The organism is Myroides albus (genome assembly GCF_009711045.1).
GTDB lineage: Bacteria > Bacteroidota > Bacteroidia > Flavobacteriales > Flavobacteriaceae > Flavobacterium > Flavobacterium album_A.
In genome coordinates this window covers 57,672-107,407 of the sequence record NZ_WMJX01000009.1, presented here as the reverse complement: position 1 = coordinate 107,407, position 49,736 = coordinate 57,672, and the positions used below count along the sequence as shown (strand labels likewise).

At 34.1% G+C, this 49,736-nt stretch carries 49 protein-coding genes and 1 pseudogene (1 of these 50 only partly in view); 28 read left to right on the top strand and 22 right to left on the bottom strand.

Annotated features, from left to right (window positions below):
• The first annotated feature begins 180 nt into the window (after positions 1 to 180).
• A complete protein-coding gene (locus tag GJV76_RS06340) occupies positions 181 to 567 on the top strand; it encodes an START-like domain-containing protein (RefSeq protein WP_155091802.1) in 387 nt (128 codons plus the stop codon).
• A gap of 54 nt (positions 568 to 621) precedes the next feature.
• On the top strand, positions 622 to 1,467 hold the full coding sequence (locus GJV76_RS06335) for an aminotransferase class IV (RefSeq protein ID WP_155091799.1): 846 nt from the start codon (positions 622 to 624) through the stop codon (positions 1,465 to 1,467).
• Here the strand turns inward: GJV76_RS06335 and GJV76_RS06330 are convergent.
• The 5 genes from GJV76_RS06330 to GJV76_RS06310 form a co-directional block, all read right to left on the bottom strand.
• Positions 1,464 to 2,036, bottom strand: coding sequence for a YqgE/AlgH family protein (locus tag GJV76_RS06330; RefSeq protein ID WP_155091798.1), 573 nt, complete (start codon positions 2,034 to 2,036; stop codon positions 1,464 to 1,466). The genes GJV76_RS06335 and GJV76_RS06330 overlap by 4 nt on opposite strands.
• A gap of 93 nt (positions 2,037 to 2,129) precedes the next feature.
• Entirely contained in the window at positions 2,130 to 2,414 is a 285-nt protein-coding gene (locus GJV76_RS06325; RefSeq protein WP_155091797.1) for an HU family DNA-binding protein, read from the bottom strand.
• A gap of 168 nt (positions 2,415 to 2,582) precedes the next feature.
• The gene (gene fmt / locus GJV76_RS06320; RefSeq protein WP_155091796.1) at positions 2,583 to 3,527 is read right to left on the bottom strand and encodes a methionyl-tRNA formyltransferase; all 945 of its coding nucleotides are present in this window, start codon (positions 3,525 to 3,527) and stop codon (positions 2,583 to 2,585) included.
• Positions 3,524 to 5,422 carry a RecQ family ATP-dependent DNA helicase gene (locus GJV76_RS06315; protein WP_155091795.1) on the bottom strand — a complete coding sequence of 633 codons (1,899 nt, stop codon included), beginning with the start codon at positions 5,420 to 5,422 and terminating at the stop codon, positions 3,524 to 3,526. The genes fmt and GJV76_RS06315 overlap by 4 nt, the downstream gene beginning before the upstream one ends.
• Before the next feature lie 102 nt (positions 5,423 to 5,524).
• Positions 5,525 to 6,058 carry an AAA family ATPase gene (locus GJV76_RS06310; protein WP_155091794.1) on the bottom strand — a complete coding sequence of 178 codons (534 nt, stop codon included), beginning with the start codon at positions 6,056 to 6,058 and terminating at the stop codon, positions 5,525 to 5,527.
• A 121-nt stretch (positions 6,059 to 6,179) separates the two neighbouring features.
• Here GJV76_RS06310 and GJV76_RS06305 point away from each other — a divergent pair, with 121 nt between their 5' ends.
• The 3 genes from GJV76_RS06305 to murA all read left to right on the top strand — a co-directional run bounded on the left by GJV76_RS06305 (position 6,180) and on the right by murA (position 8,582).
• A complete protein-coding gene (locus GJV76_RS06305; RefSeq protein WP_155091793.1) occupies positions 6,180 to 6,464 on the top strand; it encodes a DUF493 family protein in 285 nt (94 codons plus the stop codon).
• A 109-nt stretch (positions 6,465 to 6,573) separates the two neighbouring features.
• Positions 6,574 to 7,269, top strand: coding sequence for a DUF4290 domain-containing protein (locus GJV76_RS06300; RefSeq protein ID WP_155091792.1), 696 nt, complete (start codon positions 6,574 to 6,576; stop codon positions 7,267 to 7,269).
• Positions 7,269 to 8,582, top strand: coding sequence for a UDP-N-acetylglucosamine 1-carboxyvinyltransferase (gene murA, locus GJV76_RS06295; protein ID WP_155091791.1), 1,314 nt, complete (start codon positions 7,269 to 7,271; stop codon positions 8,580 to 8,582). Before GJV76_RS06300 ends, murA begins: the two co-directional genes overlap by 1 nt.
• Before the next feature lie 88 nt (positions 8,583 to 8,670).
• Here the strand turns inward: murA and GJV76_RS06290 are convergent, their stop codons facing one another.
• Together GJV76_RS06290 and aroQ are read right to left on the bottom strand one after the other, a co-directional pair.
• Positions 8,671 to 11,172, bottom strand: a complete 2,502-nt coding sequence (locus GJV76_RS06290; protein WP_155091790.1) for a DUF5686 family protein — start codon at positions 11,170 to 11,172, stop codon at positions 8,671 to 8,673.
• Positions 11,173 to 11,589 carry a type II 3-dehydroquinate dehydratase gene (gene aroQ, locus GJV76_RS06285; RefSeq protein ID WP_155091789.1) on the bottom strand — a complete coding sequence of 139 codons (417 nt, stop codon included), beginning with the start codon at positions 11,587 to 11,589 and terminating at the stop codon, positions 11,173 to 11,175.
• Positions 11,590 to 11,992: 403 nt separating this feature from the next.
• On the opposite strand from aroQ, the gene GJV76_RS06280 reads away from it, so the two are divergent.
• On the top strand, positions 11,993 to 12,643 hold the full coding sequence (locus GJV76_RS06280; RefSeq protein WP_155091788.1) for an outer membrane beta-barrel protein: 651 nt from the start codon (positions 11,993 to 11,995) through the stop codon (positions 12,641 to 12,643).
• Positions 12,644 to 12,737: 94 nt separating this feature from the next.
• Positions 12,738 to 13,658: a site-specific tyrosine recombinase XerD gene (gene xerD / locus GJV76_RS06275; RefSeq protein WP_155091787.1), complete on the top strand. Its 921-nt coding sequence runs from the start codon at positions 12,738 to 12,740 to the stop codon at positions 13,656 to 13,658.
• Positions 13,659 to 13,810: 152 nt separating this feature from the next.
• Here xerD and rny read toward each other — a convergent pair whose 3' ends face one another.
• From rny to GJV76_RS06255, 3 genes are all read right to left on the bottom strand, one after another.
• A complete protein-coding gene (gene rny, locus GJV76_RS06270) occupies positions 13,811 to 15,373 on the bottom strand; it encodes a ribonuclease Y (protein ID WP_155091786.1) in 1,563 nt (520 codons plus the stop codon).
• A gap of 229 nt (positions 15,374 to 15,602) precedes the next feature.
• Entirely contained in the window at positions 15,603 to 15,902 is a 300-nt protein-coding gene (locus GJV76_RS06260; RefSeq protein ID WP_155091785.1) for a cell division protein ZapA, read from the bottom strand.
• Positions 15,903 to 15,911: 9 nt separating this feature from the next.
• On the bottom strand, positions 15,912 to 16,202 hold the full coding sequence (locus GJV76_RS06255; protein WP_155091784.1) for a hypothetical protein: 291 nt from the start codon (positions 16,200 to 16,202) through the stop codon (positions 15,912 to 15,914).
• A 188-nt stretch (positions 16,203 to 16,390) separates the two neighbouring features.
• Here GJV76_RS06255 and GJV76_RS06250 point away from each other — a divergent pair, with 188 nt between their 5' ends.
• Both GJV76_RS06250 and GJV76_RS06245 read left to right on the top strand, forming a co-directional pair.
• Entirely contained in the window at positions 16,391 to 18,085 is a 1,695-nt protein-coding gene (locus GJV76_RS06250; RefSeq protein ID WP_155091783.1) for a M23 family metallopeptidase, read from the top strand.
• A 172-nt stretch (positions 18,086 to 18,257) separates the two neighbouring features.
• Positions 18,258 to 19,025 carry a hypothetical protein gene (locus tag GJV76_RS06245; protein WP_155091782.1) on the top strand — a complete coding sequence of 256 codons (768 nt, stop codon included), beginning with the start codon at positions 18,258 to 18,260 and terminating at the stop codon, positions 19,023 to 19,025.
• Positions 19,026 to 19,060: 35 nt separating this feature from the next.
• On the opposite strand, the gene GJV76_RS06240 is transcribed toward GJV76_RS06245, so the two are convergent.
• The 5 genes from GJV76_RS06240 to GJV76_RS06220 form a co-directional block, all read right to left on the bottom strand.
• Positions 19,061 to 19,621, bottom strand: a complete 561-nt coding sequence (locus tag GJV76_RS06240) for a histidine phosphatase family protein (protein WP_155091781.1) — start codon at positions 19,619 to 19,621, stop codon at positions 19,061 to 19,063.
• Entirely contained in the window at positions 19,606 to 20,382 is a 777-nt protein-coding gene (locus tag GJV76_RS06235; protein ID WP_155091780.1) for an adenosylcobinamide-GDP ribazoletransferase, read from the bottom strand. Before GJV76_RS06235 ends, GJV76_RS06240 begins: the two co-directional genes overlap by 16 nt.
• A complete protein-coding gene (gene cobT, locus GJV76_RS06230) occupies positions 20,379 to 21,383 on the bottom strand; it encodes a nicotinate-nucleotide--dimethylbenzimidazole phosphoribosyltransferase (RefSeq protein ID WP_155091779.1) in 1,005 nt (334 codons plus the stop codon). The genes GJV76_RS06235 and cobT overlap by 4 nt, the downstream gene beginning before the upstream one ends.
• 541 nt (positions 21,384 to 21,924) lie before the next feature.
• Positions 21,925 to 22,659, bottom strand: a complete 735-nt coding sequence (locus GJV76_RS06225) for a DUF4369 domain-containing protein (protein ID WP_155091778.1) — start codon at positions 22,657 to 22,659, stop codon at positions 21,925 to 21,927.
• A 2-nt stretch (positions 22,660 to 22,661) separates the two neighbouring features.
• Complete coding sequence (locus GJV76_RS06220; protein WP_155091777.1) at positions 22,662 to 22,985, bottom strand: YbaB/EbfC family nucleoid-associated protein; 324 nt, start codon at positions 22,983 to 22,985, stop codon at positions 22,662 to 22,664.
• 509 nt (positions 22,986 to 23,494) lie between these two features.
• On the opposite strand from GJV76_RS06220, the gene GJV76_RS06215 reads away from it, so the two are divergent.
• The 9 genes from GJV76_RS06215 (at position 23,495) to GJV76_RS06175 (ending at position 32,055) form a co-directional block, all read left to right on the top strand.
• Complete coding sequence (locus GJV76_RS06215; RefSeq protein WP_155091776.1) at positions 23,495 to 23,812, top strand: GNAT family N-acetyltransferase; 318 nt, start codon at positions 23,495 to 23,497, stop codon at positions 23,810 to 23,812.
• A gap of 490 nt (positions 23,813 to 24,302) precedes the next feature.
• On the top strand, positions 24,303 to 24,830 hold the full coding sequence (locus GJV76_RS06210; protein ID WP_155091775.1) for an NADPH-dependent FMN reductase: 528 nt from the start codon (positions 24,303 to 24,305) through the stop codon (positions 24,828 to 24,830).
• Between the two features lie 146 nt (positions 24,831 to 24,976).
• Entirely contained in the window at positions 24,977 to 25,546 is a 570-nt protein-coding gene (locus GJV76_RS06205) for a PH domain-containing protein (protein ID WP_155091774.1), read from the top strand.
• A complete protein-coding gene (locus GJV76_RS06200; protein WP_155091773.1) occupies positions 25,539 to 27,050 on the top strand; it encodes a PH domain-containing protein in 1,512 nt (503 codons plus the stop codon). The genes GJV76_RS06205 and GJV76_RS06200 overlap by 8 nt, the downstream gene beginning before the upstream one ends.
• A gap of 79 nt (positions 27,051 to 27,129) precedes the next feature.
• Complete coding sequence (locus tag GJV76_RS06195; RefSeq protein WP_155091772.1) at positions 27,130 to 27,441, top strand: hypothetical protein; 312 nt, start codon at positions 27,130 to 27,132, stop codon at positions 27,439 to 27,441.
• A 96-nt stretch (positions 27,442 to 27,537) separates the two neighbouring features.
• Positions 27,538 to 29,601, top strand: coding sequence for a S9 family peptidase (locus tag GJV76_RS06190; protein ID WP_155091771.1), 2,064 nt, complete (start codon positions 27,538 to 27,540; stop codon positions 29,599 to 29,601).
• 87 nt (positions 29,602 to 29,688) lie between these two features.
• A complete protein-coding gene (locus GJV76_RS06185) occupies positions 29,689 to 30,720 on the top strand; it encodes a PLP-dependent cysteine synthase family protein (RefSeq protein ID WP_155091770.1) in 1,032 nt (343 codons plus the stop codon).
• 125 nt (positions 30,721 to 30,845) lie between these two features.
• Positions 30,846 to 31,268 (top strand): hypothetical protein, encoded by a 423-nt coding sequence (locus tag GJV76_RS06180; RefSeq protein WP_155091769.1) that lies wholly within the window; start codon positions 30,846 to 30,848, stop codon positions 31,266 to 31,268.
• A 49-nt stretch (positions 31,269 to 31,317) separates the two neighbouring features.
• A complete protein-coding gene (locus tag GJV76_RS06175) occupies positions 31,318 to 32,055 on the top strand; it encodes a hypothetical protein (RefSeq protein ID WP_155091768.1) in 738 nt (245 codons plus the stop codon).
• A gap of 140 nt (positions 32,056 to 32,195) precedes the next feature.
• Here the strand turns inward: GJV76_RS06175 and GJV76_RS15700 are convergent, their stop codons facing one another.
• Complete coding sequence (locus tag GJV76_RS15700; protein WP_196216218.1) at positions 32,196 to 32,348, bottom strand: hypothetical protein; 153 nt, start codon at positions 32,346 to 32,348, stop codon at positions 32,196 to 32,198.
• 84 nt (positions 32,349 to 32,432) lie between these two features.
• Positions 32,433 to 33,926, bottom strand: a complete 1,494-nt coding sequence (locus GJV76_RS06170; RefSeq protein ID WP_155091767.1) for a SulP family inorganic anion transporter — start codon at positions 33,924 to 33,926, stop codon at positions 32,433 to 32,435.
• Positions 33,927 to 34,109: 183 nt separating this feature from the next.
• Here GJV76_RS06170 and GJV76_RS06165 point away from each other — a divergent pair, with 183 nt between their 5' ends.
• From GJV76_RS06165 to GJV76_RS06155, 3 genes are all read left to right on the top strand, one after another.
• Entirely contained in the window at positions 34,110 to 34,991 is an 882-nt protein-coding gene (locus tag GJV76_RS06165; protein ID WP_196216217.1) for an outer membrane beta-barrel protein, read from the top strand.
• A gap of 81 nt (positions 34,992 to 35,072) precedes the next feature.
• Positions 35,073 to 35,948 (top strand): ABC transporter ATP-binding protein, encoded by an 876-nt coding sequence (locus tag GJV76_RS06160; protein ID WP_155091765.1) that lies wholly within the window; start codon positions 35,073 to 35,075, stop codon positions 35,946 to 35,948.
• Between the two features lie 4 nt (positions 35,949 to 35,952).
• Entirely contained in the window at positions 35,953 to 39,618 is a 3,666-nt protein-coding gene (locus GJV76_RS06155; protein ID WP_155091764.1) for an ABC transporter permease/M1 family aminopeptidase, read from the top strand.
• 127 nt (positions 39,619 to 39,745) lie between these two features.
• Here GJV76_RS06155 and rplS read toward each other — a convergent pair whose 3' ends face one another.
• Positions 39,746 to 40,096: a 50S ribosomal protein L19 gene (gene rplS / locus GJV76_RS06150; protein WP_155091763.1), complete on the bottom strand. Its 351-nt coding sequence runs from the start codon at positions 40,094 to 40,096 to the stop codon at positions 39,746 to 39,748.
• 215 nt (positions 40,097 to 40,311) lie between these two features.
• A complete protein-coding gene (locus GJV76_RS06145) occupies positions 40,312 to 40,914 on the bottom strand; it encodes a nitroreductase family protein (protein ID WP_155091762.1) in 603 nt (200 codons plus the stop codon).
• Positions 40,915 to 41,454: 540 nt separating this feature from the next.
• Between GJV76_RS06145 and GJV76_RS06140 the strand changes: the two genes are divergently transcribed.
• Both GJV76_RS06140 and GJV76_RS06135 read left to right on the top strand, forming a co-directional pair.
• Positions 41,455 to 42,366: a hypothetical protein gene (locus tag GJV76_RS06140; protein WP_155091761.1), complete on the top strand. Its 912-nt coding sequence runs from the start codon at positions 41,455 to 41,457 to the stop codon at positions 42,364 to 42,366.
• 75 nt (positions 42,367 to 42,441) lie between these two features.
• Positions 42,442 to 43,284 (top strand): hypothetical protein, encoded by an 843-nt coding sequence (locus tag GJV76_RS06135; RefSeq protein ID WP_155091760.1) that lies wholly within the window; start codon positions 42,442 to 42,444, stop codon positions 43,282 to 43,284.
• A 33-nt stretch (positions 43,285 to 43,317) separates the two neighbouring features.
• On the opposite strand, the pseudogene GJV76_RS16165 reads toward GJV76_RS06135, so the two are convergent.
• Positions 43,318 to 43,866 (bottom strand): annotated as a pseudogene (locus tag GJV76_RS16165) (GNAT family N-acetyltransferase).
• Positions 43,867 to 43,961: 95 nt separating this feature from the next.
• Between GJV76_RS16165 and GJV76_RS06125 the strand changes: the two are divergent.
• Genes GJV76_RS06125 through GJV76_RS06115 form a run of 3 tightly spaced genes read left to right on the top strand, consistent with a single transcriptional unit; the run spans position 43,962 to position 46,790 of the window.
• Positions 43,962 to 45,029: an SMI1/KNR4 family protein gene (locus GJV76_RS06125; protein WP_155091759.1), complete on the top strand. Its 1,068-nt coding sequence runs from the start codon at positions 43,962 to 43,964 to the stop codon at positions 45,027 to 45,029.
• Positions 45,029 to 45,532 carry a DUF2199 domain-containing protein gene (locus tag GJV76_RS06120; RefSeq protein ID WP_155091758.1) on the top strand — a complete coding sequence of 168 codons (504 nt, stop codon included), beginning with the start codon at positions 45,029 to 45,031 and terminating at the stop codon, positions 45,530 to 45,532. Before GJV76_RS06125 ends, GJV76_RS06120 begins: the two co-directional genes overlap by 1 nt.
• 4 nt (positions 45,533 to 45,536) lie before the next feature.
• Complete coding sequence (locus GJV76_RS06115; RefSeq protein WP_155091757.1) at positions 45,537 to 46,790, top strand: hypothetical protein; 1,254 nt, start codon at positions 45,537 to 45,539, stop codon at positions 46,788 to 46,790.
• A 385-nt stretch (positions 46,791 to 47,175) separates the two neighbouring features.
• Here GJV76_RS06115 and trmD read toward each other — a convergent pair whose 3' ends face one another.
• Together trmD and GJV76_RS06105 are read right to left on the bottom strand one after the other, a co-directional pair.
• Entirely contained in the window at positions 47,176 to 47,856 is a 681-nt protein-coding gene (gene trmD / locus GJV76_RS06110; protein ID WP_155091756.1) for a tRNA (guanosine(37)-N1)-methyltransferase TrmD, read from the bottom strand.
• Between the two features lie 57 nt (positions 47,857 to 47,913).
• Positions 47,914 to 48,246 carry a DMT family transporter gene (locus tag GJV76_RS06105; RefSeq protein ID WP_155091755.1) on the bottom strand — a complete coding sequence of 111 codons (333 nt, stop codon included), beginning with the start codon at positions 48,244 to 48,246 and terminating at the stop codon, positions 47,914 to 47,916.
• A gap of 145 nt (positions 48,247 to 48,391) precedes the next feature.
• Here GJV76_RS06105 and GJV76_RS06100 point away from each other — a divergent pair, with 145 nt between their 5' ends.
• The gene (locus GJV76_RS06100) at positions 48,392 to 49,549 is read left to right on the top strand and encodes an MFS transporter (protein WP_155091754.1); all 1,158 of its coding nucleotides are present in this window, start codon (positions 48,392 to 48,394) and stop codon (positions 49,547 to 49,549) included.
• Positions 49,550 to 49,597: 48 nt separating this feature from the next.
• Positions 49,598 to 49,736 carry the beginning of a peptidylprolyl isomerase gene (locus GJV76_RS06095; RefSeq protein WP_155091753.1) on the top strand. 794 nt of this gene lie beyond the right edge of the window, so the window shows 139 of its 933 coding nt (coding positions 1-139); the start codon lies at positions 49,598 to 49,600; its stop codon lies beyond the right edge, outside the window.

Sequence of the window (49,736 nt, the reverse complement as noted above, 5' to 3'; positions counted from 1 at the left end):
TATGAATCCTGCGCTCTAACCAACTGAGCTACCTCGCCAAGTGTTGGTAATGATTACTTCTGTAATGCGGGTGCAAATATATAATAAAAAAAGTACTAAACAAACATGTAAGTAGGTAAAAAAGATTTTTTTATTTATAAAATATGTTTATATTCGAAAAAATTATTTTAAGATATGGCTATGAAGGAAAAATACGAATTAGAATTTTCGATTAACTCGTCTCCACAGTTATTATATCAATATATCTCTGATCCGTCAGGACTTAGTGAGTGGTTTGCTGAAAATGTAAATTCGAGAGGTGAAATTTACTCGTTTATTTGGGGTGACTCTGAAGAAAAAGCAAAGATAGTTACTCGTAAGACAGATGAACGCGTGCGTTATAGATGGCTTGATGACAATAATAAAGAAACTGAATATTACTTTGAACTTCGAATTCATCGCGATGAATTGACAAAAGACGTAACTATTATAGTTGTTGATTTTGCAGAACCAGATGAAGTGGAAGAATCAAAACAATTATGGGAGAACCAAATAATGGATCTAAAACAAGTGTTAGGATCTGCATAAATTCTCTCAAATAAAACTTATATTTGCCGTTAATAGTAATCAGAATAATTGAATATGATTAATGTTAACGGCAAAATTGTTTCTACAGCAAATGTATCATTAGAAAACAACAGAGGTTTTTTATATGGTGACGCTGTTTTTGAGACATTACGTATACTTGATAATAAAGTATTATTTTTAGAAGATCATTATTTTCGTTTAATGTCTTCAATGCGCATTCTTAGAATGCAGATTCCAATGGATTTCACGATGGAGTTTTTTCAAGAAGAAATCATCAAGCTTGTTCAAGCAAATAACCAGTCTAATCACAACGCATTTAAAGTTCGTTTTACAGTATATCGCGATGGAGAGGGTAGGTATTTACCTAACACAAGAAATATTGGCTATATAGCTACTTATGATAAGTTAAACGAAGGGGTGTACAAACTCAATGAGAGTGATTACGAAGTAGAGTTGTTTAAAGACTTCTATGTAACGGCTCATTTATTGTCTAATTTAAAAACGACTAATAGATTAATCAATGTGACAGGGAGTATTTTTGCACAAGAGAATGGTTATGAAAACTGTTTACTTGTAAATGACAGTAAGAATATTGCAGAAGCATTGAATGCTAATCTTTTTGTAGTTAAAGACAATGTGATAAAGACTCCTCCATTAACTGATGGATGTGTGAAGGGGATAATGCGAAAACAAGTAATGGAATTAATTGAAAAGCATCCTGACTATACATTAGAAGAAGCTTCCATTTCTCCTTTTGAACTACAGAAGGCAGATGAGATGTTTTTAACTAATGCTATCATTGGTATTCAGCCTATAACAAAGTATAGAAAGAAGTCTTATACAAATGAAGTGGCTAAAGATTTAATAAATAGATTAAATGCGAAAATCCGATTCCTTTAATTAAGGTTCGGATTTTCTGGTGCATTTGACCATATCTCATATTCCTTGCCTTGTTCTACAAGGCAATTTTTCCAAAATTTTTCGGTTGTAGTTTTACTGCTAAATAAGTCATCAGTATTTATACTATTTGTCTTTACCCAATAATCATCCTCCATTTCATTGTGTAATTGCTGACAATCCCAACCAGAGTACCCTAAAAAGAAGCGAATATCGTGCTTGCTTAATGCATTTTGATTGAGCAATGTAAAAATTTGATCAAAGTCACCTCCCCAGTATAGATTATCAGTGATGTGCTGACTATCTAAAATTAGCTCAGGTCTTGAGTGTACACAGAAGATTTTATCTTTTTCGACTGGTCCACCTTCAAAAACGGATAGGGATGAATCGGTCGTTGGGATTAATTGGTTAAGCGTTAGATTTAGTGGCTTGTTTAATATAAAGCCAATAGATCCATCGATTGTATGGTCTGCAATTAATATAACACTTCTTGAAAATTGCAAGTCTAAAGGATTACTTGAGGGTAGAGAAAGAATAAAATCCCCTTTTTGAATTTTCAGTTTATTCTGCATAAATATATAACTTTTATAGTGTTGACTAAATATACTAAAAAAGCCTCATTGTTAACAATGAGGCTTTAAATATTTTAAAAAAGAAAAAGTTAATTATTTTTTCTTTTTGTTTACAGCACCTTCTAGTTCTGATCCAGCTTTAAACTTCACAACTTTTTTAGCTGCGATTTTAATAGTTTTACCAGTTTGTGGGTTTCTTCCTTCTCTAGCTGCTCTATCAGAAACTGACCAAGAACCAAATCCTACTAAAGAAATTTTATCACCTTTAGCTAAAGTAGTTTCTACATTTTTTAGGAAAGACTCTAAAGCTTTTTTAGCTGCAACTTTGCTTATTTCTGCGTCTTTTGCAATAGCATCAATTAATTCTGTTTTGTTCATAATAATTTTTTTTAAAAGGTTAACTTTATTAACGTCTTATACAAATTTAGGGTTATTCTATTATTAAGCAAGCATTTTGCGAAAAAAAAAGTTAAAAATTTGCTTTTAAAAATTATTAATTATTTTGACAGAATAATTGATAATATTAAAATACTGTTTTACAGTTAGTTACAAGGCTTTTGCGTTAGCCGAAAAATGTGTACCATTGAGTAACTCATTGGTATTCATTTGTTTTTTACCCGGCATTTGAAGTCTTTTAATATGTAAAAAACCGTCTATTGTTGCTATTTTTAACTCTTTTTTAGTCGAAAGTATCAAACCAACTTCATTATTATGAACACAAGGTTCAAACTCTGACAAGTATATCTTAACAGTTGATTCTTGATCTTCATCTTTAAAAAAACACCAAGCTGCTGGATAGGGACTCAAGCCTCTTATGTGGTTGTGTATCTCTTTTCCAGGTTTTGTAAAGTCAATTTTACAGTTTTCTTTATTTAATTTATAGGCAGTTTTAGTTTCTTCTGCAGGCTGTATAATCGTTTTAACTTCTTGCTTTGCGATTAAACTAAGCGTCTTCAATACAGTCGTTGCTCCTAAATTCATTAGACGATCGTGAAGTTCTCCTGCTGTTTCATTTGGTTCAATAGCGATTTCATCTTTCAGAATAATTGCTCCAGTATCAATCTTTTCATCAATAAAGAACGTAGTCACTCCTGTTTTTGTTTCTCCGTTTATGATAGCCCAATTAATCGGTGCTGCTCCTCTATAGTCTGGAAGTAGTGAGGCATGTAGGTTGAATGTGCCAAGTTCGGGCATTTTCCAAACTACTTCAGGAAGCATTCTGAAAGCAACGACTACTTGTAAGTTCGCATTATATGATTTTAGTTCTTCAATAAAGGAGTCGTCTTTTAAGTTTGTGGGTTGTAAGAGCGGTAAGTTTTTTTCTAATGCATATTCTTTTACTGCAGAATACTTTATTTTTTGTCCACGACCAGCAGGTTTGTCTGCTGCTGTAATCACAGCAACAATATTGTAGTTGTTTTGGTACATAGCATCCAGGATTCCAACTGCAAAGTCTGGTGTTCCCATAAAAACGATACGCAAATCTTTCATATTAATAAAGTATATTGATTTTTATTGTTTACAATTATCTTATTTTCCTCAAGTAACAGCTGTATTCCCAATATAATGTCATTTTGATCCATTTGGGTTTTTAATGAAAGTTCTTCTATGGTAGCGGGATTATCCGCTAAGTTTAAGAGGATTTGTTCCTTGAGTCTGTGATTGTCTAATTTTTGTGCTCTACTCTTTTCAATGCAGGCTGAACAACTTCCACAATCTTCTAAGAATACTTCATCAAAGTATTTTAAGAGAATTTTGTTTTTGCAAATATCAGTATTTTCAATATAAAATAACATTGATTTGAATTGATTTGTTTTTAATGTGTTTTGCTGTTCAAGAAAAGGAAACGTTCTGTAGAGGGGTCTGTCTTCTTCCCAAGCTTCATTAAATACAATTGTCATGTCATTTACTTCTGGAGTATATTCGCAAATCCCCATTTCATTCCATGATTCTAAAGACTTTACGATAAACTCTATTGGCAAATCGACGTGCTCACTTATGAGGTTTAGGTCCAAATCAGTTTCGAATTCGTGTATTCCTTGGTAGTATCTTAGTATAAAATACAGTATACTTTCTTCTCGTTCATTTCCATCAACAGCATCAAGTAATTCACCACTATTAACAGTGAATAACAGTTTTGTTTTGTTGTTATTATCATGTGTGAATTTAATAATACCTTGTCTATCTAAAAATTGCAATGCATTAAAGGCTTGCTTGTAATTGAATTTATAGTGTAGACAAAAGTGATTAAAGTTAAAACTGTGAGTGGTGTTAAAGCCTTCTCCGTAAGCTATCTTGAGGAAGTTATTTAGTTTTCGATATATTTTCTTGAGGTATTCCTTGTCAAATAGCCCTTTGAGAAAGGTTTGTTCACATTCGGCTAATTCATTACCTGAAATGAGTATGGTAGCAAAAGCTTTCTGATTATTACGTCCTGCTCTGCCTGATTCTTGATAGTAATTCTCAATGTTTTCGGGAATTTGAATATGAACAACGTTCTTTACATTGTGTTTGTCTATACCCATACCGAAAGCATTTGTAGAGACCATTATCAAAGTTTTTTCTTCTAACCAGGACTGTAATCTTTTCTTTTTTTCGTTAATAGGTAATCCACCGTGAAAAAAAGTAGCAGAATAACCTAAGTTGTTGAGGTGATCTGAGTACATCTGTGTTTCACGTCTATTTCGCGCGTAGATAATAGTAGGAGCAGTGTTTTTCTTCAGTATTTTCTCTAAAGTATTTAGTTTACTCTCGACTTTATATACTCCATATATGATATTAGACCTATAGAAACTCTTGGTAAATATCTTGGGATCTTTGAGTCTTAGTATTGTACAAATATCATTTATGACTCTTTTGTTTGCTGAAGCAGTTAATGCAATAGTGGGAGTATCAGTAAAGATATCCTTTAGTTTACTTAATTGCAGATAAGCGGGTCTAAAGTCGTGGCCCCATTGGGAAATACAGTGTGCTTCATCAATGGCAATTAGATTTATTCTTAGATTTTCTATTCGTTCTAATATCCAAGTTTGCTGTAACCTTTCAGGGGAGATGTACAGAAATTTATAGTTTCCAAAAAGGCAATTGTCGAACACAGCATCTATATCACTCATGGAACTTCCTCCGAAGATTGCAGTTGCTTTTATTCCCTTGTTATTTAAGTTCTTGACTTGATCTTCTATAAGTGCAATAAGGGGAGAGATAACAAGACATACCCCAGGCATCATAAGAGCGGGAATTTGAAAACAAACACTTTTACCTCCACCCGTAGGCAATAGGGCGAAAGTGTCGTTATTCTTCAATACAGAGTTGATAATTTCAAGTTGTGGCTCTCGAAAACTTTGGTGTTTCCAATATTTTTGTAAAATGTCTAAGGCATTCTGCATAGAAGTGAGTACTGAAAGGTTATAGATACTAAATTACTAAAAAATATGTATGCTAAAAGGGTTATAGTCAGAACTATAACCCTTTTTTATTTATGTGTAGTTTTATACTCTTTCAAGAATGAATTTAACTCTGTTGTCAACCGTATCTCTGGGAACTTCAATTAAGTCATATCCGTATTTTCGGTAAGTTTCTACAAGGTGTTTGTGAATCTCTTGAGCTTCTTCGAAGTTTTCATATCGTTGCTCATCACTCTCGTAAATAGTTTCCCAAGGTGGAAGCAAGAAGATTTGGTGGTACACATGGTTCTTGCATGCTAAATCGAAGCTTTCAGGATAGCTATCTCCTTTGTAATGCATATAGGCTAATACATCGGGAATACCTCTATCTATAAAAACTATATCTGTATTTTCTTTAATGGCATTAATGTGTTGCTTAACCCTTCCTTCTAACAATAACTGACTAAATAACAGTGGTTCAGTTAAAAACAAGTTTGTAATGCCTTTTTCTTGGGCTTGTTTCGTAACCTCACGAGATATTTCTGGATAGCAAATATATCCTTGTCTGGTAAGCTCATCGATTAACGTGGTTTTCCCAGAACCTGGTCCTCCTATAATTAAGATGATTTTTTTATTCATTTTTGCTGTAAATATCAAAGGTGCAAAAGTACAATAAAATGTCAATCACAAAAGAGTTTTAACTACAAGTTTTGAAAATACTACAATTAAAAATGATTATATTTGCCGATTAAAAACAAGTATGGACGATAAAACAAAAGACTTTTATAAAAGGTTAAAAGAAAGTTTAGAAACTGACAAAACTTGGCCAAGACCCTATTTGTATAAATTTATTGTGCCAAGTGATTTAGAAAAAATTGCTCAAGTCGAAGAAGCATTTGACGGCATGAAAGCTGAAGTCTTAACACGTAATTCCAGTACTGGAAAATTTACAAGTGTGTCAGTTAGAGTTACTATGAAATCTGCACAAGCAATTATAGACAAGTACATTGCTGTATCTACTATTGAAGGTATTATTTCTTTATAAAATAATATTTACTTACTTTTAGGCTTTATAGGTTACTTTATATTAAGTTTTTATAACTTTATACTATCTATGTGTTTAACACAATCTTTAATTTGAACTACTCAAGTATATGAAATTTAACACCAAAGAAGCTATTGGACATTTAGGCTATAATACAGATCGAGAACATTTAGTTATACCTGAATATGGTCGTCATATTCAAGTTTTAATCGATCAGATTTGTCTAATTGAAGATAGAGATGAAAGAAATAAAGCTGCAAATTACGCAATTAGTGTTATGGGAAGCATGAATCCTCATTTAAGAGATGTTCCCGATTTTCAGCATAAATTGTGGGATCAGCTTTTTATGATGTCCGGATTTAGACTTGATGTAGACTGCCCGTTTCCTATTGCTACTAAAGAAACAATCTTCACAAAACCGGCTAAATTAGCCTATCCACAGAATCATCCTAAGTATAGATTCTATGGAAACAATATCACTTATATGATTAATGAAGCTCTAAAATTTGACGATGGTGAAATGAAAGATGCTTTGATTATGGTTATTGCAAATCATATGAAGAAGAGTTTTTTAAGTTGGAATAAAGATACGGTGAAAGATGATGTTATTTTTGAACACTTGTATGAGTTGTCAAAGGGCAAGATAAACTTGTTTAAGAAAGAAGAGGAACTTTCCACTACTGCTAATCTTATGCAGGTGAATAAAAAGCAATCTAATAAAACCAATTATTCTAATAATCAAAAGAGTAATAACAATAAGAAGTTTAATAAGAATAATAACCATCAATTCAAGAATAAGAAGTAATGAGTGTTTTTAAGATTGAAGGCGGACATCAACTAAAGGGAGAGATACATGCTCAAGGTGCAAAGAACGAAGCATTGCAAATTTTATGTGCAGTATTGTTGACACCTGAAAAAGTTGTTATATCAAATATTCCTAATATTATCGATGTCAATAAGTTGATTGAACTATTAGGTAAACTCGGAGTTAAGATTGAAAGATTAGCTCCAAATAAGATGTCATTCCAAGCAGATGAAGTTGATTTAGAATATTTGTATTCTGATGACTTTAAAGAATTAGGCAAAGCCTTGAGAGGTTCTATCATGATGGTTGGGCCTTTATTAGCTCGTTTTGGAAAGGGATATATTCCTAAACCAGGAGGAGATAAGATTGGACGTCGTCGATTAGACACTCACTTTGAAGGATTTCTTAAGTTAGGTGCTACGTTTAGATACAATAAAGAGGAGTATTTCTACGGTGTTGAGGCGGATAAATTAGTTGGTACAGACATGCTTTTAGAAGAAGCATCTGTGACAGGTACAGCTAATATATTGATGGCATCTGTCTTAGCAGAGGGAGTGACAACAATTTATAATGCAGCTTGTGAACCTTATTTGCAACAACTTTGTAAGATGTTGAATGCAATGGGTGCTAAGATTACGGGTGTAGGTTCGAATCTTCTTAAAATTGAAGGAGTAAAAGAATTAAAAGGATGTGAGCACGCTATGTTGCCTGATATGATTGAGATAGGGTCATGGATAGGATTAGCAGCAATGACCAAAAGTGAAATAACAATCAAGAATGTGGGTTGGGAGCACTTAGGAATCATCCCTAATACTTTTAAACGCCTTGGTATTACAATAGAAAAAAGAGGTGATGATATCTATATTCCTGCTCACAAGGATGGATATGAAATCCAAAGCTTTATAGACGGTTCTATCTTGACAATTGCTGATGCGCCGTGGCCAGGTTTAACACCTGATTTGTTGAGTGTGATCTTAGTTGTTGCTACTCAGGCCAGAGGAGAGGTCTTGATTCATCAAAAGATGTTTGAGAGTCGCCTTTTCTTTGTCGATAAATTAATAGATATGGGGGCTAAGATTATCTTGTGTGATCCTCATAGAGCGGTAGTTATCGGTCATGATTTTAAATCTCAGTTAAAGGCAACTCATATGTCTTCTCCAGATATTCGCGCAGGTATATCACTTTTGATTGCAGCTTTATCAGCTAAAGGCACAAGTGTTATTCAGAATATTGAACAAATAGATAGAGGATATGAGCGCATAGATGAACGTTTACGTGCAATTGGTGCACATATAGAAAGAATAGAGGATTAGTATTTACTTTAACTCAAACAAAAAGGGGCAAATCACACGATTTGCCCATTTTTGTTTGAGTATATTTATAAGTTAACTTATGCGAATGCTATTTTTGAATTAAGTCCAATACTTTTATACCTAACACAACTCCATGTTTCTTGGGAGCATCTGGTGAGATAGAAGTAAAGTAATCTATTCTAAAAGGTCTAAACTTTTTAAAACCAACGTTGTTTAGTCCAATACTAAATTCTTGGTAAACGTCTTTTTCGGGAACTTCAAGCATGTGAAATCCCAAAACAAGAGAATATCTGGTCTTGTTCAATAGAGGTATTTTGTTCATGAGGTATCCTCTAAAGTCATGCTCCATATGTAATTCTATATACGATTTATTCGTACTATACTCATAATATGGCAATAGGTTAAACTGACTATTGTAAGTAGGGGTTGATCCAATGAAAGTTTGGTTTCCATTAAAGTGTTTGTAGTCGGTAAATGAGATGTCATTTTTCTCTAAGAAACTACCCGCACTCAAACCAACATATAGATTTCCATAATTACCAATGTTGTTGTTGAAATATGTTGAAAAGGATACATAGGTGTAATTGTAGTTAGAAGTACTCGCATTGAGTCCTTTTTCTAAGTTTATCGCAACTATTGGATATCGTGATAAAGGCAAATATTGTTTTTGATTTGGATAACTTATCACTTTCTGATCAAACACTATATTCATTCCCATTTGGAGTTTGAACATGCTGTTGTTTATAAACGGTTCGCTGTCAAAATCGCTTGGATCGAGCGGATTGTTTGATGTGAAATCTGAATTTGGTGCAAACGGCGGCGTACTTACCGAATTTCTTATTGTAGAACGATAGGCATACTCAAGTGCTGTGTTTAGTTTAATACCTGTAAAAGCGTATTGAGAGTAGCTAATCTTGATAAAGTTTTTCTGGAAATACTTTGCGTAGTTTTTCCCAAACCAAGCACTGGCAAAGGAGTTAATAGGTGTTTTAATTGGGTCACTTTGATTAAATTGCAGAATCGTATTACCTCCTGATAAGGTCAAGGTATTGTGATTCATTCTATTGAATATGTGTGATAAATACCCCGAGAATCTGAATTTATTTTCAGAGACTCCATAGTTGACAATTGTCCCTGCTTTCGTTTGTCTTAAGTCTTCGTACTCTTTTGTGAAATCAATTCCTGTCGTTACATTAAACCCTTGTACAGCGTTAAAAGCAAATGTAGAGAGTAGTCCTCTATAGTGGTAGCTTCTATTTTGATATGAATTTAAGTACTCATATCCTTTGACAAGCTTAAATATTGTAAAGTTGTTTGTTCTTTTATCAATAGAATCTAAAATAGCTTTCGTGTTATCTCTTGTATAGATGGACTTGTTGAGAAAGTTACCTCTCTCTTTAGCCGTTAAGGGAGTAGGGCGTAATTCATCCCAATAGTTATTACTTTTATTTAAGAAGTCATCTTTGTATTCAATTAATTCAATAGAAAAATCCCCCTTTTTTAAGTAATCTGCTTTTTTGTAATCAGTGTAAAAGGAGGTGTATTGACCTATGTAGTCAAATACTATGAACTTTCCTTTTAAATAGATGTTTTGTGTAGTCTTTAGATACCTATTAAAGGTAGGGTTGTAAGTGAAGTCCTGAATCACAACAAGCTGTTTGATATTTTCTAAACCAACATTTTCACCAGCCATAGCTCCATAAAAATAGGTTACTTGCCAATCTTTATCGGTGATGATCAGCTCACCTTCCATTATGGGTTCTCTATTTCTTTTGGGTTCAAAAGAGATAGTGTATAGCGTATTTCCAGCAGGATCTTTTTGTTCATTTACAAGTTTGTAGTTGTAATATGAACTGGCGTATGGTGCTATTGGAGAGATAAGTTTTAGGTGTGTACTTACTTGTTTATTGTAGATGTTAAAATCACTATCGATACCTGTTTGAAAGAAAATGTCTTTATTGCTTCCTGTTTCTCTTTGTGCTAAGACTTCTTCTTTTATCTTGTCTTGGCGCAAGTAAGTAATTCTCGATGCAAGTTCTCCAAGATAGACGTATTTATCCGTAGTGTGTAAATCTAATGCAGCATCTAAATCTTTCCTCTTTTGACCAAGGAAAGTTTCTCTATCACTTATAAGTTGTAGATTCCCTTTAGAGTAATGATTTACTGTATACTTCGGGTCATCAAAGTTTTTCTGTACTAAACTAACTAAAAATACTGCATATTCATCTTGTGGATCTTGATAGGTAAAGACGTTGTTATAGTCAGGTTTTCGTAATTCTATAGTATAATTAAGAGGAGTGGTTTTCTCCTCTACTTTCAGTTCCAGCTTTTGGTTTAAGTAACCTTCTTTTTGAATAAATAAAGTGCTTTTACTTTTCATATCAGTTTCAATTGAAAACTGACCATCTACTTCAGACTGAGTTTGAAAAGCTGTGTTTTTGATGAATATCTTGGCTTGTGCTACAGGCATTCCTTCTTCATCAAGAATCTTCCCAGTTATAATATGTCTTTCTTGTGACCAAGATAAACTTATTATAAGTAGAAAGAACAATATAGTAGAGTAAAGCTTTTTATGAGTTAAGAATGTCATTTAATGGAGGAAAGAAGTAATAGCTAAATCATAACTTTTTAAACCAAAGCCCATTACTAATCCCTGGCTTACAGGTGTAATATATGAGTGATGTCTAAATTGTTCCCTTGCAAAGGTATTTGAAATATGTACCTCAATTACTGGAGTTGTAACAGCTTTTATAGCATCAGCTATTGCAATTGAAGTGTGAGTATATGCTCCTGCATTTAAAATAATGGCATCATATACGAATCCAATTTCGTGGATTTTATCTATTAATTCACCTTCGATATTACTTTGGTAGTATTCTAATTCTATCTCTGGGTATTTATTCTTTAGTTCAAAAAAATACTCATCAAAGGTTTTTGAGCCATATACTTCTGGTTCTCTTTTTCCTAACAGATTTAGATTTGGTCCATTAATTATAATAATTTTCATGTCGCATTTTTTGTGTCAAACAAATATATTATATATAATGATAAAGTTACTTTAAAATAGACTTAAGTTTTAGGTAATAATGAAGCGTATTGACGATTATGCAAAGAAATTTATGTTATGTAATTGTTATTTATTTAGGAAATCTTTTTACAGGGTTTATTTTTGTTAAAATTATTTATTTTATTATTATATATGTAGTTTTTTAATATAATGAATTGATATAATGTATATATTAACTTATTTTTAAGAATATCTATTTTATTCGTAAGGTGTTGGTATTTAGTGTTGTAAGTTAATTTTAATAATAATAACAGGGTGTTTTTGTTATATTTTTATTAAAAATTGATATTAGTTTGATTGGCTTACTTAATTTTGACACAGTTAATAATAAAAATAGCTAAATATGAAAAAATTAGTACTTTCAGTTATGTCAGTTGTTGCTTTAGGTATGGCAGCTAACGCTCAAGAAGTAGAAAAACCAAACTTCGGTTTCAAAGAAGGAGATATCATGTTAGAAGGATCTTTCCAAATTTCTGACAAAGTGACTAAACCAACTGAAACAAATGAGGGAAAAGAGAAATTTACTAATTATACAGTTAATCCTAAAGTAGGTTACTTTATCTCTGATAAAGTTGCTGTTGGGGCATCTGTAGCTTTTGGTAAATCTCACGGTGATTTTGCTGATATGGATCAAATCGGAGATGCTTATTCTAAAGACATTTATGCTGGAGCATTTGCACGTTACTATTTCTTAGAATTAGGTAAACGTTTTAAAACTTATGCTGAAGTAGGAGTTGGATTTGCAGAAAATAAAAATGATTTTTCTAAAGAAAAACTTACTGGTATTAAAGCTGGTTTAGACCTTGGTTTTAACTATTTCGTAACTGAGAACTTAGCAGTTGCATTTACTTTAGGAAATGTATTCTCTTACTCTAACCAAGATATGAAATCTGATGGTAAGAAAATAGGTTCTGTTTCTGAAACAAATGCTAACTTAAACATCTTTGATAACTTCTTTGACCAAGCTAAATTTGGTTTAATCTACAAATTCTAATTGATAGAATAGTAGTTACTATAAAGAATCTAAAGCCTCTCTTCTGAGAGGCTTTTTTGTTTTTGTATCTTTGGTATCATTATATTTATATACTATGGCTACAGGTTATTGGGAAGATAAAATTAAGATGTTTTCAAGCTATTTAAGGTTAGAACGCGGTTTATCTGATAATTCTATTGAAAGTTATATTTTAGATGTGCGAAAGTTTTTAAACTACTTAGAAAGCTATGATACAGACTTTAGTGTTGAACAAATTGACGAGGAGCTCGCACAAGGTTTTGTCTATCAGCTTAGCGAACTTGTTGCGGTTAATTCACAAGCTCGAATTATATCTGGGCTAAAGAACTTTTTTAATTACTTTATTTTAGAGCGATATATTGAGCGTTCGCCTTTCGAATTGATTGAAACTCCTAAATCAGGGCGCAAGCTACCTGATATCTTGAGTGTTGAGGAGATCGATCGTTTGATTGCTTGCATTGATCAGTCTACAAATGAAGGATATCGCAATAAAGTCATTCTCGAACTGCTATATAGTTGTGGATTGCGAGTTAGTGAACTTGTTAGTTTGCGCATTTCAGATTTGTTTTTTGAAGAAGGTTTTATACGGGTAATAGGTAAAGGTGATAAGCAGCGCTTTGTGCCAATTGACGAAGATACAATGAAGTATATTAGTAGTTATATTAAAACAATTCGATGCCAGTTAACTATTAAGAAGGAAGATGTGGATATTTTATTTTTGAATAGAAGAGGAGGGCAGTTGACAAGGGCAATGATATTCACTATTATTAAGCAATTAGCAAAAATAGCTAAGCTCAACAAGGTTATAAGTCCACATACCTTCCGTCATTCGTTTGCCACACATTTATTAGAGAATGGGGCGGATATACGCATAATACAAGTCTTGTTAGGACATGAGTCTATTACTACTACGGAGATTTATACTCATATTAGTACAGAGCGATTGCGTTCTGTTATGGAAGACTTTCATCCAAGGAGTGGGAAAAAGCGAGTGTAGTAATTCTTACTCTATTTTTAGAATTAGCGGTGATTTGAATCTATAAAGTAGATAGGAGGGATATAGAAGTACTTCATATAAACAAAAAAGAAAAGGGACTATTGTAAAAAAATAGTCCCTTTTTTATCATAGAAATTAATCTTGTGTCTTCTTTATTTAGCAATGTTTATTGCTCTTGTTTCTCTGATTACTGTAATCTTAACTTGACCTGGATAAGTCATTTCAGTTTGTATTTTTTGAGAAATGTCAAATGATAAAGTAGCCGCCATATCGTCTGTAACTTTTTCGCTCTCTACGATAACACGTAGCTCACGTCCAGCTTGAATAGCATAGGCATTCTTCACACCATTAAACTCATTAGCTATACTTTCAAGATCTTTTAAACGTTGAATATACGAATCTAATACTTGACGTCTTGCTCCTGGTCTTGCACCAGAGATCGCATCACATACTTGAATAATTGGTGCGATAAGAGTTGTCATTTCAATCTCGTCGTGGTGAGCTCCAATAGCATTGCATACTTCTGGTTTTTCACCGTATTTCTCAGCCCACTGCATACCTAAAATTGCGTGTGGAAGTTCAGTTTCAGTTTCTGGAACTTTACCAATATCGTGTAATAGACCAGCTCGTTTAGCTAATTTTACATTCAATCCCAGCTCTGCAGCCATTAAACCACATAGTTTCGCTACTTCGCGTGAGTGTTGTAGTAAGTTTTGTCCATAAGAAGAACGGTATTTCATTCTACCTACTATTTTAATCAACTCAGGGTGTAAACCGTGAATACCTAAGTCAATCACAGTACGCTTACCTATTTCGATGATTTCCTCCTCAATTTGCTTCGTTGTTTTGGCAACTACTTCTTCAATTCTTGCAGGGTGGATACGTCCATCCGTTACAAGTCTATGTAAAGATAATCGAGCAACTTCCCTTCTTACAGGGTCAAAGCATGAAAGAATAATAGCTTCAGGTGTATCGTCAACGATGATTTCAACTCCTGTAGCAGCTTCAATAGCTCTAATGTTTCTACCCTCACGACCAATGATTCTACCTTTTACGTCATCAGATTCAATGTTGAATACAGATACACAGTTCTCTACAGCTTCTTCTGTACCTACACGTTGAATAGTGTTGATAATAATCTTTTTGGCCTCTTGTTGAGCAGTTAACTTAGCTTCTTCAATAGTGTCTTGAATATGCGCCATTGCGTCAGCTTTTGCTTCTGTTTTTAAGCTTTCAATGATTTGGTTCTTAGCTTCTTCAGCAGTAAGTCCAGAGATAGCTTCTAACTGTTCTACTTGAGCGCGGTGAAGTTTCTCGACTTCCTCTTGTTTGCGTTCAATTAGTTCAAGCTTTTGGTCATATTCTTTAATTTTCTTTTCACTTTCATCAGCAGCTTTTTTGGCTCTTGAAAGTTCATTAGAAATTTGAGATTCCTTATCTCTTGTTCTTTTTTCTGCTTCTGCAATCTTTTTATCACGAGCTAAAATTACTTGTTCATGTTCTGATTTCAGTTCAATAAACTTTTCTTTAGCTTGTAATATCTTTTCTTTTTTAATCGCTTCTCCTTCGTTTTTTGCATCACGCAATGTCGTTTTTGCTTCATTTTTTGCACTTTGCAATATTGAAGAAGCGTGATTTTTCTCAAGGTACTTGGCGATTACAAAGCCGATAGCTGCACCAATCACAATTCCTCCTACGACAAATAATATTTCCATAAATGTTTCAAAATTATATATAAAAAAAGCTCACACTAGAATTGAGTTGTATAAACTCTAAGGTAAACAAGTTTTGAGCTAGCTTGCGGTTCAAGGATCTGCGTGAGCAGCGTGCTTTAGATGCAAAGATTTACTCATTTTAATTTGTTAGTGTTGAGTTTATCAAACAGGTACTAATGTGAGCAGTATTTTTAAGTCTCCCTTTTTTTAAAGTAAGAACGTCAATTTATTATTTAGCGAGTATTCGCTCAATAGCCTCATCTAATTTGATTAGTCGATCTAAGGCTTTGTTATAGCCTTCACTTGTATCGATGCTTTTTTGTTCTGTTTGCGATGCGAACTGTAAGGCACACATAGCTAAAACATCTTGTTTATCTCTAACAGCATAGTTCTCCTCAAACTGATGAATCATCGTATCAATTTTTTTAGACGCACTCCTAAGGGCTTCTTCCTGAGAGTAACTAACTGTTAGAGGGTATACTCTATCAGCAATTGATATTTTTATTCTTAATTGTTCATCATTGTTCATGGTTCAGATCTATTTTGTCAGATAAGCGATACACTGATCTATCTCTCTTATCAATGAATTTATTTTGAGTTTCATATCTCTTTTATTCTCTTCACTGCCCAATAAGGAATTTGCTAACTGAAGGGATTCATACTTCTTATAAATCTCATCTAATTGCTTTTCATTGTATTCAACCTCTTCATTTGCTTGGATTAAACGCTCTTTCAGCTGTGTATTCTCTGCTTCAAGTTTGTTTAATCGCTGTACAAGTTTCGCAAACTTAACCTCCAAAGAGCTGATTATGTTAGCCAGTTCACTCATTATACTTTCTATTCAAATATCCTTTAGCACAAAGTTACAATTTGTATTTAAATTTAAAAAAGATTTACAATAAAAAAAAGCTATTTCTCTAATAAATAGAATTGTTTATTATCTATGTGTTTCATTTTTAGCGTTTATAGTTCTTTTAATTTAGTTATTGTTTATTTTAGCAGAAAATGTTAGTAAGTATGAGATTAAAATTGATATCTACACTATTGTTAGGTAGTGTGGCCACTGTTTCTTTGGCACAGGAAAAGTTAGACTTTAGCAACCCTTTGCAAATTCCTGTTAACCTTTCGGGTAATTTTGGTGAACTTCGCGGTACTCATTTTCACGCTGGACTGGATATTAAAACACAACAACGCATTGGACTACCTGTCTATGCACCGGCAGATGGATATGTTTCGCGAATCAAAGTTTCTACTTGGGGATATGGCAAGGCGCTTTATATCGATCATCCAAACGGACAGACCACTGTCTATGGTCACTTGAATGAATATGCAGGAGAGATTGCAGATTATGTACGCAAAAGACACTATGCTGAAAAGGCTTTTGAAGTCGAGATGTTTTTTAAGAAAAATCAAATGCCTGTCAAGAAAGGGCAGTTAATTGCATATACTGGAAATACGGGTGGTTCTGGTGGACCTCATTTACACTACGAATTTCGCGATACAAAAACGCAGAAAATTATCAACCCTTTAAAAGAGGGAATGGATAAAATGGTAACAGATAAAATTGCGCCAAGTGTCAATAGCGTATTTGTTTATCCTATAAGTGATGATGCTGTTGCGAATACAAATGCCAACCCACAACTGTTAAATTATACGACAAGTGCGGATGGTACTTTAGTAGTGCCTACTGTAAAGGCAAAAGGAAAGATTAGCTTTGGAATAGATATTTTTGATCAAGCTGATTACAATGCTAACAAGAACGGCGTTTACTCTTTGGAAACTTATGTGAATGGAAAGCGTTTGTTTAGCTATCGATTTGATACATTTTCTTTTGCAGAATCGGGAACGGTAAACGCATTGATTGACTATGAACGCTACGTAAAAACAAGAGCTAAAGTTCAAAAGTTATTTGTAGAGAGACCTTACAATCTCTCTGTTTTATCCTATAACGAGACAAAGGGAATTATAGATGTTAAACCTGGAGAAAGTTACACCTACAAAATTGTGCTTTGCGATTATCACGGGAATGAAAGAGCTATAAGTATTCCAATAGAATACGATGCAACGGAGGCAAAGACGGCGAGAGAGAATAATGTCAAAGAGTTTAAGATTAACGCAGATAAAGATTACTATTTTGAACGAGGGTTTGCAAGTATCAACATTAGTGGGGCAACTTTTTACCACGATTTAGCGATTGATATTAGCGCTGATCAAGAGCAGTTAGTAGTAGGGGAGCCTGTGACAGCGTTCCGAAAGAATATGGCAATTTCATTTGATACCTCAAAATTAACGATTGACAATCCAGATAAAGCATTTATTGGTAAGATTGACGAAAAGGGCAGACGAGATTTTTACAAGACTACAAAGAAAGATCATATTTACACAATTTATACAAAGTCTTTTGGTACTTATAAAATCATGATTGACGACAAAGCGCCGACGATCTATAAACCAAGTTTTACTGAAGGTCAATGGCTGAGCAATGCCAATGAGATTTCTTTCTTAATTAGCGATGATTTGTCGGGAATAGATACCATTGAAGGAAAGATTAACGACAAGTGGATATTGTTGGATTACGATCACAAAACAAAGAAAATAGTTCACAAGTTTAGTGATGGTATCGTAACTTCAGGTAAGAATGCAGTAGAGATAAAAGTAACGGATCGAATGGGGAATCAAGCTGTATACGTTTCTCATTTCTTTAGAAAATAACATACAAGGGTGGTTGTTCGCTGTAAAGTGCAATCACCCTTTTTTTATTTTCATCAATATTTATTGTTTAAAATATTGAATTACTAATACTTATAAATACTTTAGATTTAGCTTTATAGAATAAAAATGTGTAAAATTTACTTTATCTTTGATACGTTTTAATTCAATAAGTATGAATACAAGAATAAATATATTAATTGTTCTACTTGCGGTTATTGTATCAGCTTGCAAACAAGAAGAAAACTCTAAAGCCAATTTTCCGAACGATACTTCAGGTGTTCTTTCTAAAGAAGTTGATAGTCAAGAAGAAGAAATCAAACACAATGATATGCGTGTAGTTGACCTACCTATCGTTATGGGAGAGGCCAATTACCTAATGTTTCCTGTAGGTGAAGTACGTGTATATGGTTCGTCTTCTAAGTTTGGAAGCAAATCGAACAACAATTCTTATTCATATACTGTTTCTAATTTTTCACCTTATGAATTAACGGGATTCCTGGACAACATTATGTTTCAGCATAAAGATTCTTTAGAGGTTAGACCGTTAACGGATAAAAAATTAAAAATACACTCTGCGACTTATTTAAAGTCAATTGCTGATAAGTATAAAAAACACTTTCTTCTCTATAAGGTATTTGATGAGCAAGTTGTGATCAACCCTAAAACACCTGCCAAGTTGTTGTATATCAGTGAGGCTAACGGTCGCAAGTTTAAGAATGTTATTCAGCCTAACAATGAGCTTTTGGATTGGACTGTAATCGATGCGCAGCACAGATTATATTTCAGGACTATTGAAGATATCAATAAGGATGGTATCTTAGATATAGAGGATACGGTTAACTATTACTACATTAACCTATTGGATCCGAATTTGGAAATAAAAACACATGATCCTTTAGAAGTTGCTCTACCAGTAGCAATGGAAGAAGAAGAAAAATAATAAAGGTAAAAACACGCTATGCATAGCGTGTTTTTTTATTGTTTAGCAATGATGAAATCTTCGCTATGTTCTTCTCCTAACTGAAAGGTGAATACCTCGTCAAAACCAACGGGAATCCTAAATGTATTTTCAAGAGGGATGTCTAAAATGTAATTCCACATACAACGGATGGGACCTCCATGTGTAATGAGTAGAACGTTTTTAAAACTCTGAGTTCTGAGCTCATCCAAGAAATGATTCACTCTACTCTGTACTTCATATAGACTTTCTCCTTGTGGTGGACGATTGTGAGTGAGATTACTATTCCAAAGATCGATTTCTTGTTTCGGAATTTCGCTCCAATTTGCCATTTCCCAATGTCCAAAATTCATTTCTATTAGCCTCGAATCTGTTTGATACTTGGAGTCAAATTCTTCTGCTATAAAAGTGCATCGCTTGAGAGGACTACTAAAGATAGCATCAAAGGCTTTCGGAAGTTGCTTGCGCACTTGTAGCAAGTCATCTCTGTAGCTATTCAATAAGTTCAGATCCGTTTGTCCATAGCAGGTACCGGCTTGGATCTCTACTGCTGTGTGTCGAATTACATATACTTGCATAAGCCTAAAATACTTAGATAGAATATTACTTCACATATTTGTTGAATGGCTCCTAAACAATCACCTGTATAGCCTCCTATGTGTTTTTTGAAGTAGTAAGATAAGTAAATCTTTCCAAGGTAACTAATGGGAAAAGCGAGTAATAAGAGCCAGTTTTGATAAAGCAAATAAGGCAATAAAGTAATGATGAGGGATAACAAGATATTATTCCACGGTAATTTCTTACTGGCTAAGGGTTTTGATTTACTCTTGTCTATATCTTGTACATATTGGTGGGTGTAAATAGTCATGCCTGCGTGAAATCTACTTGTGGTATGTCCACAGATTATCGCAAATATTACGAGGGATAGGGATAAGTGACTTAGATGTACTAAAGTAACTATTTTTAGAATGAGTAGTAGTAAAATACCAATGACCCCATAGGCTCCAATGCGACTATCCTTCATGATCGTCATGATGTTCTCTTTGCCGTATCCTCCTCCAAAAGCATCACAGCTATCCGTAAAGCCATCTTCGTGAAACGCGCCTGTAAGTAATACAGTCAGACAAACAGATAGAATAATACTGATGTCATTTGGAAAAACCAATTGAGAGATATAGTAGGCTAAGGCTGCAAGTAATCCAACCACGAGTCCTACCAATGGAAAGTACTTTTGTGACTTATTCATGATCTCATTGTTATAGGGCAAGTGAAAGGGAATCGGAATCCTGGTAAAGAACATGATAGCCGTGCAGAAATAAGTTAATTCTCTTTTTATCATTTGTTTGAAACATTTGCAGATTCAAAACTTGCCATATTATTGAGAAAATTTACAGCACTTTGTATAATGGGATAAGACAAGGCACAACCTGTTCCTTCACCTAATCTAAGACTGAGGTTTAAAATCGCTCGTGCCCCTATTCTCTCTAAAAGGATACGGTGTCCTTGCTCGTCTGACTGATGGCAAAAGATGGCGTTATTTAATATCGCTGGGTTTATGTGATAAGCAACTAAGAATGCACTCGAGCAAATAAAGCCATCGATCATAAGTAACATATTGTTTTTATGTGCGGCAAGCATAGCACCACACATTTGTGCAATTTCAAAACCACCGAAGGTTTGTAGTATTTCTCTTGGTGTTTTTAGGTTAGGGTGATTGGCATGTACTTGTTGTAGTATTTGCTGTTTGCGCAAAAAGTTTAGATCATCTACTCCTGTGCCTCGACCAGTACATTCAGCAATAGGAATGTCCAATAGGGAACTCATGATCAGCGAGGCTGCTGAAGTATTGCCTATCCCCATTTCTCCAAAGCCGACGATATTACACTTAGAACTTACCAAGGATTCAATGTGCTTTTCTGCCGCTGTAAAACAGTATGTTAATTGTTCTTCAGTCATGGCTTTGTGGTTTAACATATTAGCTGTCCCATAACCTGCTTTTGAAGAAATCAAGTTTTCGTGTACGGGAAAATCTGCATTTACTCCTGCATCTACTATTTTTAAAGCAATGTTGTTTTGGTTGCAAAAAACATTAATTGCCGCACCTCCTTGAAGGAAGTTATACACCATCTGAGGAGTGACTTCCTGAGGGTAAGCACTAACGCCTTCTTTTGCTAACCCGTGGTCAGCTGCATAGACAAGTATTGTAGGATGATGTAACTGTGGAGTAAGCGTCTGCTGCACTTTGGCAATTTGAAATGCGAGGTCTTCTAATGTACCAAGTGCTCGAATAGGTTTGGTCTTTAAGTCAATTTTTTGTTGTAGTTGTTGATCGAAAGTCATCTATGTTATTTTAGTTTTAAAAATTGGTCGATTGTTCTACTTTCTATTTTTTAAGTATAAAGAGTGAGTAGTAGTACAGAGTTTCAAGATACAAAAAAATCAATGTCGATTAGTTATTTAATCGCTTTATACACTTTATTTTAAGGATAGATCTACTTACTGATAACCTTTTCTAATTTCGTTTTTTATTCAATGTGTCAATTAGAGGAATGATGGTGTCAGGTGATGTCTGCTTCACCCAAATAAAGCGTAGTGACAAAAGGAGGAGTGCCTATAGCGACTGGTAGATTCGTGAGGAATATTATTTTGGGGGTAGATTGCTTTCTGTAAAAATTTCACCTTCCTAAAGTAAATCAGGTGTTTGGTATTAAAATTCAATACCTGTGGGATCGCTCTATGCTTATAGAAGCTTTTTTAAGAAAGTAAAGTGAGTAATTCCTCAATGGTATAGGATAAGGTTTAAATTGAAACAGAGAATCTCTTGTGTAAGCAAATTCTTCTTAATAGAAAACGCCTCTATATAGAGGCGTTGATATTTTTGTTATTCTTGTACAGTTGTCATTTCTTTTCGCTCTGCGATGAACTCTTTTAATTGCTTACCGTATTTTTGGTTTGCAATATTGCTGTCTAAAGAGTTGTAGATAGTATCTAAGTATTTGATGTTAGCATCATATAGATCAGTTAAAGCTATGAATGGTGCAACGTCAGAGTTTTTGTGGTTAATGGCAAAGTTAATTGAATTTAAGTATTTTCTATTGTTAAGGCGCTTGTCTAAGTTGACTAAACTGTCTAAGGCATGTTGATTGTTTTCTTTACGAGCATTGAACATCTCTACAATCAAGCCATTCTGTTTGTCTATGACAGATCCGCGTACTTTCAAATACTCCTCGTAGATTGGTTGATTGGTTGACCCTGTCACCTTTGCTTGTGCATAGAATTTCTTTAGGTTGGTCTCAATATTAATCTGACCAGGTTCTGCAAAAAATCCCAATTGATTATCTTGAGAAACAGTATGACCTCTATCTAATGTCAAATACAACATTTCAGGGCTTTCAATATCTAAGGCAAATTTAAAATTGGCATTTCCTCCATTTACGATTAATGAGTCAACAGCTACCAAGGTTGTATCTTGCATCTGGTATAGATAAAGCTTTCCTTGATTCAATCCCTCTACATTTCCTGTAATAACTGTATTCCCTTTAGAAGATGTACCATCATTACAAGAGGCAATTAATAAGCCGCTAACTAATAAAAGTGAGTATACTATTTTTTTCATAATTATTTGAATAGGTCCATTCCTGGAATATTAGGCATACCATCTTTAGCTGCTGCAGCTAATTCGGCGTCATTAACAGCTGTAGCCTTTTCTATGGTACGGTTTAATACCATAATCAAGTAGTCCTCTAACTGCTCTTTGTCATTCATTAATTCATCAGATATAGACAGTGTTCTGATTTGTCTATTGGCAGTCATAGTAACTTCCAATAATCCATCATTGCTTTTTTCATCGATTAATACTGTGTCTAATCTCTTTTTAGTTTCTTCAATTTTTGCTTGGGTTTCTTGTAGCTTACCCATCATTCCCATTAAGTCGCCGAACATATGTTATACATTAAAGTTAGTGAGACAAAAATATTAAAATCTTTTGAAGTTGTATATAGATGTTATAGAATACTTAAAGTAAACGTTAACCTCGTTGGAATTAAGAGTGTTGCGTTTTTAGTTGTTTATCGTACGCTTGTGAAAAAAGAGTGAATAGCCAAAGGGAATAGGTACTCTTTAGACATAAAAGAACATTTTTATGTACAAATCAACCTGTCTTTTTTTGAGCAAAATGCGTGCAAAGGGCTATGTACCCTGACTTTGAAGGTTTGTCCTAAAAATGTATAAGGCATTTTGTTCGGATATTGGTGCGACCAAGTACGGAATTTACTGGGAAAATGGCCTTTTATCCGAACAAACCACCTCTAAAGCCCGAACAAACTGCCTATCCACGTAGGAGTAATTCATTGAAATAACAGTTAGCAGGTAGTTATTAATCTATATTAAGTGTCTTTGAGAAATAATGGCTATATTTTTGAAGTATAAACAATAGATAAATACAGCCTATTATGAAAGATGAGTTTCTAAATTTGAATTTGTATAAGAATATGCAAGGTAATCGCTTTGAATTAACTGTTGATGGTTATACTGCTTTTATTGATTTTCAAGAAGAAGGCAAAGTGATAAAGCTGATTCACACAGAGAGCCCTGAAGAATTAGCAGGTAGAGGAGTAGCTATGGCATTAGTCGAGAAAACGCTACTTTACATTGAGCAGAATCAATATGAGTTAATTCCTCTGTGTCCTTTAGTGTATAGTTTTATAAAGAAAAACAGCGATTGGAAACGAGTTGTTTCCAAGGAGTTTTCGGGATATGATAATTTGTAAGTAAGATATCGGCTTTTTTTTATTTGCCTCGATGTGTTCTTTTGATGGTCAAACTTTTTAAGAAAGATCACTTGTTTTCCACTGTATATAAATCCTGTTAAAAAAGGGGGGGTACAGCTTTGTCTTTTGGTATTTTTTTCATTCCTGTGACGTGATTTGAAGTGACTATTTACAAATGGAAAGCAAAAGAAAAAGCGGTTAGACAACAAACTTTTTTTTGCTGTGATAAAGTGAGGGAAGGGAAAATAAAAATAGTAACTTACAATAAATTTCAATTGATTAATAGGATAGATAGAGTGAATAAACAATTCTGTCAATTAGATTTCCCATTTGTTCTGACTTAGATTCAATCAAAGGAAGTTAGGGATGCAGGAAGTTACCTAAATCTGATAGGCAGTGAGTTTGTCATCACATGAAGTAAAAAAGAGAACATAGAATCAAGTAAATAAAGAATACAAATTATAAGATTGCTAAAAAATTAAATATAACTATGAAAATATTAGCCTTTGCAGGAAGTACATCAAGTACCTCGATCAATAAGCAATTAGTTGAATTTACCTGTTCTCTACTTCCAGTAGGGGAAGTTGAGGTAATAGATTTGAATGATTACGCTGTACCAACATTTTCTGTAGATGAAGAAAAACGAGAGTTTCCTGAAGGAGCTATTCGCTTTTTGGAAAAAATAAAAGGGGCGGATGCAATTATTTGCTCTATGTCAGAACACAACCGAAATTGGACTGCTGCTTTTAAGAGTTTGTTTGATTGGAGTTCGCGTAAGGAGTTAAAAGTGTTTCAAGACAAACCGATGTTTGTGATGTCAACCTCTCCAGGAGGCTATGGTGGTCAGAACTCGCTCAATATAGCTAAAACTGTTTTTCCTTCTTTTGGAGGAGATATCAGGGAGACATTTGCCCTACCCAAATTCTATGAGAATTTTGATGTAGTTAATGGTGTGATAAACGCGGAACTGAAAACAGAATTAATCGACAAAGTAACTAAGTTTACTTCAGAGTTATAGCGAATTTTGACCATTTGAAATGGAGAGCTAAAGGGGAATCTTTGGCTCTCCATTTTTTGTAAAAGACAGTATTCAAAAAGCGATTATATGAAATTATATACTATATTTAGAACTGAATATTAAGTGAGTTTTAGTGCGTTATTACAATGGAAGATTTTGTCAATAATCAGGTGGAAGTGAGTAGTATTCCTACCGTAGAAGAAGTGGTGTTTGTTGGTTTAGATAAGCAATATTTTAAAATTGTGTTGTTCTGGGCTATCATTCGTTTGCTGTTGTGTTTTGTCATTGGATTGAGTGTTTTTTTCTTCAGTGATCTTGTCGAAACGGCTTTGTCAATAGAAAAGAATAAATATGTTTTATCCCTGTTTATTATTTGTATAGGAATATGCAATGTAATCTTGAGTGTACTCGCTTTTAAACAGAAAGGATATGCTGTAAGAAAGTATGATATCATCTATCAAACAGGACTTATTAATAAAAAGCAGATCGTCATCCCCTTTAATAGGGTGCAACATATAGAGGTGTACGAAGGTGCTATTGCAAGAATATATGGTTTGTGTGAATTAGAGTTTTTTACAGCTGGAGGACAAATGGGGGATTTGAGCATTCCTGGGCTTAAACTACAAGATGCAGAGCGAATTAAAGCTTATGTCATCACCAAAGTACAGCCTTTGGCGGTAACGGAAGATAGCTTAAATACGGAGGAGAATGAGTAAAATAATAGACTTTTACCAAGTACATCGACAAGATCCTATCGGTATCATTGTCAACTTTCTCAATGGTTTTCAAAAATTAGCTCGGGCTTTTTTGCCTATTTTATTGATACTTTTCGTTCGCATAAGTCGTTCGGATTATAGCATTTCTATGAGTTTGGTTTATGGCGTTATTTTGGCAATTGTCGTCTTATCGGTATTTGCTTATTTGAATTATCGCTATTTTACTTTTTACATTGATAGAGAAACCGACTCTTTCGTGATTTCAAAAGGAATCATCAATAAGAGTAAAACGATGATTCAACTGAGTAAAATTCAACAAGTAAATATCAATCAGTCGTTTTTAAATAAAATACTGGAAGTCTATGCCATTGAAATAGACTCTGCAGGTAGTAGCGCTAAGGAAGGTGTCATACCAGCAGTGTCTTTAGAAGTTGGACAGCAGCTTAAAGAAACGCTTTTAGCATATAAGCAATCTGTTGAAATACAAGGTGAAACTGATATAGAAAAGCAGATTCAACAAGAGGAAGAGCAGTTGAAGCAGATTAGTTTTTCTACTTTGTTTAAAGTAGGTGCGACATCAAATTATCTGTATACCATTGGAGCGTTTATTGTATTTATGAATACCCTTTTCTATGAAGGATCTCGAATCTATAAGGGCATTTATCAAGAAGATCCTCTGAATTATATCGAAGGTAAGGAGATTGTTCTAATAGAAATTATAGGGTATTTTGCTGTTTTTTTATTGGCAGTGCTACTCGTGAATCTGATACGAACCATTATTCGTTATTACAATTATCAGATTGTATTGAAGAATGGCAGTTTATTTTTGTCTTATGGACTACTTCACACCAAGAGTACAATTATCAAACCTTCAAGGGTACAGATTGTAAAAGCAACAAGGAACTATTTTCAAAAGCTTTGGCAGATTACTAATTTTAAAGTCTATCAAGTTGCTGGGAGTGATGCTAAGAATAAGAAAACGGCTTTGGAAATTCCCGGTTGCTCAAATGAGGAAATGAAAGACTTGTTCTACATGTTCTACAATAAGGAGTTTACAACAGAGGGAGCGACGTTAAAGCACAATTATCGCTATTTTGGATTTAGATTTTTTTTCTTGGTTGTACTTCCCTTGTGTGTGGGTTACTTACTGATGCATAGGGAATTTGACATAAAATGGGTTGTAAGTTCAATGGTTGTGTACTTCGTTTTTTCCACTTTTTTGATTTGGAGATACTATCGAAATGGAGCTTTAATTGTGTCAGATGATTTTATTTGTATCCGTTCAGGGGCGTGGGATATCACCCATACTATAGTTCAGGTACACAAGATTCAGAAGATAGTCGTTTCTCAGCTTTGGTGGCAAGCGGATTATAATGTTGGTAGTTTAACCATTTACACAGCTGGAGGAAAGATTGGGTTTAGTACTTCAAAGTACAGAGAGCTTTGTCGTCTTCGAGATCAGTGGCTCTGTGAAGTGGAGTACCAAAACAAGGCTTGGATGTAGTGACAAGAGGAAATAGGTACTGCTGTGGTCATGGAGTATCAGCAAGGTGTTGAGAGACATAATAAAGAAATATAATAAAATGAAATTAAACAAAGTAATAGGTTATTTAAATGCGCTATTGAGTATGTCGTTAGGCCTTTTATTTTTTATAGGATTAATCTACGATAGTGGTAGTTGGTTGTTAAATACACTTGTTGGAGTAGTTAGTATTGCGATTGGCTTTGTGTTTTACAAGAGGACAAGGGCGATGAAAGTATTAAAGGGCGACCAATTTGTTTCTTTCATTCGCTATGATATTTTGTCTTCAAGTTTAGCACTCTTTGTTGTGTCATTGCTATTTGCTATGGCTTTTTATAGAGTATTTGTGGAGAATTATGCGGTATTTGGTTGATATATAGTGCTTTATTTTTGTGGGTAATTCATTTAAAAGGCGTTAATCTATTTTTTGCTATTAAAACCTTACTTTTGTGTTTTAACAATAGTAATAATGAATAAAGATATAAGAAAAGCTCCTTTAGCAGCTATTAAGCCGCACGAAATTACAGCACATAATCACACGCGAATTGATAATTACTTCTGGCTAAATGACAGAGAAGATCAGGAAGTTATAGATTATTTGAATGCAGAAAACGCATATTACGAAGCGGAAACTGCACATACGAAGGCTTTTCAGAAGGACTTGTTTGAAGAAATGAAAAGCAGAATAAAAGAAGATGATTCATCAGTGCCTTATTTCTACAATGGTTATTACTATATCACTCGTTTTGAAAAAGGAAAAGATTACCCTATATACTCAAGAAAATTAGGGAGTTTAGAGGCTGATGAGGAAATAATGTTTGACTGTAATGAAATGGCTGAAGGCCATTCCTATTTCCATTTGAGAGGAATTAATGTAACAGAAGATAATCAATGGGCAGCTTTTGCCGTAGATACAGTTTCACGTAGAGAATACGTGTTGCACATTAAAAATTTGACTACAGGGGAGATTCTTCCTTTATCTATCGAAAAAACGACAGGAAGTTCGACTTGGGCATCAGATAATAAAACACTGTTTTACTCTCGTAAAGATGAGGTGACACTTCGCGCGGATAAGATTTTTAAACACAAATTAGGTACGGCTGCAACAGAAGATGTATTGGTGTATTATGAAGAAGATGAGACATTTGATACCCATATTTACAAAGAGAAATCTCGCAAGTATTTAGTGATAGGCAATGACAGTACTTTAACAAGTGAATGTCGCATCCTTGAGGCAGATAATCCCGATGGAGAGTTTAGAATCTTTCAAACAAGAGAAAGAGAAGTAGAGTACACGATCTCTCATTATGGTGAGTATTTTTATATCATGACTAACTTGGATGATGCAGATAACTTTAAGTTGATGAAATGTCCGACAGATAAAACTACTTTCGAACACTGGGAAGAAGTTATAGCACATCGCGAAGACGTATTGTTAGAGGGGGTCGATATTTTTAGGGATTACCTTGTTATTTCGGAACGTTCAAATGGATTACCTCATTTGTGTATTATGCCTTGGAACGCCCCAGAGAATGCGTATTATTTGCCATTTGAGAGTGAAACTTATAATGCTTATACAGGTATTAATGTTGACTTTGATACAGAAATACTACGATATGGTTATCAATCGCTAAAAACACCTTCTTCGATTGTTGATTTTAATATGCGTACTCAGGAGAAAACAGTGCGAAAAGAACAAGAGGTAATCGGAGATTTTGACAAAGAGAATTACATAGAAGAAAGAATATGGGCTACTGCTAAAGATGGAGTGCAAGTGCCAATGTCCTTGATTTACAAAAAAGACTTACAGAAAGACGGAAATAACCCTTTCTTGTTATACGCTTACGGATCGTATGGATATTCGATGGAACCTTACTTTTCGACAACTCGATTGAGCTTAATTGACAGGGGATTTGTCTATGCAATTGCTCATGTAAGAGGAGGTGAGGATATGGGACGTCAATGGTATGAAGACGGAAAGTTATTGACAAAATGGAATACGTTTGATGATTTTATAGCTTGTTCTGAGCACGTAATCGCTCAAGGTTATACTTCACCTAAGCACTTGTATGCTGAAGGAGGTTCAGCTGGCGGTATGTTAATGGGAGTAATCGTGAATAAGCGTCCTGATTTATACAACGGAGTAATCGCTCAAGTTCCTTTTGTAGATGTGATGACTACGATGTTGGATGATACAATTCCATTGACAACAGGAGAGTACGATGAATGGGGGAATCCAAACGAAAAAGAGTATTACGATTATATGTTGTCCTATTCGCCAATAGACAATGTCGTTGCTCAACAATATCCCAATATGTATATCTCTACAGGCTTACACGATTCTCAAGTTCAGTATTGGGAGCCAGCTAAATGGGTGGCAAAACTGCGCGTGACAAAGACCAATCATAATCAGCTGTACTTAGATACGAATATGGATGCCGGTCACGGAGGAGCATCTGGGCGATTTGAGTCTTTAAAAGAGGTGGCTAAAGAGTTCGCTTTTATGTTAGATTTAGAAGGAATTAACGCTTAGTTAATTTCCTTTTTAGTAAATTTGTTAGAATAGTAAAATTGACAAATGTTTTCACTAAAAACAGGTTGTCATTATAATTAAATAGTTATGAAAGAAGATATTCAAGCTTTTGATAATGTATTGTCTTTTATCGGAAATACACCTTTAGTTAAACTACCAAAAGTAACGGAAGGCTTAGCAGGAAATTTCTATGGAAAAGTAGAAGCATTTAATGCTGGGCATTCTGCAAAAGATAGAATTGCATTGTATATTATTGAAGCTGCTGAGAAAAAAGGACTTTTAAAACCAGGAAGTACAATCGTAGAAACAACCTCAGGTAATACTGGATTTAGTATTGCTATGGTAAGTGCTATTAAGGGATATAAATGTGTATTATCAGTAAGTGATAAATCTTCTGCGGACAAAATTGATATGCTTCGTGCAATGGGAGCTACAGTTTATGTTTGTCCTGCAAATGTACCAGCTGATGATCCTCGTTCATACTATGAGGTTGCTAAAAGTGTACAAAAGGAATTGCCTAATTCAATTTATATTAATCAGTATTTCAATGAGTTAAATACTGAAGCACACTATATGTCAACAGGACCTGAGATTTGGGAACAGACAGGAGGTAAGATTACCCACTTCGTATGTTGTTCTGGAACAGGTGGAACAATCTCTGGGACAGCAAGGTTTTTAAAAGAGAAAAACCCAAATATCAAAGTTCTCGGAGTTGATGCTTATGGTTCGGTGTTGAAAAAATATCATGAAACGGGAGAATTAGATCCAAATGAAATTGCTCCCTACAAGATAGAAGGATTAGGAAAAAACCTAATCCCTACAGCAACGGACTTCTCTGTTATAGATAAGTTTATGAAAGTAACTGATAAGGATGCTGCACAAGCTGCACGTGAATTGGCTCGAACTGAAGGACTCTTTATGGGATATACTTCAGGAGCTGTATTACAAGCGACAAGACAATATGCTGCACAAGGTGAGTTTGATAAGGATAGTGTTGTTGTGATGCTATTTCCAGATCACGGATCACGTTATATGAGTAAAATTTACAGTGATACTTGGATGGAACAACAAGGTTTCTTAGATGGAGAACCTAAGAATGAAATCAATTATGTGAAGTAATAAAATACGCACACATTATATTTTAAAGAAAAAGCATCAATCTTCGGATTAGGTGCTTTTTTGTTTTTTTTAAGATTTATTTTATCGTTAAATTTGATTTTTGTTAGATACTTTATTGTAAAATTATGAGAAAAATTATTTTATTGTTAATGGGGTCGGTTTGTTTGTTTTTCTCAAACTGTAAAAAGGAAAAGACTGTAGACGATTTAGCATCAATCAAAGTAGATATAGGTGAAAATGAATTTGGTTATACTTCGACTAACCCAATTTTGATCGGTGGTGCTAAAGATAGTATCGGCCCAGAGAGTGAACGTATATATTTGAAAGAGCTAGTCGATTTAGATGGTAATCCAATTGTATATAATAGAGTAGGAAGTTGCTGTCCTTTTGCTACGGAGAATGGAAGGTATGGGAGGGGATTGCTGGATGTTTATAAAGTTTATGTAGAGGGCAAGAAAGATACAATTGAGCTGTATATGAATATGTATGAAAGAGATACTATAATGGCTCCTAAGGGATTTAAGTTTAAATATGAGATGGATTTTTAAGTTCTAATTGAATAATTATATAATTAAAGGACAATTCTAATTAATAGGTATGGATGTTTTGAACAAGTATAATTTAATGCTTGTATTCTTATTAAGCAGTGTTTTATCTTATGCTCAATTGGCTAAGATTGTGGATATAGATGGATATGTCAATGTGCGCAAACACGGTAATATTAATAGTACTATAGTAGGTAAATTTAAATCGGGTGAGATAGTTCAAATGTTTAGTGCGGATAATGAACCAGAGAATTGGATAGGTGCGAATGGTGGACAAAAGCACGAGCTGGTAGGTATGGTTTATCACAATAGATTAAAAGAGTTGATAGCTTTTACAGAGATACCTTTGATAGAGTCTGAAACAGACTCTGAATTTGTGCTTTCTGGATCTGGAGTGAAAATTGTTGTAAAAATAGCTGATTTTGACTATGAAAAGAATCAAAATAAGTTTACAAGGTATGAGGGAGAATATAGTCTTTTAGAAAAATACAATGGTCAAAAGATGTGGGGTACCGAAGGTGGTGAACCTAATAAATATTATACTTCAATAAAGATAATATGGCATGGTAAAGAAATAGTATTTCCTAAAAAGGCTTATGAGAGTATGTTTCAACCCAATGGGAAGGGTTATACATTTTGTTATTATGATGAAGAAGCTAATTCTTTATATCTAATAGGATATAACAGTGATGGTTCATCAAACTATAAAGTGTTATGGGTGTTTAAAGATGGCGCTTATCAGTACAATAATGTTTATCTTTTTGAAGATTATTATTGGTATATGTATTAGTAAACGCATTTTATTTCTTCATCCTTAATAAGTTTTTTTTGTGTTATGTTGTTGTATGATAGTTATTTATTTAATAAATAATAGGGTAGTCGAGAACTGTATGGTTGTAATTAAAAGCTATTTCAAAAAAGAAGTAGCGTTTACTTTTTGTCTTTAGGAAGATTAAAGATAATAGCAATGATAAAGAAACCAATTCCAGTAATAGTAGGAGGTAACATATCGGCTTTAAGTCCTAAAAAAATAAGGTAACCTCCTAAGATAGCAAGTAATAGAGATAGTGATATTTTAAGCATGATTATAGGTTTTTTTGATTGGTATAAGATTATAACTCAAATATAAAGAATATTGCCTAATAAAAGAATCACACGGAGTTTAATCTAATTGTTTTCTAATATGTTGTTCTTGAATAGTTTGGAGTTTTCTATTAGTCTTTTTCCTTCCGGATTGATATTTAGAACTATGACTCTCTTTTGAATATCTTCGTATTTATCTGTGACTTTTTTTAAGGCTTCTAATGCAGACATATCCACGATACGCGATTCTTTAAAATCGATAGTAATGATCTGAGTGTCTTTATCTGGTGTAAATTTCTCAATGAAAGTGGTTGTGCTACCAAAGAATAAAGGACCATATATGGCATAGACTTTATTGCCGTTCTTATCAAATGATTTTCGCGCGCGAATGCGTATAGCATTATCCCAAGCAAATACTAATGCAGAGACGATAACTCCTATTAATACAGCTAAGGCAAGATTGTGTGTTGTGATGATAATGGCAGTTACCAAGAATAGAACAAGAATATCTGCTTTTGGCATACGGGTAACTAATTGAAAGGAAACCCACTTAAAGGTAGTGATAGAAACCATAATCATTACCCCTACAAGTGCGGCTAAGGGAATTTGTTCAATAATAGGTGCCCCTACAAGTATGACTAACAAAATAGTGATAGATCCGATTATAGCTGCAATTCGGCTTTTGGCTCCTGCATCTAAGTTGACGAGTGTCTGTGCAATCATCGCACAACCTCCCATTCCTCCAAAAAAACCATTTGTCATATTAGCTATTCCTTGCGCAATAGCTTCTTTATTAGTGTTTCCCTTTGTGTTTGTTATTTCATCGACAATACTTAAAGTTAACAGTGATTCGATCAGTCCCACACCAGCCATAACAAGCGAAAAAGGCAGTATAATCTGTAGTGTCTCTAAGGTAAAGGGGATACTCGGAATGTGAAAACTTGGCAAAGCTCCACTGATGTGAGCGATATCCATTACTTTTCTCGTATCTATTTGAAAGAAAAATACGATAGCTGTAATGACCACTATAGCTACAAGAGTTGCAGGTATCGTTTTGGTTAGTTTAGGCATTAGCGTGACTATTATTAGGGTTACTACGGTCAAACCTATCATCAAGTAAAGCGGACTTCCTGTAAGCCAAGTGTCATTTACTTTAAATTGTGCAATCTGTGCAAAGAATATTACGACTGCAAGACCATTTAAAAAACCATACATAACAGGCTGAGGGATAAAACGCACAAATCGTCCAAGCTTGAAAAGACCTGCACTTATTTGTATTATTCCTGCCAGAACAACGGCAGCAAATAAGTATTCTACACCATAAAGAGCGACAAGAGAAATCATTACAATAATAGTAGCTCCAGCTCCTCCAGAAACCATTCCAGGTCGACCACCAAAAATAGCTGTGATTATCCCCATAAGAAAGGCAGCGTATAAACCTGTCAAGGGATGTAAACCTGCGAGAATTGCAAATGACAGTGATTCTGGAATCATAGTCATCGCTACTGTTAAACCAGCTAATAATTCGTTCTGAATCTTAATGTCAGCTTTTTTATACCCAAGAATGTTCGGTAGCATATCGTGAAAGTTTATAGGATGCAAAAGTAGTAGATTATAGGGGTTTCGGTGAGTATCAATTGAAAAATGTGTCTTTGTTTACTTTTTTTTATTTTTTATGCTGTTAACTATTTGTAGTTGAGAATCCTATCTGTATATTGGAAAAGATTTTTTAAACAAGTGTTAACTAAAATAACTATGGGTATGTACTTCAGATTACAATTCAATTCAGTTGCTTATTTTGTGTGTTTTGTTATTGCATTTTTGTTTACTGGCAAGACAAACCTTTTTGCCCAAGAGAAATGGGTAATAGACAAACACGAGGCTGCAGTAGGTATAGGAGGAGGTGTAGGATTTCTGTTTGGCAGTGTTCCTCAAAATTTTGATCGAAAAGTTAAAGCGGAGTTTGGAGTAGATTTTCGATATGATTATTACTTAAATCGTTATTGGACACTGGGTATAGGAACAAAAATAGGTAAGAATAATATTGCTTATGATGCTAAAGGTATTGCGCAAAATGGCTATATCGATGATAGTAAATTGAACATATTTAAGTACAAAGGGGAGTCTTATGTTGAGGAATGGGAGTTTACCAATGTGAGTATTCCAATCAGTATTCAATATATCATTCCAGGTAAAGTAGATGTGTCTATTCGCACGGGTTTCGCATATTCTTTCGCTGCTAATAGTAAAGTTGATATTCAATGGAGAAACGTCAGCACTTCCCTTGAAATGCAAGAGTATTTTATAGAATTAAATGACCCTTCTTTTATGGGGTTAGGTGATTTTTCCAGATTGCAAAAATCAAAGAATGTAAAGTTAGCTAATCGCCTTTCATGGACTATTGAAGTAGGAATTAAAAGAGAATTTGCATTTCGACAAAGCTTGTATCTTGGACTCTATGCTGATGTTGGATTGAATAATCAAGCTTCTAAATTTAAGGAAAAGGGAGCAATGCTAATTGAGTATACTGATAATGAAGATGAGCCTTTGCACCTTAATTCTCTGGTAGAAGCCTTGGGTAAGAAAGTGAATTACAATACTGCTTCATTCGGATTGAAGGCTATGTATTCTTTTAAGTGGTAAAGTGTAAAAGATAAATGTGCTAATATTTTGTAACAAAACTTAATAAATTGCTACTTATAGAGTACAATCAAAAGTGTTATTATGAAATTAGTAATTAAAAACTTAAGTAAAACTTACAAAAATAGTGTAAGAGCATTAGATAATTTGGACTTAGAAATTGGTGCAGGGATGTTTGGTTTATTAGGTCCTAATGGTGCTGGAAAATCTTCTTTAATGCGAACCATAGCAACGTTGCAAAAGCCAGATACTGGAAGTATTTATTTTGGTGATATCAATGTGTTAGAACAACAAAATGAGTTTAGGAAATTATTGGGGTATTTGCCACAAGATTTTGGGGTTTATCCCAATATGTCAGCATTAGATTTACTTCATTATTTTGCTCGCTTGAAAGGGGTGTCAAATACATCACAACGCAAAGAAATTGTAGATAAAGTACTTGAGGTTACTAATTTGTTTGAGGTGAGAAATAAAAGTGTAAGTGGATATTCTGGAGGAATGAAACAGCGCTTTGGTATCGCTCAATTGTTGTTGAATGACCCTAAGTTGATTATCGTGGATGAACCTACAGCGGGTCTTGATCCAGCAGAAAGACATAGGTTTTTAAATGTGCTAAGAGAGATTGGTACAAATAATACGGTTATCTTCTCTACTCACATTGTTGATGACGTCAATGAGCTTTGCCACGAGATGTCTATATTAAATGGTGGTAGATTACTTGAGCGTAATACGCCGCGTGTAGCTGAACAAAAATTAGAAGGCTTAATCTGGAATAAAGAGGTTAGTCGAGAGGAAGCTATTGTTTATAATGAGCAGTTGAATATCTTATCGAGTAAGTACAATCAGGACAACAGAATAAATATACGTGTATATTCAACTGAGTCTTTGCAAACAGAAGGATTTGTGCAAGTAAAGCCAAATTTAGAAGATGTGTATTTTGTAGCACTTAAAAAGGATTAAGCTTATGTTTGGAACTATTTATTCATTTGAGCTTAAACGATGGTTTAAGAGTTGGGTTTTCTACGTATATGCTGTGTTGTTTTTCGTATTGTCTTTTTTTGTAATGGCAAGTAGCATAGGTGTGTTTGATGAAGTAAAAGCGACAACAGCATCACTGTTAAAGATGAATTCACCACTTATGGTTAACAACATAATAGAGTCGTTTAATTCACTGTTGTACTTTTTGTTTCCTTCTATAATAGGAGCTTCTATTTATCGAGATTACAAGTATAATGTACACAATATTCTGTATTCTTATTCTTTTTCAAAGTTTGACTATTTAGGAGGGAAGTTCTTAAGCGCCTTTACAGTTACCTTAAGTATTTCTTTTTTGATTGGTTTAGGTGTCTTTTTAGCGACTTTATCACCAATGGCTAATTCAGACTTGCTCGGGCCTAATCTGTTTTGGAACTATATGCAAGTATATTTGTATAGTATCATTCCAAATATGTTCTTGATGGGAAGTATTGTCTTTGTATTAGTTACGCTTTCGCGCAATGTATACATTGGCTTTGTGTTTATATTAGTTATCATGGTGTTCAAGGGCTTTGTCAATGCGCTTGCAGGAGAGGAAGAATATCGTGTAGTAGCTTCTCTGTTAGATCCTTCAGGTCAGCAAGCAATTAGCTATTATACGCAATATTGGACTATATATGATATAAACAACAATAGTTTACCATTAGAACAGTGGTTTATCTATAATCGTTTGATCTGGATTAGTATATCATTGTTGTTTTTATTGTTCTTGGGAATTGTATTTCAATTTTCTCAGTTTGGTTTTACGCTTTCGTTTGCCAAAAAGGAGAAAGGAGAAAGAGTGACAAAGAATAATTTCGGAGGTTTATACCTAATCAATTTACCTAAAGTAACGTATAATTTCTCGTTTGTTCAACAATTGAAGAACGTCTTTTCGTTTGCGAAGTTAGATTATGTTCATTTGGTAAAGAATAATGTATTCCTGATTTTAGTAGGAGTAGGGTTATTGTTTATGATGTCTGTTGCATCGGTTTTATCTATGATGTACGGAACGGAGACTTATCCAGTAACAAGGCAAATGCTTGAAGTGCCAGGGTCTACATTTCAGTTTTTTATTTTAATCAATACTTTTTTAGGGGCGGGAATTTTAGTTCATAGAGGTATCTTATCGCGAATGAATCTTTTAATAGATTCAACTTCAACTCCTAACTGGGTGTTTTTTGCATCAAAGTTTATCGCCTTAATATTCATGCAGTTTACGCTGTTGATGGTTATTTTGTTTGCCGGTGTTGCAATACAAGCTTATAAGGGGTATTATAATTTTGAGATTGGACTGTATTTTAAAGACTTATTAGGTTTCCAGTGGATAGAATTTATTATATGGGCGTTGATGAGTATTGCATTTCAAAGTGCTTTTAGAAACTATATTGTAGGTTTCTTTGCTCTTTTGACGATGAGTATAGGTTGGAATTATATCAGCAAATTGGGGATTGAACAGCTTATCTTTTACTTTAATGATTTACCTACCCCAAGATATTCAGATATGGATGGTTATGGTGTAGGTGTTGGTAAGTTTTATATTTATGCACTTTATTGGTTGTTATTTGTGTGTTTTATTAGTGGATTAACCTTGCTGTTTTGGAGAAGAGGTGGTTTTGCTGGAGTCAAAGAACGCTTTGCGATTGCAAAAGACAGAGCAACAAGCATCATCGTAATCCCAACAGCTATTTTTCTTGTTGCATTTCTTGCCTTAGGTAGTTATTTATACTACGAGAATAAGGTATTGAATGTTTATAGGTCTGCTAAAGATATAGAGCTTCTGACAGTTGATATTGAAAAGAAATATAAGAAGTATGAACAATTAGCCCAGCCGAGAATAGTAGATGTTAAGGTTGACATGGATATTTATCCTGCTTCAAGGGACTTTAAAGCACAAGGAAAATACATCCTAAAGAACAAGACAACGCAGGCTATAGATACGCTATTGATAAACTGTCGTACTGATTATAAGAATCAAATTAGTATTGATGGTGCTGATTTAGTTACTATTGATAGTATCAGTGGGTATCAGTTATATAAAATGCGAGAAAGTCTTAAGCCAGGCGATGCTGTTAATATGCACTTTGTAGTTGAGAATAAACCCAATACGTTAATTCGTTCTAATTCACCTGTTTTAGAAAATGGTACTTTTATAAATAATGGTCATTTTCCTCAAATCGGGTATCAACGTCAGCGTGAACTTTCGGACAATAATGTGCGCCAAAAGTATGATTTACCAGAGAGAGAACGTTTGGCTGATCAAACGGATCCTAATGCTTTAGCTAATACCTATATATCGAGTGATTCAGATTGGATAACTTTTGAGACAACTGTAAGTACTTCTTCTGATCAGATTGCAATCGCTCCAGGTTATTTAGAAAAGCAATGGGTTGACAAGGATAGAAACTACTTCCATTATAAGATGGATCAGAAAATGTTGAATTTCTATGCTTATAATTCGGCTAAATATGAAGTGAAAAGAGAGAAATGGAATGATGTAAATATTGAAATTTACTATCATAAAGGGCATGACTATAATATAGATAGAATGATTAAGGGAGTAAAAAAATCTTTAGATTATTACACTGAGAATTTTAGTCCATATCAGCATAAACAAGTGCGTATCATTGAATTTCCTTTGACTATGGGAGCATTTGCACAGTCTTTTGCAAATACAATTCCATTCTCGGAAACAATTGGCTTTATAGCAAAAGTAGATGAATCAAATAACGATGCAGTAGATTATCCTTTTTCAGTTACTTCACATGAAGTAGCTCATCAGTGGTGGGCTCATCAGGTCATTGGGGCCAATGTAAAAGGGGCTACGATGTTATCTGAAAGCTTATCAGAGTATAGCTCCTTAAAAGTTTTAGAGCAAGAATACGGCAAAGGGCAGATGCGAAAGTTCCTGAAGGTGGCTTTAGATTCTTATTTGATGAGTAGAAAAAACGAGTCTAAAAAGGAATTTCCTTTAATGTATAATGAGAATCAACAGTATATTCACTATAACAAAGGTTCTGTAGTATTTTATACGATGAGTGATTATTTAGGAGATAAAGTGTTTAATGATGTTCTTAAACAGTATATTAAGAAAGTAGCCTTTCAAGAAGCTCCTTATACTGTAGCAAAGGAATTAGTTGATGATATTTATTTAGCAACTCCTGATTCTCTAAAGTATATGGTGAAAGATATGTTTGAGACAATTACTTTGTATGACAATTATATAGAAAAGGCTGAGGTAAAGCAACTTGAGAATGGTCAGTATGAAGTTAAGTTTAGAGCAATTGTCAGTAAGTATCGCTCTAACGATGAAGGTGAGAAGATTTACGATGAAGATGGTCCACCTAAAATCTTCTATCAAGATAGTAATGGGGAAGTTAAGGAATCTATCCGTTTAAGAGACTATGTAGAAGTAGGTGTTTTTGCGATTGACAATAAAGTTGTGGAGTCAAAAGGTGATGCAGAGAAAGTACTTTATCTACAGAAGGTTAAGATAAGTGCCATAGAGAATGACTTTACAATTATAGTAGATGAGAAGCCAAGTGAAGTGGGGATTGATCCTTATTATAAGTTGATTGATACTCAGACGTATGACAATCGTTATAAGTTGAAATAAATGGTTTTATAATTTGATTTTGAAAAGCTATACAGATTCTGTATAGCTTTTTTTTCGACATTTAAGACATAAAAAAAAGAGATTGCACATTGTACAATCTCTTTTTTTATAACTCTTAGAAAGTTGATTATCTTCTTCTTTCTTTGATTTTTGCTTTTTTACCAGTAAGTTCTCTGAAGTAGAAGATACGAGCTCTACGAACTTTACCTCTTTGGTTCACTTCGATTTTCTCTAAAGCTGGCATGTTTACAGGGAAGATACGCTCAACACCTACGTTACCTGACATTTTACGGATTGTAAAAGTTTCAGTAGCACCATGTCCTCTTCTTTGAATAACTACTCCTTTAAAGAACTGAGTTCTTTTTTTGTCACCCTCTTTAATTTCGTAGTAAACTGTGATAGTATCTCCAGCGTTGAATTCTGGAAAGTCTTTTTTTGCGATTAATTCGTCTTGAACGAATTTCATTAAATCTGCCATTGTAAAAAATGTATAATAGTTATTGTTCAGAGCAACATACACGGACCTCGCCAGAGGTTGATCTAAATCGAGTGCAAATATATAAAATAAAATAGAAAAACTGATGAATTATTTTTAAATTGTAATTCGCTGCTAATCTATTTGTTAGGTGTTTTAATTGTCTGTTTTTACAAGTTGATACAGAATGTAATTGTCACGGGTGATCGAAATGATTGTTACCTTACTTCAATTACTATTTCTTGTGCTAAACGCGTCTTAGGATTTTGACTTGGTTGGTTAGCATCTTCACTATCTCTATGTCCAATTGCAACAGCAAAAGTACTTTTGTAAATGCCGTCTTGGTTGATAATTTTGTCAAATTCACCAGTGTCAATTCCCTCCATTGGTGTTGCATCAATACCCATTGATCCACAAGCTGCAAGAAAGAAACCTAATGAGATGTATACTTGATTCTTCAACCAAGCTGTAACTTCTTCTTCTGATTTAGGTTTTAAAAAGTTGTTGTAATACATCTTCGAACCTTCAGCTGCATTTGCTAAGCGTAGTTTTTCGTAGTTTTCTTTTGTACTGAGTACATTGAAAACAATCAGATGACTTGCATCTTTTATCTTTTGCTCATTAAAAGCAGACTTCGTGGCAAGTAAATCTTTTAGCTCAGGACTTTGTACAATTGTAAATTTCCAAGGTTGACTGTTAATCGATGAGGGACTAAGTTGTAAAATTTGTTTTAGTTGTTCTAATTGATCTGTAGTAACAGACTTAGTCGCATCGTATTTTTTGGTAGTGTATCTGCTTTTAGCAATCTCTAAAAAACTCATTTTATAAGGTTATGTTATACAATTCTAATTGTCCAAATTTACGAATTAAGAATGGGATACCCATAAGGTTAAGCTGCCGGATTAGTGCAGTTGTGTTTTAAATCATGAAGAATTTCACATTTATGATGTTTTAAGTTTTGCAAGGATGCGGTTATGAAATATTGAAAATGTCTTTACCTCTTAGTACTAATGATCTAACATTAGTAAAACTCAAAGAATGTGGACACTTCTTATTATCAGAAAAGCCAGAAGAAGTGATCGATGAAATAATAAGATTCTTAGCATAGTCATTGTCGTTTTTGATTGTTTTATGAATGAATTTGGAGTGTATAAACGTCTTTTATGGATTTAATTCCAATACGAGGATTAATGTGTTTATCTAGAAATTCAAGTGCATAGTTGAAGTAAGAGCATTGTTTTATTATTGATTATAGTGATATTATTAAAGCTTAGTATAACTGTTTGTTAATTGGGTTGTTGTTTGTTTTAATTCATATTTTTTAACTTTAATTAACTATTTTTGTTTAAAAATAAAAAGTTATGCTTAAGTCAAATATATTGGTTGGTATGCTGTTTATATTTGTGATGTCCTCTTGTTCATCCGTAATAAAAAGTTCAAAAATAACAGCTTTACAACAGAATTATTGCGCTCCTAATATTGTTTATTTGGATAATACAACTGAAGAAGAGAGGCTTTTTAAAGATGAGTTAGTCGCTCAGAAATTGTCTGAACACGATTATACATTAGCATCCCATTTAGGGTTGGTACCAGTATTGGCTAAATACTTGCATAGTGAGGATACTTTAGAAAAAATGCAAGCAACACAACAGATGATTGCTATCACTCAACTTTTTCAAACGGAATTAGATGCTTTAGCAGCGGAACTTAATTGTAATGGGGAGCGATATGATCAATTGGCAAGGGTATTAGATGCTAAAAACGGAACTACCAATACTCAACTTACAGTAGCATCTATCGCGATCGGCGCAGCTGTTACATTATCTACAGCTTTGATAACAAATGACAATACAAATAAAGGATTGAATATAGCATGTGGTGTTGTAGGTACGGGATTAGGTTTCATGTTGTTGAACCCCAAAGGCAAAAAAGTGGAATTAGTGAATTATCGCAGTCTAATCGGAAACGTCTGGAAAGAGAATAATGTTGACAATGCTTTTCCAGCCACTGTTTGGAGAGTACTGAATGACAAGTCGTTTAGCAATGAAGGAAAACTATCCTTAATACAAACACTTAAGAATAGATGGTTATTATTTGCATTTGATGAAGAAGTCAGTAAAAAAGAAGAGGAACGTTACTTTGGTCATGGTGGATTTTTTAAATCTGATGACATTCATCTAATGTCTGATATGAATAATGAATTGCAAGCCAGTGTAAGAACCTTACAACAGGATTTGCATAGCTTGTTGTTTGCTATAAACTCTTGGAAATAGCAGATAGTATAAAATTAATTAAGCTGTTTTTTGTTAAAAAGTAAGTATCTTGTAGTCGATTTAATAAAAAAAGAGATGAAAAAAATACTATTATTTGTAGGTTGTATGGTAGCTACAATGCAACTACAGGCACAAGAATCTGTTGTCTTACAACTTGATGTGAAGGCAAATACAAATTATAAGATAACTTCTGAGGATAAAGACAGCACAATCACTAACCTCTTAGGTGATAAAGACATGGTGGAATTGTTGAAGAAAGAAGGAGCAGAGTTTCCTACTTATGAGACAACAGAGAACAATACTACTTATAATCTGCAATGGATAAAGGCAAAGAAGAATAAGTTAGACTTTACATTAGACTTAGACAATATTGTAACACGTGAATTTAAAGCTAATTCATTAGTTAGTACAGATGTAGAAAAAGATATTAAGGGATTCACATCAGGTACTTTAGATGTCAAGAAAGGGTTGAAACTAACAAAAGAACTCAATGGAAAATACGCAAGTTTAGAGGAAGATCTAACAACCCTATTAGATGATTTGTTCAACAGTAGTGGTTTTCCTGAAACTCCAATTAAAGTAAATGACACTTTCGATTCGGAAGCTCAAAAGAAAGTCAAACTTTCTGCTGAAAACGAAGTTTTGTTAACAGTAAAAGAAAGTGTAAAGTTAACCAAAATAGAGAATAACAAGGCTTACCTATTAATTGAATCTTTAATTACTTCAGAAAGCACTTCAGAGAAATTTGCAGAGATGAAAGGAAAAGAGAGCAAAGTGGTGGTGTACGATATGAAGGATAAATACTTTGAATCAATTAATGGAGAGGTGTCCATGACTGTCAATATTGCAACTGATGGTGATTTAACAATAAATATGACCAATAATAAAACGCAAAATGTAAAGATAAGTAAGATTTAAACAGTCTTATAGAGATAAAGAGCGTTACTAAACCTACGGGGTAGTAACGCTCTTTTCGTTTATAATAGCATAAAACACATGATCCAGATATTCATTGTCCTTTAGTGTATGTGCCTTTAATACTCCTTCTTTTTGCATTCCTATTTTTTGCATAATCTTTCCTGATGCCTCATTATGTGAGAAGTGAGAAGCAAATATTCGCTTTAAATGCAGTGTTTCAAAACCAAATTAAAGTAACGCTTTTGCAGCTTCTGTAATATATCCTTTATTCCAATATTGCTCGTCTAACCAATAGCCCATTTCAGCTTTGTTATTGGCTGTATCTATTCCTAATCCGATACCTCCGATAATACTGGGGTTATCTCTAAATCGGATAGCAAAGATGTATTTATCTCCTTCTTTTAGCCCTTCTAAAGCTAAGTTCACCCAAAAAGAAGCATTTGCTTCAGTATAAGGAAAAGGGATATTAGTTGTGTTTTGACTATACACAGGGTTTCTCATAATTTCTATAAGACTAGAGACATCGCCTAAGTGAGGTTGATTTAAAATCAAGCGATCTGTTTTTAGTGTAAGTGTTTTCATGGTTGATATTTTTATAAAAATAATAAATTCCTCCATGTATTCAGTGACTTTATTATTTGAAATTAATGGTATTTTAGCCCAAAATAAAAAGAAACATGCTACAGTTTGATTTTACATCAAGAGGGTTTGAGATAAATGGTAATCTATACAGTTTTCCTATAGCAAAAGAAGCTTTGTACGCACTATTTGGAGTGCCTGAGGTATTCACAGGCGAGTATAACGATGTTTATATTTGGCATACATTGGGATTAAGGGCTTTTTCAAAAGATAGAATAAGTATTAATACCATAGAAGTAAATTATAAAGTAAAAGATTATACATCGGCTGTGATATCAGTATTTATAGGTCAATTAAACCTGAATGGAGAATCAGATGCAATGAAGTATTATAACGAGCATAAGTCTGAGCGTATCAAACTTTGGGATACAGATGATGCAGGTGCATTCAGGTTTAATGATGTAACGGTGTGGTATAATATCAGACAAGGAGAACTGTATTCACTATCTTTACAAGCCTATGAAGAGATACAGGAAGAAGAAGTAGCATTACTTCCTATAGATGAAAATTTCGAGTATTTAGAGGCGGTATGGTATGAATGGAAAAAAGCAATAGAGAATAGGGTTGGTGCAGATAATAAATACTATAACCCAACTCACGGTATTACTCAAGAGCAGTTAGACACTGTCGTAGAACAATTAGACGAAGTAGAGTTACCAGCTATTTTAGTCAACTTCTATAAAATAGGGAATGTCAAGTGGAATGCTGTTACTTCAGCTTTAAGTTTGCATGCCAACGGATGGGATTATGATCTACTGCCTTTTGAGAAGATAGCAGATGAATGGGAGAGTATCAATGAACTGTTTGATGATGATGAGGTAGATGAGGATACAGTTGCAGATTATGATACCCGACTTAAGTGTACAGGATATGCTAATCCGAAGTGGATTCCCTTTGCAGAAGGAAAGAATGGAGATTATTTACTGATAGATACTGATCCAAGTGATACAGGGACGTATGGACAAATTGTAGAATTACAAAATGAGTCTTGGAGTAGAACAGTAATTGCCTTTTGTATAGAGGAACTGATCTATAGAGAGATAGAATCTTTAGAAGGAGAAATAACAGAACATCAACAATTTATAATAGATAACGGAACATTCTAATGAAATATATATGTGCAGATTGTGGACAAGAACACGAGGATTGGCCTGCCTTGGTGTTTCAAGCACCTGACCCTTATTTAGCCTTATCTCCCGAAGAGAAAGAACAGGCTGAATTGACTAAAGAAATATGTTGTATAGATGATAAAGAAGGAACACATTGGTATTTGAGAGGTGTGTTGACACAATATGTGTACGATGCTTGTCAATACTTGGATTATGGTGTATGGGTAAGTTTAAGTGAAGAGAGTATGAAAGACTACTATGAACACTATGAAGACAAGGAGTATAAGACAACTTATTTCGGTTGGTTAGTGACTAACTTACCTAATTATCCACCCAATACGTCATTTGCTTTGCCAACGAATGTTGAGGTAGATAATAGCAAGGGAATACCTACTATATTGCCTCATCAAAAGGGAGATTCTATCTTTATAAAAGACTTTTATGATGGAATTTCGACAGAGGAAGCCTTGCGAAGAATAGACGCTTTATTAAATGTATAATTATATGAGCAAAGGACAACAATTAGCCATAGATTTTAAATTGACAGAGTGGAAAACTCCTGATGTTTATAATCAATTAAGAGGATTAATGAAGGACGAAGCAGAAATATATGCTTTCTGCTTAGAGTTTCTGACGAATAATGAGAAGGATTCAACGCTTTTTCACAGTGCATTAAGTTATGTCAATGAGGAAGACTTTGGCCAATTAGTAAAAATAGCAATTGATATTTTAAAAGAAAAAGAAAGTGCTGTAGCAGAGAGTGTGGTTGAGTATGCGAGTATTCAGTTACCTCATATACTGCATTCACATATAGACGATTTAATCTTGCTCAATCCCAATGGGGATAGCTATTACGCAGATTACTATTGGCGCAATTTGCCAGGAGAACTAATAGCTCCTTATTTAGAGCGTTTTCTAAGCGCAAATACTGATTTAGAAACCAAGATACACTTGTTTAATGGATTGGTAGAGACAAGGGATATCGCTACTATAGAAAGCCTTATTCCACATGCGTTAGAATTAGAATTGAGCACTTATGTGAGCTCATCAGATTATATCGATGGTTATTTAGAAGGGGTGGGATTGTGTAGAGAACATGGAAAGGTAAAAAGGTACTGTTCAGATCAAACGTATCATATTTTGTTTGAACCGAAGTATTTAAACAAGCCAAGTGCAGTACATTTAAAACGTACAGATCATCCTACGTGGAATGGAACACCATTATCTACAACTTATAAAATGGGAGGATATCTTACTGAGGATGATAATAATCCCTTTATGCATATGATAACACTTAATCCTATACCAGTGGGGTTGCCAATTAGCTTACCTCAATTGGTTTTAGGTTGTCACTTACGGGAGCTAAATGAAAATGGTGTGGTGTTTTATCAGCACGATGAGCAGGGAATCCCTCATAAAATTGGAGATTTGATGAAGATTGAGTGGGTAGAGGAGAAAGCGATGGTACCGACAGAAGTACAGATAGCACCTACTGATGCACGTTGGGTATTTCAATCTTGGGCAAGTGCGAATAGCCGAGAGAACTTATTTAGAATAGGCGGAGAGCCTTCTTGGGTGCAGAGCGGAGAAGTGCTAACTTGTCCAATTAGTGGAGAGAAGATGAACTTCATTATGCAGTTAGATTCTGAGATTCCCGATGTAGAAGGCGGAGAGGTGTATTATGGCAGTGGAGGATTGTGTTATATTTTCTGGTGTGATAAGACCAGAGTAAGTGGATATACTATACAGCATACATAAGATAAAATAGCAGAGCTTGTATGCACTGCTATTTTGTTATTCAATTGACGATGTTTTTAGGGCAGTAGGAGGTATGCCAAACAATTTTTTAAAGGCAAAAATATAGTGTAATAGCGTATGGAACTTTCTTGATAAGCTCAGGATTACTTTCGTGTAGAGTTCATGTTAAGTTGAACATGTATTTGTCAGTAGGTCTATTGGGTTTGATACTGAAAGATTAGTTCACAAACTAAAGGACGTACTTCTTAATATATTTATTCGAATTAAAACTTTACTATGAGAGGAAGATTAAGTATAGTGGAGGAAGAAATATAAAGAGGTATTTCCGTGAGATAAAATAGGTATAAAAAAACTCCACAAGGAGTAACTTGTGGAGCTTTATATTTTATTTTTTGTTCAATAAATCAGGTCTTCTGTTTTTGGTATGTTCATAGGCCATGTCTTCACGCCATTTGTCAATTGCAGCAAAATTACCACTTAGTAAAATGTCTGGTACTTTCCAACCTTTGTATTCAGATGGGCGAGTATAGATAGGAGGTGCCAGTAAGTCATCTTGAAAACTATCTGTTAAGGCAGAAGTTTCATTGCTTAGTACTCCAGGGATTAAACGGATAATAGCATCACATAGTATAGCTGCTCCTAATTCACCTCCAGAAAGTACATAATCGCCAATGGATATTTCTTTTGTGATGAAATGATCTCTGACACGTTGATCAACTCCTTTGTAGTGTCCACATAGAATAATAATGTTTTTTAGCATAGACATTCCATTGGCCATTTGTTGGTTGAGTGTTTCACCATCAGGAGTCATATAGATTACTTCGTCGTATTCTCTTTCGGCTTTTAAGGCTGAGATACATTTATCAATAGGTTCTATACTCATTACCATTCCAGCACCACCACCAAATTGATAGTCATCTACATTCTTGTGTTTATTTGTACTATAATCACGTAAGTTGTGGAAATGGACTTCTACAAGTCCTTTTGCAATTGCTCGCTTTAATATTGAAGCTTGAAAAGGGCTTTCGATGATTTCTGGTAATACTGAGATAATATCTATACGCATAATTCTTTGATAAATTTGTGCAAATGTACAATGCTATTTTAAGTAAACAAAACGCTATTAATGTGCACTGCTTTTTGAAAAGAGTTGAATGATTATTACACCAATAATGATAAAGGCGATTCCTATTATAGCAGCTAAGTCTAGTTTTTGTTTGTAGATGAAGTATGCTGTAATAGTCACCAAGACAATTCCAATACCAGACCACAAGGCATAAGCAATGCCAATAGGGATTGTTCGCAGCGTAAGACTTAGAAAATAGAATGCACCAGCATACCCTGCCAAAGTAATTACAGTAGGAAGTAGTTTGGTAAAGTTTTCACTCTTTTTTAGTGTAGAGGTAGCTATTACTTCTAAGATAATAGCGACAATTAAAAAGACAAAGTTTTTCAAGTTGTTATTTTTTGCAAATATAAGAGATGAAATTTAGGTAATAAAAATATTAAGAATTATAGATTCTATGCATTTATTGTAAATATTATAGATTATAAACTTTGTGGTATACTGTGTTAGGTGATATATTTTTATTTTTGCATTTATGAGTTTATCAAAGTCAAACGTTTTTTTTATGGCAGCAATTACAGGGTTAATTGTTGCTAACCTATATTATTGTCAGCCTTTAATTCCTCTAATAGCAGAAGATTTCCAAGTGACAGAAGAAACTGCGGGGTCTTTAACTTACCTGACACAAGCAGGGTATGCAATAGGAATGTTTTTAATGATTCCTCTGGGGGACAAGTTAGAACGCAAGAAACAGATTACTATTACCACTATTTTTGCTACAATAGCTTTGGCATTGACAGCTATTATTAACGATTTTGTTTGGCTACAAGTCATTAGTTTTGTCCTTGGAGCAACTTCTATAGTACCTCAATTAGTCTTGCCAATGGCGGCAAGTCTTTCTTCTGACGAACAGAGAGGGAAAGTGATTGGTACGGTAGTGAGTGGATTGTTAATTGGTATTTTGTTTTCTCGTACTCTTAGTGGTTTTGTTGGTGTATGGCTTGGTTGGAGAGGAATGTTTTGGATAGCAACTGTGATTAGTTTACTCATTGTTATTTCAATTCAGTTTAGATTGCCAATCAATAAACCCAATTTTCAAGGTAGTGTGAGTCATCTCTATACGTCAATGTTTACACTTATTAAACAGCAACCTATTTTAAGAGAATCCACTTTAATTACTTGTTTGGCATTTGCTCAATTTGGTGTTTTTTGGACTACAATGGTTTTATTGTTGCACAACGAGCCTTTTGGTTATGATAGTGCGCTTATTGGGGCTTTCGGTTTGATAGGAGCATGTGGAGCATTTGCAGCACCCTTAGTGGGTAAAGTTGGTGGATCTGGTGGAGCAAGGAAATTAATTCTATATGGCATAGTTATGACATTTTGTAGTTTTATCATTTTTATGTTATCTAGTAGTTCAGTTGTAGGGATTATTATAGGTATAATTTTGATTGACTTAGGGTTGCAGACTATTCACGTGTCAAATCAAACCCGTATATATTCACTTTTGCCAGAAGCGAGAAATCGCTTGAATACTGTCTATATGTCATTTAGTTTCCTTGGAACGGCTTTTGGCTCAGCTTTTGGTCTATATTTGTGGAAGTATTTTGGATGGGCAGGTGTATGCTTAGGAGGTATGCTTTTGGCAGTACTATCTTTTATCATATTTTTAGTATCCAAAAAGAATAATTAGTCATAATTTTGCCTATTAAGGCATTATAAATTAAAAATAAACAAAGTAATGGAAAACGGTATTTACGCAAAATTTAATACTACAAAAGGAACAATCCTTGTGAAATTAACTGAGGATTTAACGCCAGGAACAGTTGGGAACTTTGTAGCTCTTGCAGAAGGTAATTTAGAAAATAGTGCTAAAGCAC

What these genes read in the sequence shown, in the direction of transcription:
- GJV76_RS06340 (WP_155091802.1), top strand. Translation starts at nt 181, where the DNA reads ATGAAGGAAAAATACGAATTAGAATTTTCGATTAACTCGTCTCCACAG.
- GJV76_RS06335 (WP_155091799.1), top strand. Translation starts at nt 622, where the DNA reads ATGATTAATGTTAACGGCAAAATTGTTTCTACAGCAAATGTATCATTA.
- GJV76_RS06330 (WP_155091798.1), bottom strand. Translation starts at nt 2,036, where the DNA reads ATGCAGAATAAACTGAAAATTCAAAAAGGGGATTTTATTCTTTCTCTA.
- GJV76_RS06325 (WP_155091797.1), bottom strand. Translation starts at nt 2,414, where the DNA reads ATGAACAAAACAGAATTAATTGATGCTATTGCAAAAGACGCAGAAATA.
- fmt (WP_155091796.1), bottom strand. Translation starts at nt 3,527, where the DNA reads ATGAAAGATTTGCGTATCGTTTTTATGGGAACACCAGACTTTGCAGTT.
- GJV76_RS06315 (WP_155091795.1), bottom strand. Translation starts at nt 5,422, where the DNA reads ATGCAGAATGCCTTAGACATTTTACAAAAATATTGGAAACACCAAAGT.
- GJV76_RS06310 (WP_155091794.1), bottom strand. Translation starts at nt 6,058, where the DNA reads ATGAATAAAAAAATCATCTTAATTATAGGAGGACCAGGTTCTGGGAAA.
- GJV76_RS06305 (WP_155091793.1), top strand. Translation starts at nt 6,180, where the DNA reads ATGGACGATAAAACAAAAGACTTTTATAAAAGGTTAAAAGAAAGTTTA.
- GJV76_RS06300 (WP_155091792.1), top strand. Translation starts at nt 6,574, where the DNA reads ATGAAATTTAACACCAAAGAAGCTATTGGACATTTAGGCTATAATACA.
- murA (WP_155091791.1), top strand. Translation starts at nt 7,269, where the DNA reads ATGAGTGTTTTTAAGATTGAAGGCGGACATCAACTAAAGGGAGAGATA.
- GJV76_RS06290 (WP_155091790.1), bottom strand. Translation starts at nt 11,172, where the DNA reads ATGACATTCTTAACTCATAAAAAGCTTTACTCTACTATATTGTTCTTT.
- aroQ (WP_155091789.1), bottom strand. Translation starts at nt 11,589, where the DNA reads ATGAAAATTATTATAATTAATGGACCAAATCTAAATCTGTTAGGAAAA.
- GJV76_RS06280 (WP_155091788.1), top strand. Translation starts at nt 11,993, where the DNA reads ATGAAAAAATTAGTACTTTCAGTTATGTCAGTTGTTGCTTTAGGTATG.
- xerD (WP_155091787.1), top strand. Translation starts at nt 12,738, where the DNA reads ATGGCTACAGGTTATTGGGAAGATAAAATTAAGATGTTTTCAAGCTAT.
- rny (WP_155091786.1), bottom strand. Translation starts at nt 15,373, where the DNA reads ATGGAAATATTATTTGTCGTAGGAGGAATTGTGATTGGTGCAGCTATC.
- GJV76_RS06260 (WP_155091785.1), bottom strand. Translation starts at nt 15,902, where the DNA reads ATGAACAATGATGAACAATTAAGAATAAAAATATCAATTGCTGATAGA.
- GJV76_RS06255 (WP_155091784.1), bottom strand. Translation starts at nt 16,202, where the DNA reads ATGAGTGAACTGGCTAACATAATCAGCTCTTTGGAGGTTAAGTTTGCG.
- GJV76_RS06250 (WP_155091783.1), top strand. Translation starts at nt 16,391, where the DNA reads ATGAGATTAAAATTGATATCTACACTATTGTTAGGTAGTGTGGCCACT.
- GJV76_RS06245 (WP_155091782.1), top strand. Translation starts at nt 18,258, where the DNA reads ATGAATACAAGAATAAATATATTAATTGTTCTACTTGCGGTTATTGTA.
- GJV76_RS06240 (WP_155091781.1), bottom strand. Translation starts at nt 19,621, where the DNA reads ATGCAAGTATATGTAATTCGACACACAGCAGTAGAGATCCAAGCCGGT.
- GJV76_RS06235 (WP_155091780.1), bottom strand. Translation starts at nt 20,382, where the DNA reads ATGATAAAAAGAGAATTAACTTATTTCTGCACGGCTATCATGTTCTTT.
- cobT (WP_155091779.1), bottom strand. Translation starts at nt 21,383, where the DNA reads ATGACTTTCGATCAACAACTACAACAAAAAATTGACTTAAAGACCAAA.
- GJV76_RS06225 (WP_155091778.1), bottom strand. Translation starts at nt 22,659, where the DNA reads ATGAAAAAAATAGTATACTCACTTTTATTAGTTAGCGGCTTATTAATT.
- GJV76_RS06220 (WP_155091777.1), bottom strand. Translation starts at nt 22,985, where the DNA reads ATGTTCGGCGACTTAATGGGAATGATGGGTAAGCTACAAGAAACCCAA.
- GJV76_RS06215 (WP_155091776.1), top strand. Translation starts at nt 23,495, where the DNA reads ATGAAAGATGAGTTTCTAAATTTGAATTTGTATAAGAATATGCAAGGT.
- GJV76_RS06210 (WP_155091775.1), top strand. Translation starts at nt 24,303, where the DNA reads ATGAAAATATTAGCCTTTGCAGGAAGTACATCAAGTACCTCGATCAAT.
- GJV76_RS06205 (WP_155091774.1), top strand. Translation starts at nt 24,977, where the DNA reads ATGGAAGATTTTGTCAATAATCAGGTGGAAGTGAGTAGTATTCCTACC.
- GJV76_RS06200 (WP_155091773.1), top strand. Translation starts at nt 25,539, where the DNA reads ATGAGTAAAATAATAGACTTTTACCAAGTACATCGACAAGATCCTATC.
- GJV76_RS06195 (WP_155091772.1), top strand. Translation starts at nt 27,130, where the DNA reads ATGAAATTAAACAAAGTAATAGGTTATTTAAATGCGCTATTGAGTATG.
- GJV76_RS06190 (WP_155091771.1), top strand. Translation starts at nt 27,538, where the DNA reads ATGAATAAAGATATAAGAAAAGCTCCTTTAGCAGCTATTAAGCCGCAC.
- GJV76_RS06185 (WP_155091770.1), top strand. Translation starts at nt 29,689, where the DNA reads ATGAAAGAAGATATTCAAGCTTTTGATAATGTATTGTCTTTTATCGGA.
- GJV76_RS06180 (WP_155091769.1), top strand. Translation starts at nt 30,846, where the DNA reads ATGAGAAAAATTATTTTATTGTTAATGGGGTCGGTTTGTTTGTTTTTC.
- GJV76_RS06175 (WP_155091768.1), top strand. Translation starts at nt 31,318, where the DNA reads ATGGATGTTTTGAACAAGTATAATTTAATGCTTGTATTCTTATTAAGC.
- GJV76_RS15700 (WP_196216218.1), bottom strand. Translation starts at nt 32,348, where the DNA reads ATGCTTAAAATATCACTATCTCTATTACTTGCTATCTTAGGAGGTTAC.
- GJV76_RS06170 (WP_155091767.1), bottom strand. Translation starts at nt 33,926, where the DNA reads ATGCTACCGAACATTCTTGGGTATAAAAAAGCTGACATTAAGATTCAG.
- GJV76_RS06165 (WP_196216217.1), top strand. Translation starts at nt 34,110, where the DNA reads ATGTACTTCAGATTACAATTCAATTCAGTTGCTTATTTTGTGTGTTTT.
- GJV76_RS06160 (WP_155091765.1), top strand. Translation starts at nt 35,073, where the DNA reads ATGAAATTAGTAATTAAAAACTTAAGTAAAACTTACAAAAATAGTGTA.
- GJV76_RS06155 (WP_155091764.1), top strand. Translation starts at nt 35,953, where the DNA reads ATGTTTGGAACTATTTATTCATTTGAGCTTAAACGATGGTTTAAGAGT.
- rplS (WP_155091763.1), bottom strand. Translation starts at nt 40,096, where the DNA reads ATGGCAGATTTAATGAAATTCGTTCAAGACGAATTAATCGCAAAAAAA.
- GJV76_RS06145 (WP_155091762.1), bottom strand. Translation starts at nt 40,914, where the DNA reads ATGAGTTTTTTAGAGATTGCTAAAAGCAGATACACTACCAAAAAATAC.
- GJV76_RS06140 (WP_155091761.1), top strand. Translation starts at nt 41,455, where the DNA reads ATGCTTAAGTCAAATATATTGGTTGGTATGCTGTTTATATTTGTGATG.
- GJV76_RS06135 (WP_155091760.1), top strand. Translation starts at nt 42,442, where the DNA reads ATGAAAAAAATACTATTATTTGTAGGTTGTATGGTAGCTACAATGCAA.
- GJV76_RS06125 (WP_155091759.1), top strand. Translation starts at nt 43,962, where the DNA reads ATGCTACAGTTTGATTTTACATCAAGAGGGTTTGAGATAAATGGTAAT.
- GJV76_RS06120 (WP_155091758.1), top strand. Translation starts at nt 45,029, where the DNA reads ATGAAATATATATGTGCAGATTGTGGACAAGAACACGAGGATTGGCCT.
- GJV76_RS06115 (WP_155091757.1), top strand. Translation starts at nt 45,537, where the DNA reads ATGAGCAAAGGACAACAATTAGCCATAGATTTTAAATTGACAGAGTGG.
- trmD (WP_155091756.1), bottom strand. Translation starts at nt 47,856, where the DNA reads ATGCGTATAGATATTATCTCAGTATTACCAGAAATCATCGAAAGCCCT.
- GJV76_RS06100 (WP_155091754.1), top strand. Translation starts at nt 48,392, where the DNA reads ATGAGTTTATCAAAGTCAAACGTTTTTTTTATGGCAGCAATTACAGGG.